54 protein-coding genes (2 of these 54 only partly in view) are annotated in these 55,120 nt (G+C 64.3%); 29 read left to right on the top strand and 25 right to left on the bottom strand.

All coding sequences use genetic code 11. The annotated features are described in order from the left end of the window. From tatC to surE, 4 genes are all read left to right on the top strand, one after another. Window positions 1-202, top strand: the final stretch of a protein-coding gene (gene tatC, locus IVB31_RS13015; protein WP_247322630.1) for a twin-arginine translocase subunit TatC. Its footprint begins 602 nt before the window's first position; only the last 202 of its 804 coding nucleotides appear in the window; the start codon falls outside the window, past its left edge; its stop codon occupies window positions 200-202. 197 nt (window positions 203-399) lie between these two features. Next, window positions 400-1,731 (top strand): serine--tRNA ligase, encoded by a 1,332-nt coding sequence (serS, locus tag IVB31_RS13010; protein ID WP_247322628.1) that lies wholly within the window; start codon window positions 400-402, stop codon window positions 1,729-1,731. A gap of 96 nt (window positions 1,732-1,827) precedes the next feature. Continuing rightward, window positions 1,828-2,190: a hypothetical protein gene (locus tag IVB31_RS13005; protein WP_247322626.1), complete on the top strand. Its 363-nt coding sequence runs from the start codon at window positions 1,828-1,830 to the stop codon at window positions 2,188-2,190. 112 nt (window positions 2,191-2,302) lie between these two features. Continuing rightward, on the top strand, window positions 2,303-3,070 hold the full coding sequence (surE, locus tag IVB31_RS13000) for a 5'/3'-nucleotidase SurE (RefSeq protein ID WP_247322624.1): 768 nt from the start codon (window positions 2,303-2,305) through the stop codon (window positions 3,068-3,070). A 32-nt stretch (window positions 3,071-3,102) separates the two neighbouring features. On the opposite strand, the gene IVB31_RS12995 is transcribed toward surE, so the two are convergent. Beyond that, entirely contained in the window at window positions 3,103-3,474 is a 372-nt protein-coding gene (locus IVB31_RS12995) for a response regulator (RefSeq protein ID WP_247322612.1), read from the bottom strand. Between the two features lie 226 nt (window positions 3,475-3,700). Between IVB31_RS12995 and IVB31_RS12990 the strand changes: the two genes are divergently transcribed. Continuing rightward, on the top strand, window positions 3,701-4,351 hold the full coding sequence (locus IVB31_RS12990; protein ID WP_247322610.1) for a protein-L-isoaspartate(D-aspartate) O-methyltransferase: 651 nt from the start codon (window positions 3,701-3,703) through the stop codon (window positions 4,349-4,351). Window positions 4,352-4,460: 109 nt separating this feature from the next. Continuing rightward, window positions 4,461-5,858, top strand: a complete 1,398-nt coding sequence (locus tag IVB31_RS12985) for a LysM peptidoglycan-binding domain-containing M23 family metallopeptidase (protein WP_247322607.1) — start codon at window positions 4,461-4,463, stop codon at window positions 5,856-5,858. Window positions 5,859-6,011: 153 nt separating this feature from the next. Here the strand turns inward: IVB31_RS12985 and IVB31_RS12980 are convergent, their stop codons facing one another. Beyond that, window positions 6,012-7,004, bottom strand: a complete 993-nt coding sequence (locus IVB31_RS12980) for an ATP-binding protein (protein WP_247322605.1) — start codon at window positions 7,002-7,004, stop codon at window positions 6,012-6,014. Window positions 7,005-7,184: 180 nt separating this feature from the next. On the opposite strand from IVB31_RS12980, the gene yajC reads away from it, so the two are divergent. The 6 genes from yajC (at window position 7,185) to IVB31_RS12950 (ending at window position 12,855) form a co-directional block, all read left to right on the top strand. Beyond that, the gene (gene yajC / locus IVB31_RS12975; RefSeq protein ID WP_247322602.1) at window positions 7,185-7,562 is read left to right on the top strand and encodes a preprotein translocase subunit YajC; all 378 of its coding nucleotides are present in this window, start codon (window positions 7,185-7,187) and stop codon (window positions 7,560-7,562) included. Between the two features lie 49 nt (window positions 7,563-7,611). Then, entirely contained in the window at window positions 7,612-9,216 is a 1,605-nt protein-coding gene (gene secD / locus IVB31_RS12970; protein ID WP_247322600.1) for a protein translocase subunit SecD, read from the top strand. A 10-nt stretch (window positions 9,217-9,226) separates the two neighbouring features. After that, on the top strand, window positions 9,227-10,246 hold the full coding sequence (gene secF / locus IVB31_RS12965) for a protein translocase subunit SecF (RefSeq protein ID WP_247322598.1): 1,020 nt from the start codon (window positions 9,227-9,229) through the stop codon (window positions 10,244-10,246). Between the two features lie 61 nt (window positions 10,247-10,307). Continuing rightward, window positions 10,308-10,691: an Mth938-like domain-containing protein gene (locus IVB31_RS12960; protein ID WP_247322596.1), complete on the top strand. Its 384-nt coding sequence runs from the start codon at window positions 10,308-10,310 to the stop codon at window positions 10,689-10,691. 10 nt (window positions 10,692-10,701) lie between these two features. Continuing rightward, window positions 10,702-11,565 (top strand): phytoene/squalene synthase family protein, encoded by an 864-nt coding sequence (locus IVB31_RS12955; RefSeq protein WP_247322594.1) that lies wholly within the window; start codon window positions 10,702-10,704, stop codon window positions 11,563-11,565. Window positions 11,566-11,610: 45 nt separating this feature from the next. Then, window positions 11,611-12,855, top strand: coding sequence for a threonine ammonia-lyase (locus IVB31_RS12950; protein WP_247322592.1), 1,245 nt, complete (start codon window positions 11,611-11,613; stop codon window positions 12,853-12,855). A gap of 27 nt (window positions 12,856-12,882) precedes the next feature. On the opposite strand, the gene IVB31_RS12945 is transcribed toward IVB31_RS12950, so the two are convergent. Next, on the bottom strand, window positions 12,883-14,436 hold the full coding sequence (locus IVB31_RS12945; RefSeq protein ID WP_247322676.1) for a winged helix-turn-helix domain-containing protein: 1,554 nt from the start codon (window positions 14,434-14,436) through the stop codon (window positions 12,883-12,885). Window positions 14,437-14,563: 127 nt separating this feature from the next. Here IVB31_RS12945 and IVB31_RS12940 point away from each other — a divergent pair, with 127 nt between their 5' ends. Then, window positions 14,564-15,025 carry a cupin domain-containing protein gene (locus IVB31_RS12940; protein WP_247322590.1) on the top strand — a complete coding sequence of 154 codons (462 nt, stop codon included), beginning with the start codon at window positions 14,564-14,566 and terminating at the stop codon, window positions 15,023-15,025. A 27-nt stretch (window positions 15,026-15,052) separates the two neighbouring features. Here IVB31_RS12940 and IVB31_RS12935 read toward each other — a convergent pair whose 3' ends face one another. The 7 genes from IVB31_RS12935 to IVB31_RS12905 form a co-directional block, all read right to left on the bottom strand. After that, a complete protein-coding gene (locus IVB31_RS12935) occupies window positions 15,053-16,231 on the bottom strand; it encodes an aminotransferase class V-fold PLP-dependent enzyme (protein WP_247322588.1) in 1,179 nt (392 codons plus the stop codon). Between the two features lie 76 nt (window positions 16,232-16,307). After that, entirely contained in the window at window positions 16,308-16,871 is a 564-nt protein-coding gene (locus tag IVB31_RS12930) for a CAP domain-containing protein (RefSeq protein ID WP_247322586.1), read from the bottom strand. 95 nt (window positions 16,872-16,966) lie between these two features. Continuing rightward, window positions 16,967-18,061, bottom strand: coding sequence for a serine/threonine protein kinase (locus tag IVB31_RS12925; protein ID WP_247322574.1), 1,095 nt, complete (start codon window positions 18,059-18,061; stop codon window positions 16,967-16,969). A gap of 7 nt (window positions 18,062-18,068) precedes the next feature. After that, window positions 18,069-19,493 (bottom strand): methylenetetrahydrofolate--tRNA-(uracil(54)-C(5))-methyltransferase (FADH(2)-oxidizing) TrmFO, encoded by a 1,425-nt coding sequence (trmFO, locus tag IVB31_RS12920; protein WP_247322572.1) that lies wholly within the window; start codon window positions 19,491-19,493, stop codon window positions 18,069-18,071. 125 nt (window positions 19,494-19,618) lie between these two features. After that, on the bottom strand, window positions 19,619-19,771 hold the full coding sequence (locus IVB31_RS12915) for a DUF1127 domain-containing protein (RefSeq protein WP_148739724.1): 153 nt from the start codon (window positions 19,769-19,771) through the stop codon (window positions 19,619-19,621). Between the two features lie 602 nt (window positions 19,772-20,373). Continuing rightward, window positions 20,374-21,198 carry a lytic murein transglycosylase gene (locus IVB31_RS12910; protein WP_247322570.1) on the bottom strand — a complete coding sequence of 275 codons (825 nt, stop codon included), beginning with the start codon at window positions 21,196-21,198 and terminating at the stop codon, window positions 20,374-20,376. Window positions 21,199-21,328: 130 nt separating this feature from the next. Next, window positions 21,329-22,237 (bottom strand): DUF2189 domain-containing protein, encoded by a 909-nt coding sequence (locus tag IVB31_RS12905; RefSeq protein WP_247322568.1) that lies wholly within the window; start codon window positions 22,235-22,237, stop codon window positions 21,329-21,331. Between the two features lie 335 nt (window positions 22,238-22,572). Between IVB31_RS12905 and IVB31_RS12900 the strand changes: the two genes are divergently transcribed. Next, entirely contained in the window at window positions 22,573-22,968 is a 396-nt protein-coding gene (locus IVB31_RS12900; protein ID WP_247322565.1) for a DUF3597 domain-containing protein, read from the top strand. A gap of 53 nt (window positions 22,969-23,021) precedes the next feature. Here IVB31_RS12900 and IVB31_RS12895 read toward each other — a convergent pair whose 3' ends face one another. The 3 genes from IVB31_RS12895 to IVB31_RS12885 form a co-directional block, all read right to left on the bottom strand. Then, window positions 23,022-23,297: a GNAT family N-acetyltransferase gene (locus tag IVB31_RS12895; RefSeq protein ID WP_247322563.1), complete on the bottom strand. Its 276-nt coding sequence runs from the start codon at window positions 23,295-23,297 to the stop codon at window positions 23,022-23,024. A 267-nt stretch (window positions 23,298-23,564) separates the two neighbouring features. After that, window positions 23,565-23,840, bottom strand: a complete 276-nt coding sequence (locus IVB31_RS12890) for a GNAT family N-acetyltransferase (protein WP_247322562.1) — start codon at window positions 23,838-23,840, stop codon at window positions 23,565-23,567. Window positions 23,841-23,867: 27 nt separating this feature from the next. Next, on the bottom strand, window positions 23,868-24,227 hold the full coding sequence (locus IVB31_RS12885; protein ID WP_247322561.1) for a hypothetical protein: 360 nt from the start codon (window positions 24,225-24,227) through the stop codon (window positions 23,868-23,870). Between the two features lie 188 nt (window positions 24,228-24,415). Between IVB31_RS12885 and IVB31_RS12880 the strand changes: the two genes are divergently transcribed. After that, window positions 24,416-26,023: an acyl-CoA synthetase gene (locus IVB31_RS12880; protein ID WP_247322560.1), complete on the top strand. Its 1,608-nt coding sequence runs from the start codon at window positions 24,416-24,418 to the stop codon at window positions 26,021-26,023. A gap of 9 nt (window positions 26,024-26,032) precedes the next feature. Beyond that, on the top strand, window positions 26,033-26,893 hold the full coding sequence (locus IVB31_RS12875) for a DUF296 domain-containing protein (protein WP_247322559.1): 861 nt from the start codon (window positions 26,033-26,035) through the stop codon (window positions 26,891-26,893). Window positions 26,894-26,909: 16 nt separating this feature from the next. Here the strand turns inward: IVB31_RS12875 and IVB31_RS12870 are convergent, their stop codons facing one another. After that, entirely contained in the window at window positions 26,910-28,973 is a 2,064-nt protein-coding gene (locus IVB31_RS12870; protein ID WP_247322558.1) for a DUF1217 domain-containing protein, read from the bottom strand. Between the two features lie 260 nt (window positions 28,974-29,233). Here IVB31_RS12870 and IVB31_RS12865 point away from each other — a divergent pair, with 260 nt between their 5' ends. The 3 genes from IVB31_RS12865 (at window position 29,234) to IVB31_RS12855 (ending at window position 32,451) form a co-directional block, all read left to right on the top strand. Next, the gene (locus IVB31_RS12865; RefSeq protein WP_247322557.1) at window positions 29,234-30,001 is read left to right on the top strand and encodes an AAA family ATPase; all 768 of its coding nucleotides are present in this window, start codon (window positions 29,234-29,236) and stop codon (window positions 29,999-30,001) included. A 912-nt stretch (window positions 30,002-30,913) separates the two neighbouring features. Next, entirely contained in the window at window positions 30,914-31,495 is a 582-nt protein-coding gene (locus IVB31_RS12860) for an SRPBCC family protein (protein WP_247322556.1), read from the top strand. Between the two features lie 2 nt (window positions 31,496-31,497). Continuing rightward, entirely contained in the window at window positions 31,498-32,451 is a 954-nt protein-coding gene (locus IVB31_RS12855) for a cytochrome D1 domain-containing protein (RefSeq protein WP_247322555.1), read from the top strand. A gap of 114 nt (window positions 32,452-32,565) precedes the next feature. Here IVB31_RS12855 and IVB31_RS12850 read toward each other — a convergent pair whose 3' ends face one another. From IVB31_RS12850 to IVB31_RS12835, 4 genes are all read right to left on the bottom strand, one after another. After that, the gene (locus IVB31_RS12850) at window positions 32,566-33,225 is read right to left on the bottom strand and encodes an HAD family hydrolase (RefSeq protein ID WP_247322554.1); all 660 of its coding nucleotides are present in this window, start codon (window positions 33,223-33,225) and stop codon (window positions 32,566-32,568) included. A 14-nt stretch (window positions 33,226-33,239) separates the two neighbouring features. After that, the gene (locus IVB31_RS12845) at window positions 33,240-33,740 is read right to left on the bottom strand and encodes a GIY-YIG nuclease family protein (protein WP_247322553.1); all 501 of its coding nucleotides are present in this window, start codon (window positions 33,738-33,740) and stop codon (window positions 33,240-33,242) included. Window positions 33,741-33,748: 8 nt separating this feature from the next. Next, the gene (gene uvrA, locus IVB31_RS12840) at window positions 33,749-36,730 is read right to left on the bottom strand and encodes an excinuclease ABC subunit UvrA (RefSeq protein WP_247322551.1); all 2,982 of its coding nucleotides are present in this window, start codon (window positions 36,728-36,730) and stop codon (window positions 33,749-33,751) included. 277 nt (window positions 36,731-37,007) lie between these two features. Beyond that, window positions 37,008-37,700: an outer membrane protein gene (locus tag IVB31_RS12835; protein ID WP_247322549.1), complete on the bottom strand. Its 693-nt coding sequence runs from the start codon at window positions 37,698-37,700 to the stop codon at window positions 37,008-37,010. A 578-nt stretch (window positions 37,701-38,278) separates the two neighbouring features. On the opposite strand from IVB31_RS12835, the gene IVB31_RS12830 reads away from it, so the two are divergent. After that, entirely contained in the window at window positions 38,279-38,776 is a 498-nt protein-coding gene (locus tag IVB31_RS12830; protein ID WP_247322547.1) for a single-stranded DNA-binding protein, read from the top strand. Between the two features lie 361 nt (window positions 38,777-39,137). Next, window positions 39,138-41,882: a DNA gyrase subunit A gene (gyrA, locus tag IVB31_RS12825; protein ID WP_247322545.1), complete on the top strand. Its 2,745-nt coding sequence runs from the start codon at window positions 39,138-39,140 to the stop codon at window positions 41,880-41,882. A gap of 127 nt (window positions 41,883-42,009) precedes the next feature. On the opposite strand, the gene IVB31_RS12820 is transcribed toward gyrA, so the two are convergent. Then, window positions 42,010-43,863, bottom strand: coding sequence for a KUP/HAK/KT family potassium transporter (locus IVB31_RS12820; RefSeq protein WP_247322674.1), 1,854 nt, complete (start codon window positions 43,861-43,863; stop codon window positions 42,010-42,012). Between the two features lie 204 nt (window positions 43,864-44,067). Then, entirely contained in the window at window positions 44,068-44,325 is a 258-nt protein-coding gene (locus tag IVB31_RS12815; RefSeq protein ID WP_247322672.1) for a hypothetical protein, read from the bottom strand. Between the two features lie 270 nt (window positions 44,326-44,595). On the opposite strand from IVB31_RS12815, the gene coaD reads away from it, so the two are divergent. From coaD to queA, 5 genes are all read left to right on the top strand, one after another. Next, window positions 44,596-45,090: a pantetheine-phosphate adenylyltransferase gene (gene coaD, locus IVB31_RS12810; protein ID WP_247322543.1), complete on the top strand. Its 495-nt coding sequence runs from the start codon at window positions 44,596-44,598 to the stop codon at window positions 45,088-45,090. Window positions 45,091-45,131: 41 nt separating this feature from the next. Then, window positions 45,132-45,695 carry a peptidylprolyl isomerase gene (locus IVB31_RS12805; RefSeq protein ID WP_247322541.1) on the top strand — a complete coding sequence of 188 codons (564 nt, stop codon included), beginning with the start codon at window positions 45,132-45,134 and terminating at the stop codon, window positions 45,693-45,695. A gap of 9 nt (window positions 45,696-45,704) precedes the next feature. Next, window positions 45,705-46,130 carry a hypothetical protein gene (locus IVB31_RS12800; protein WP_247322538.1) on the top strand — a complete coding sequence of 142 codons (426 nt, stop codon included), beginning with the start codon at window positions 45,705-45,707 and terminating at the stop codon, window positions 46,128-46,130. Further along, on the top strand, window positions 46,127-46,591 hold the full coding sequence (locus IVB31_RS12795; protein WP_247322536.1) for a peptidylprolyl isomerase: 465 nt from the start codon (window positions 46,127-46,129) through the stop codon (window positions 46,589-46,591). The genes IVB31_RS12800 and IVB31_RS12795 overlap by 4 nt, the downstream gene beginning before the upstream one ends. A 141-nt stretch (window positions 46,592-46,732) precedes the next feature. Beyond that, window positions 46,733-47,806 (top strand): tRNA preQ1(34) S-adenosylmethionine ribosyltransferase-isomerase QueA, encoded by a 1,074-nt coding sequence (gene queA, locus IVB31_RS12790; RefSeq protein ID WP_247322533.1) that lies wholly within the window; start codon window positions 46,733-46,735, stop codon window positions 47,804-47,806. A 100-nt stretch (window positions 47,807-47,906) separates the two neighbouring features. Here the strand turns inward: queA and IVB31_RS12785 are convergent, their stop codons facing one another. The 4 genes from IVB31_RS12785 to IVB31_RS12770 all read right to left on the bottom strand — a co-directional run bounded on the left by IVB31_RS12785 (window position 47,907) and on the right by IVB31_RS12770 (window position 52,100). Then, window positions 47,907-48,944 carry an aspartate-semialdehyde dehydrogenase gene (locus IVB31_RS12785; RefSeq protein WP_247322531.1) on the bottom strand — a complete coding sequence of 346 codons (1,038 nt, stop codon included), beginning with the start codon at window positions 48,942-48,944 and terminating at the stop codon, window positions 47,907-47,909. Window positions 48,945-49,158: 214 nt separating this feature from the next. Next, window positions 49,159-49,761: a PepSY domain-containing protein gene (locus IVB31_RS12780; protein ID WP_247322671.1), complete on the bottom strand. Its 603-nt coding sequence runs from the start codon at window positions 49,759-49,761 to the stop codon at window positions 49,159-49,161. Between the two features lie 249 nt (window positions 49,762-50,010). Then, complete coding sequence (locus IVB31_RS12775) at window positions 50,011-50,757, bottom strand: TetR/AcrR family transcriptional regulator (protein ID WP_247322529.1); 747 nt, start codon at window positions 50,755-50,757, stop codon at window positions 50,011-50,013. Window positions 50,758-50,891: 134 nt separating this feature from the next. Then, window positions 50,892-52,100: a patatin-like phospholipase family protein gene (locus IVB31_RS12770; RefSeq protein ID WP_247322527.1), complete on the bottom strand. Its 1,209-nt coding sequence runs from the start codon at window positions 52,098-52,100 to the stop codon at window positions 50,892-50,894. Window positions 52,101-52,292: 192 nt separating this feature from the next. Between IVB31_RS12770 and tgt the strand changes: the two genes are divergently transcribed. Continuing rightward, window positions 52,293-53,441 carry a tRNA guanosine(34) transglycosylase Tgt gene (gene tgt, locus IVB31_RS12765; RefSeq protein WP_247322524.1) on the top strand — a complete coding sequence of 383 codons (1,149 nt, stop codon included), beginning with the start codon at window positions 52,293-52,295 and terminating at the stop codon, window positions 53,439-53,441. A 15-nt stretch (window positions 53,442-53,456) separates the two neighbouring features. Here the strand turns inward: tgt and IVB31_RS12760 are convergent, their stop codons facing one another. Next, window positions 53,457-53,675: a hypothetical protein gene (locus IVB31_RS12760; protein ID WP_007610632.1), complete on the bottom strand. Its 219-nt coding sequence runs from the start codon at window positions 53,673-53,675 to the stop codon at window positions 53,457-53,459. A gap of 223 nt (window positions 53,676-53,898) precedes the next feature. Between IVB31_RS12760 and cysK the strand changes: the two genes are divergently transcribed. Together cysK and IVB31_RS12750 are read left to right on the top strand one after the other, a co-directional pair. Further along, complete coding sequence (gene cysK, locus IVB31_RS12755) at window positions 53,899-54,876, top strand: cysteine synthase A (RefSeq protein ID WP_247322522.1); 978 nt, start codon at window positions 53,899-53,901, stop codon at window positions 54,874-54,876. Window positions 54,877-54,879: 3 nt separating this feature from the next. Then, window positions 54,880-55,120 carry the 5' portion of a BrnA antitoxin family protein gene (locus tag IVB31_RS12750; protein WP_247322520.1) on the top strand. Its footprint extends 2 nt past the window's final position, so the window shows 241 of its 243 coding nt (coding positions 1-241); it begins with the start codon at window positions 54,880-54,882; the stop codon is cut by the window's right edge — 1 of its three bases falls inside, at window position 55,120.

Genomic DNA, 55,120 nt, shown 5'->3' with positions numbered 1-55,120 from the left:
CGAGAAGCGCCGCTATTTCATCGTGATCGCCTTCGTCATCGCGGCCGTGCTGACGCCGCCCGACGTGCTCAGCCAGTGCTCGCTCGCGATCCCCTTGCTGGCGCTCTATGAGGGCTCGATCATCGCGGTGGCGATTGTGGAGAAGAAGGCCGCGGCATCGAAGGCCGCCACCGGCACCGACGTGTCGACGCCGGCGGAGTAGGGCGGCCACAACACCGGTGTCATTCCCCGCGAAAGCGGGGAATCCAGTACGCCGCGGCCTATCGAGGAATCAGCGCCGTCTCTGGAATACTGGATCGCCCGCTTTCGCGGACGATGACAGCCGTGCTAGGAGACGCGCTGATGTAAACTGTCAACATTCGACGTTGACTGCTTACGCGCTGATCCAGGACCACCGCCATGCACGACATCAAATCGATCCGCGACAATCCTCAAGCATTCGACGCGGGCCTCGCCCGGCGGGGCCTGAAGCCGTTGTCGGCGTCGCTGCTCGCGATCGACGAAAAGCGGCGCGCGGCGATCCTGGCCTCCGAACAGGCACAGGCGCGGCGCAATGCGGCCTCGAAAGAAATCGGCGACGCCAAGAAGGCCAAGGACGAGGCTCGCGCGGCCAAGCTGATGGCGGAGGTCGCCGAGCTCAAGACCACGATGCCGGAGCTCGAAGCCGCCGCGAAGGCCGCTGACGAAGAGCTCATGAAAGAGCTGTCCGCAATTCCCAATCTGCCGCTCGGCGAGGTGCCCGACGGCGTCGACGAACATGGCAATGTACAGCGCCATATCTTCGGCAGCCGGCGCAACTACGCGTTTGCGCCACAACCCCATGACGATCTTGGCGGCGCGCTCGGTGACATGGATTTCGAGACGGCGGCAAAGCTGTCCGGCGCGCGCTTCGTCGTGCTGAAGAAGGGGCTGGCGCGACTCGAACGCGCGCTCGGCCAGTTCATGCTGAATCTTCACATCGACGAGCACGGCTATACGGAGATCAATCCCCCGCTGCTGGTGCGCAACGAGATTATGTTCGGCACGGGACAATTGCCGAAATTCGAGGACGATCAGTTCTGGGCGATCAGGGGCGAATTGCTCGCCGCACCCGACCGCGAGCGCTTGCAGACCGAGCGTCTCGGCATCATTCCGACGGCGGAGGTGGCTCTCACCAACCTCGTCCGCGAATCCATTCTCGACGAGAAGCAGCTGCCGATGCGGCTGACGGCGCTGACGCCGTGCTTTCGCGCGGAGGCCGGCGCCGCCGGGCGCGACACCCGCGGCATGATCCGCCAGCACCAATTCACCAAGGTCGAGCTGGTGTCGATCACGACGCCCGAGACCAGCAAGGACGAGCACGAGCGCATGCTCGCCTGTGCCGAGGAAGTGCTGCGCCGGCTCGACCTGCATTACCGCGTGATGACGCTGTGCACCGGTGATATGGGTTTCTCGTCGCAAAAAACCTATGACATAGAAGTCTGGATGCCCGGGCAGGGCGAGGGCGGCGCGTTCCGCGAGATCTCGAGCTGCTCTGTCTGCGGCGATTTCCAGGCCCGCCGCATGGACGCACGCTCGCGCGGTCCCGATGGCAAGCCACGCTTTGTGCACACGCTGAACGGCTCCGGCACCGCGCTCGGCCGTGCGCTGATCGCCGTGATGGAGACCTATCAGCAGGAGGACGGCTCGATCGCTGTCCCCAGCGTGCTGCAACCCTATATGGGCGGCCTCAAGGTGGTCGCGCGCGACTAGGGGCGCGTTGCTCGCCTGAAACGCAGAAACGTTTGGTTGCGAAGATCGGGCGGCCGGTTATCCTGCCGGCTACCCGACAACGCGAACCCATCGTTCATGGCCTTGCACAGCGACATCTTCTGGGTCGGCAGACAATGGGCGGTGACGGGTGCCGGCATCCAGGCGGTCGATCAGCGGCTGCGTGGCGTGCTCGACATCGAGATTGCGCGGCTCTGGAACGATGAGCTCGTGCAGAGCCGGCGGGCCAAGCCCGGCGTCAATGCAGCCGATTTCGACATGGCGCTGACGGTCGCACGCGAACGCTTTCCGCAGGCGGCGGTGGCGGACCCGTTGGTCGCACAGCTGGCGGCGCTCGGCGTCATCGAGGCTCCAATCGTGAGCCCAGCCGTGCCGGCGATGAAGTTGCATGCGGAGGGCCGGTTGGCGCGCTTTCTGCCGCAATGGCGCATTCGCCGCTAACGGGACCAGGCAAAGAACCAGGCAAGGGACCTGCCGCCGGCCCGGCCGGTTTGCCTGATCGGCCCCAGCCGGATAAGACGGCTCAGACCCGTTTCAGGAATCGGCCTTTCGCATGCGCATTCTCTGCACCAATGACGACGGTATTCACGCCCCCGGCCTCAAGGTCGTGGAGGAGATCGCACAGGCGCTGTCCGACGATGTCTGGGTGGTCGCGCCCGAGCTCGACCAGTCCGGCGTGTCGCATTCGCTGTCGCTGAACGATCCCCTGCGCCTGCGCGAAGTCGGCCCGCGGCACTTCGCCGTGCGCGGCACGCCGACCGACTGCGTCATCATGGGCGCGCGCCATATCCTCGGCGCCAAGCTGCCCGATGTCGTGCTGTCCGGCGTCAACAAGGGCCGCAACGTCGCCGAGGACGTGGTCTATTCCGGCACTATCGCCGGCGCGCTGGAGGGCACCATCCTGGGCATTCCGTCGTTCGCGCTGTCGCAGGAATTCAGCGTCGAGACGCGCGAGCGGCCGCCGTGGGACACCGCGCGCAAATTCGGGCCCGACATCCTGCGCAAGGTGATTGCGGCGGGCATCCCGAAGGAGACCGTCATCAACGTCAATTTTCCGTCCTGCGCGCCGGAGGATGTGCTCGGCATTCGCGTGACGCGGCAGGGCAAGCGCAATCTCGGCTTCCTCAGGATCGACGAGCGCAGGGACGGCCGTGGCAATCCCTATTTCTGGATCGGCTTCGAGCGCGCGGCGATGATGGATACGCCCGCCGACGGCACCGATCTGGCGGCGCTGCGCGAACGCTACGTCTCCGTCACGCCGCTCAGGCTCGACCGTACCAACGAAGCGTTTTCCGACGCGCTGGGTGCGATGCTGAAGTAAGTTCGACGCTGAAGTTCGATCTGGAACTGAGCTTAGCCGCCGCGAAGCGCGGCTTCGATGGTCCTGCCGAGCGCGTCGAGCTGAAACGGCTTCTGAAGCGCCGGCCGATCTCGGTACTGCTCGGGCAGGCCCGACGAGCCGTATCCGGTGGCGAAGATGAACGGACAGCCCTTCGCCTTGATGACATCGGCGACCGGCGAGATGACCTTGCCGTTGACGTTGACGTCGAGAATGGCGATGTCGAAGTCTGTCGCCTGGGCGAGCCTCATCGCTTCGGTGATGTCGCCCGCCTCAGCCGCGATCTTGTAGCCGAGCTCCTCGAGCATATCCGCGACCATCATCCTGATCATCACCTCGTCTTCGACGAGGAATACAGAGCGGCCGGAAAGCCCCGTGGCGGTCATGGTAGAGTCCTTGCCCATCAGGAAAACGTTCGCAGATAACACGAATCGACGCAATGCGCGTTTCGGCGAACGGATGCCTGAAATGGCCATCGAGGCTCGCCCGTTGCAAGCCAATTTGTGGTCAAATACGCCATCCGAAGGGTATCATGGGTTCCTCGGCAGGAACAGGATTCTCGCAACCCGGGGCTTGGCGCCCCCGGACGACCCTAGACAGCACAAGCAGGCAATGACCTCCCATCAGCACCCGCCGGAAAAGATGATGTTTCAGCTCGCGCTGAGGCGTCGGGGTATCAGCGACCAGGTGGTGCTGCGGACCATGGAGGAGGTGCCGCGCGAGCAGTTCGTCGACGTGGCCGATCGTGACGTCGCCTATCGCGACAGCGCGCTGCCGATCGCCTGCGGGCAGACCATCAGCCAGCCCTTCGTCGTCGCCTATATGACCGAGCAGCTCCAGCTCCGGAAGACGCACCGCGTGCTCGAGATCGGCACCGGCTCGGGCTACCAGGCCGCGGTGCTGTCGCGGCTCGCCGGCCAGGTGTTGACGGTCGAGCGCTACCGCATGCTTGCGGATGCTGCGCGTATCAGGCTTGAAAAGCTCAACTGTCACAATGTCGAGGTGATGCTGGGCGACGGGCTTAATCTGCCTGCCAATATCGGCCCGTTCGACCGCATCATCGTCACCGCCGCGATGGAGCAGCTTCCGGAGAACCTGGTCGAGCGGCTGGAGGTGGGCGGCATCCTGATCGCGCCCGTCGGCCCGCATCAGGGCGTGCAGACGCTGATCCGCCTGAGCCGGACCGAAGCCGGGATCGAGCGCAAGGAACTCGTCGAGGTCCGCTTCGTGCCGGCGCTGCCCGGCGTGGCGCGGGAGCTGTAGAATTCCGGATCGGCTGTGCTGCCAACATCTTATTGGGAGGGTTAAGCCGTTATTTACTCGGCGCGTGTTTACTTAAAAGACCAGTTTTGTTGCGTACGAGTGAGTAACCATGTCTGTTGTCGCCGAGTTGCTTTACTCGCGCCGCGTACCGCAGGTTGCGGTGCTGGCGCTGATCTCCTTCAGCTTCGCGGGGTGCAGCGCCGACATGTCGTCGCGCATGTCCCAGTCGAATTTCTCCAATCCCTTCGCGCAGGACTCGACCGGTTCGGTGCAGCAGGCACCGCCGCCGCAGCGCGAGCTGCCGCAATATTCGCGGCCGCAGACGCAGCCCGGTTATTATCAGTCACAGCCCTTGCCGCCGGCGGTGTCCGCACCGCAATCCTATCCCGTCGCGGGTGGTGGCGGCATGTCCGGAGGCGGCCGCGGCGTCGGATCCTACGCGCCCCCGGCGCAGCCGCATCTGGAGACCACGGCCACCGTACCGCCGCGCTCGGTCGCAGCCGCCCAGCCGGCCGGTGGAACCAAGATCATCGTCGGCACAAGCGACACGCTCGATTTGCTCGCCAAGCGTTATCGCGTCACGCCGCAGGCGATCCTCGCTGCGAACGGCTATAAGGGTCCCCGCGCGCTCTCGCCCGGTCAGCAGTTGATTATCCCGCATCCGAACGCGACCGCTGCTGCGCCTGCGCCGCTGATGGCGCCCGTTGCCGCAGCTCCGGCGCTGGCGCCTGCTGCGAAGCCGGTTGCGGCCGTCGCGGCGCCACCGAGCACCCACTTCGTCAACCACGGCGATACCCTCGTCAGCATCGCCCGCAAGAACCATATCTCGGCGGCTGAACTGGCGCGTGCCAACGGCCTCGCTCCGTCGGCCAAGCTCAAGCTCGGCGCCAAGCTGACCGTGCCGGGTGCAAGGACCGCTGCCATTGCAGCGCCGGTCGCTGCAGCCCCCGTCGGGGCTGCTCCGGTTGCGGGGACGCTGCAGCCCGTGGCTGCGGCTCCCGCGCCCGCCACCAGGATGGCGGCCGTCGCCGCGCCGGTGCAGAGCGCGCGTCTGGCGCAAGCCACGGCCAATGTCGAAGAGAAGACCGCGGAAGCTCCGGCGAAAGCCGCGGAGACCACCAGCGCGCTGCCGACTTTCCGCTGGCCGGTGCGCGGCAAGGTGGTCACGAGCTACGGCGCCAAGACCAATGGCAAGTCCAACGATGGCATCAATCTCGCGGTGCCCGAGGGTACGCCGGTCAAGGCGGCTGAAGACGGCGTCGTCGCCTATTCCGGCAACGAGCTGAAAGGTTATGGCAATCTGGTCCTGGTTCGGCACTCCAACGGCTACGTCACCGCATATGCCCATGCGAGTGAGCTGATGGTGAAGCGCGGCGATACCATCAAGCGCGGTCAGGTCATTGCCAAATCGGGTCAATCCGGGGAGGTGGCGTCGCCGCAGCTCCACTTCGAGATCCGCAAGGGATCGAGCCCGGTTGACCCGCTTCAATTCCTGAACGGGGCGTGAGGCCTGGGTTGCCTCCGCACTGAAGCCGTCGTCGCCCGGCTTGACCGGGCGACCCAGCATTCAGAGAAAATATTGTTGAGCCGATAAGCCGCGGCGTACTGGATTCCCCGCCTTCGCGGGGAATGACAGCGCAGAGTGTAGCGGCAGCTCCCGCTACGTCGCCGCCAGCTTCACGCCGAGCCGGCCCGCCAGCTCCTGCACGAACTGCCAGGCGACGCGGCCCGAGCGCGAGCCGCGCGTCGTCGACCATTCCAGTGCCTCGCGCTCCAGCGCGTCGTCGCCGACCTTGACGCCGAAATGGCCGCAATAGCCGCGCACCATGGCGAGGTATTCCTCCTGGCTGCAACGGTGGAAGCCGAGCCAGAGGCCGAAGCGATCCGACAGCGAGACCTTCTCCTCGACAGCTTCGCCGGGATTGATCGCGGTCGAGCGCTCGTTCTCAATCATCTCGCGCGCCAGCAGATGACGGCGGTTGGAGGTGGCGTAGAGGATGACGTTCTCGGGCCGGCCCTCGATGCCGCCTTCGAGCACCGCCTTGAGCGATTTGTATGAGGCGTCGTTGCCGTCGAAGGAGAGGTCGTCGCAGAACACGATGAAGCGGAAGGACGAGGCGCGAAGCTGCTCCATCAGCGCGGGCAGGCTCTCGATGTCCTCGCGGTGGATCTCAATCAGCTTCAACTTGTTTGCCGGTTTGCGCTCCGCATTGATGCTGGCATGCGCCGCCTTCACCAGCGACGACTTGCCCATGCCGCGCGCGCCCCAGAGCAGGGCGTTGTTGGCGGGCAGGCCGTTGGCGAAGCGCTCGGTGTTCTCTATCAGGATGTCGCGCACCCGATCGACGCCTTTGAGAAGGAACAGCTCAACGCGGCTGACCCGCGGCACACCGGCGAGGCGTCCGTCCGGGTGCCAGACGTAGGCGTCCGCTTGTTTGAACGACTCGCGTTCATCGGCCGGCTTGCCCTGGGCGGCGAGATGCGCCGCAATCGTCTCCAGCGCGCGAACGATGCGCTCCTGGGAGAGGTCCAAGGGTGTCTTCGCGGCCGCTTTGGAAGCCGCCGTGGGGCGTTTTGCCGCGACGCGACCGGGCTTCCTGGCAGGGGTACGGGGGCCTTTGCCGGCCGGGCTTTTGCTTGGTTTTTGGGGCATGTCCGAAGTTCCTGAGAATGCAGCCTTATCGGGCCTGAGGGCGCGCCGCAAGGTGGCCAAATCGACGGTCTGGCAGCGTTGCAATTGGGGCAATGGCCGCTATAGTCCGCGCGAATTTGACCGAGCCGGTCGCCCTCAGGGCCTGACCGGCTTTCCCCCGTTTCCACGAGGATCGTCCGAATGTTCATTACCCCTGCGTATGCCCAGGCTGCGGGCGCCGGCGACACCAACGGCATGTTGATGTCGCTGCTGCCGTTCGCCCTGATCTTCGTGATCATGTACTTCCTGATTCTGCGCCCGCAGCAGAAGAAGGTGAAGGACCACGCCGATCTCGTGAAGAACATCCGCCGCGGCGACACCGTGGTGACCTCGGGCGGCCTCGTCGGCAAGGTCACCAAGGTCGTCGACGACGACCAGATCGAGTTCGAGATCGCCGATGGCGTGCGCGTGCGGCAGATGCGCTCGATGGTCTCCGGCGTGCGCGCCAAGGGCGAGCCGGCCAAGGAATCCAAGGATAGCGCCAAGGAAATCGCCAAGGACGACGCCGCGTCGAAGTGAACGCTTCCGCGAGTCTTTCAAGAATCTCCTGATCTGACAGGTCCAGTCGATGTTGTATTTCACGCGGTGGAAGGCGCTCGGGATTATCCTGACGGCGCTGATCGTGTGCCTCTGCGCGGTCCCGAACTTCTTCCCCGAGGCGCAGGTCAAGACCTGGCCCGCCTGGGCGCAGCGTCGGCTCGTGCTCGGCCTCGATCTTCAGGGCGGCTCCTATTTGCTGCTCGAAGTCGATTCCGCCTATGTGAAGAAGGAACGGCTGGACCAGGTCCGCGACGACATCCGCCGGACGCTGCGCGATGCCAAGATCGGCTTCACCGGCGGCGTGACCGTGCGCAACGACGCGGCCGAGGTTCGCATTACCAAGGAAACCGACGTGCAGCCGGCGTTCGCCAAGCTGCGCGAGCTGTCCCAGCCGCTGGGCGGATTGATGGGCTCCAGCGGTCAGCGCGACCTTGACGTGACCGACGCCGGCGGCGGCGTGATCCGCCTGAGCGTCCCGCAGGCCGCGATGATCGACCGCATGCGCAAGACCATCGAGCAATCGATCCAGATCGTCGAGCGCCGCGTCAACGAGCTCGGCACCGTCGAGCCCGTGATCCAGCGCCAGGGCAACGACCGCATCCTGGTGCAGGTCCCCGGGCTTCAGGACCCGACCCGCCTGAAGAAGCTGCTCGGCGAGACCGCGAAGATGGAATTCCGCATGGTCGATGTGTCCGTGTCGCCGGATCAGGCGCAACAGGGCAGGTTGCCGCCGGAATCCGAGCTGCTGATGAGCGTGTCGCCGCCGCCGACTCCGTATGTGGTCAAGAAGCAGGTGCTGGTCGCCGGTGGCGATCTGATCGATGCCCAGGCGAGCTTCGACCAGCGTACGAGCGAGCCCGTCGTCAGCTTCAAGTTCAATACGTCGGGCGCGCGCAAGTTCGCGCAGGCCACACAAGAGAATGTTGGACTGCCCTTCGCGATCGTCCTCGACAACAAGGTGATCTCTGCGCCCAGGATCAACGAGCCCATCACGGGCGGGCAGGGACAGATTTCGGGCAGCTTCACGGTCCAGTCCGCCAACGATCTCGCGATCCTGATGCGCGCCGGCGCGCTGCCGGCGCCGCTCACGGTGGTCGAGGAGCGCACCGTCGGTCCGGGCCTCGGCCAGGACTCGATCGAGAAGGGTGAGCTTGCGGCTTACGTCGGCTCGATCCTGGTCATCATCTTCATGCTGCTGACCTACCGGCTGTTCGGCGTGTTCGCCAACATTGCGGTGGCCATCAACGTCGCCATGATCTTCGGCCTGCTGTCGCTGCTCAACGCCACGCTGACGCTGCCCGGCATCGCCGGCATCGTGCTTACCGTCGGCATTGCGGTCGATTCCAACGTGCTGATCTACGAGCGAATCCGCGAGGAATTGCGCGGCGGCCGCAACGCGATCTCGGCAATCGACGCCGGCTTCAAGCGGGCGCTTGCGACCATTCTCGATTCCAACATCACCACCTTCATTGCCGCCGCGGTGCTGTTCTACATCGGCACCGGCCCGGTGCGCGGCTTTGCCGTGACGCTCGGCATCGGCATCATCACCACGGTATTCACCGCCTTCACCATGACCCGGCTGATCGTCGCCTGGTGGGTGCGGTGGAAGCGGCCGCAGAGCGTGCCGATCTAGGAGCCTGATCGTGACTCACTATGTTCTCATCGGGCTCGGCATCCTCATTGCCATCCTCACCGTGGTCGCAGCCCTCGGCCTGCTGCCGTCGCTGCGCATCGTCCCGGACGATACGCATTTCGACTTCACGCGCTTCCGCCGCATCAGCTTCCCGATCTCGGCGGCGCTGTCGATCGTGGCGATCACGCTGTTTTTCACCCACGGCCTGAACCTCGGTATCGACTTCAAGGGTGGCACGCTGCTGGAGGTGCGGGCCAAGTCCGGCGCCGCCGACATCGCAGCGATGCGTACGACGCTGGATGGCTTGCGTCTTGGCGAAATCCAGCTGCAGCAGTTTGGCGGCCCCGAGAACGTCTTGATCCGCGTTGCCGAACAGCCCGGCGGCGACAAGGCGCAGCAAGAGGCCGTGCAGAAGGTGCGCGCCGCTCTCGGCGATTCCATCGAATACCGCCGTGTCGAGGTGCTAGGTCCGCGCGTCGCCGGAGAGCTCCTGGCCTACGGCATGCTCGGCCTGATGCTCGCGATCATCGCGATCCTGATCTATCTCTGGTTTCGCTTCGAATGGCAGTTCGCGCTGGGCGCCATGATCGCCAACGTGCACGACATCGTGTTGACGATCGGTTTCATGTCGATCAGCCAGGTCGATTTCGACCTGACCAGCATCGCGGCGCTCCTGACCATCCTTGGCTATTCGCTCAACGACACCGTCGTCATCTACGACCGTATCCGCGAGATGCTGCGGCGCTACAAGAAGATGCCGATGCCGCAGCTGCTCAACGAGTCCATCAACTCGACGCTGTCACGTTCGATCATCACCCACTTCACCGTGACGCTGGCGCTGCTGGCGCTGCTGCTGTTCGGCGGTCACGCCATCCACAGCTTTACCGCGGTGATGATGTTCGGCGTGGTGCTGGTCGGCACCTACACCTCGATTTTCATCGCGGCGCCGATCCTGATCTATCTCGGCGTCGGCGAGCATCGCGAAGATGCGCGCGATGCGGCTACGCCGGCGAAGAAAAGCAAGGCATGATCCGAACCGTATTGCCCTCGCAGGCGTTTGCGAGGGCAATAAGCCAATTCGGACGAAGCTGATGGCCGGCGAACCCAACGCTCCGCATTTCCCGCGCTCGGCGCCGATCGAAGCCTATGGCAAGGGCGGCTTCGCCTTTGCCGGTATGTCGCACCGGGGCTCACTGCTCTGCCTGCCTGAGGCGATCTGGGCCTGGGACGTGACGGACCCAGCGCGGATCGACCGCTATTCGCTGGAGCGGGTGTTCACGGCCGCCAACAGCATCGACACGCTTCTGATCGGGACGGGAACCGGCGTGTGGCTGCCGCCGCCGGAGCTGCGCCAGGCGTTGAAAGCGGTGAGGGTGGTGCTGGACACGATGCAGACCGGCCCCGCCGTGCGCACCTACAACATCATGATCGGCGAACGGCGGCGCGTCGCCGCCGCGCTGATCGCCGTGCCATGAATCGCCGTATATGAGCAGCTCCTCGCCGCCGCCCGATTCCGCTGCCTTCTGCGCCGACCTCGTGCGCAGCCACGACTTCTCCCGCTATGCCGCGACCCTGTTCGCGCCCGCCGCCGAGCGCCGCGCGCTGCTGGCGCTCTATGCTTTCAATGTCGAGATCGTCCGCGTCCGCGATCAGGTGAGCCAGCCCTTGCCCGGCGAAATCCGCCTGCAATGGTGGACCGACATGCTGTCAGGCCAGGTCCACGGCAGCGCCGAGGGCAATCCGGTGGCGGCGGAGCTGCTGCGCGCAATCCGCGATTTCGACCTGCCGGTCGAGCCGCTGTCGCTGCTGGCCGACGAGCATCAGTTCGATCTCTACAACGATCCGATGCCGACCGTGGCGGCGCTGGAGGGCTATCTGGCCGCGACTTGCTCGGCGTTGTTCGCCCTCGCGGCACGGATCATGGCGTCGCCTTTGGAAGCAGCCGAGCATCTCGCGCGGCATGCCGGGCTGGCCCAGGGCATCGCGCAAATCATCGCCAACTTGCCGCGTGATGCCGCGCACCGGCAATTGTTCCTGCCGCAGCAGGTTCTGGCGAGCCACGATTGCAACATGGAGGATGTGTTCGCCGGCAAGGAGACGTCAAATCTGCGCGCCGTGCTGGACCAACTCGCGGGCGAGGCCGGGCAGCATTTGACCACGGCCGTGTCGCTGTTGGCGGAGGTGCCGCCGTCGGCACGGCCGGCGTTTCTGCCGCTGAGCCAGGTACGGGCCGACCTCGATCGCCTGTTGCAGCCCGGGCGCAATCCGTTTACGCCGCAGCAATCGTCGCGGCTGCGCACGCTGTGGACGCTGTGGCGAGCCTCGCGTTCGCGGGAATTTACCAAATAGCGGTTGGCTTATCGCCTCGACCTGCCAAATGCTCTATGCTGTCCCATGGCTGACCGGTCCCAAAGCAAGTCCTCTGATCTCAGCGGCCTTCCGGTCGCGCCTGATGACATTCATGCTGCCGCCGAGACCATCCGCGGCGCCGTCGTCGAGACGCCCTGTGGCCATAGCCGCACGCTGAGCAATATCTGCGGCTGCGACATCTGGCTGAAATTCGAGAACCTCCAGTTCACCTCCTCGTTCAAGGAGCGCGGCGCGCTTAATCGCCTGACAGCGCTGACGGCAGAGGAGCGCGCGCGGGGCGTTGTCGCGATGTCAGCGGGTAACCACGCGCAGGGCGTTGCCTATCACGCCAAGCGGCTCGGCATTCCCGCCACCATCGTGATGCCGGTCGGCACGCCCATGGTGAAGGTCGAGAACACCAGGCACCACGGCGCCGAGGTGGTCGTGACAGGCGCGACGCTCGAAGAGGCTGCTGCGTATGCGCGCAGCCATGGCGAAGCCCGCGGCATGATCTTCGTCCACCCGTACGACGATCCGCTTGTCATCGCGGGGCAGGGCACGGTCGGGCTGGAGATGCTGAAGGCCGTGCCGGAGCTCGACACGCTGGTCGTTCCGATCGGCGGCGGCGGCCTGATCAGCGGCATCGCCATTGCCGCGAAATCGGTCAAGCCATCGCTGCGGATCCTCGGCGTCGAGGCCTGGCTTTATCCCTCGATGTACAATGCCATCCATGACGGCAATCTCCCCGCGCGCGGCGACACGCTCGCCGAAGGCATCGCGGTGAAATCGCCCGGCAAGATCACGACCGAAATCGTCCGCCGGCTCGTCGACGACATCGCGCTGGTGAACGAAGCCGAGCTCGAGCGGGCGGTCGCAACGCTGATCTCGATCGAGAAGACGGTCGTCGAAGGCGCCGGCGCCGCCGGCCTCGCCGCGCTGATGTCCGACCCGTCCCGTTTCGCCGGCCAGAAGGTTGGCCTGGTGCTGAGCGGCGGCAATATCGACACACGGCTGATCGCCTCGGTCTTGACGCGCGAGCTCGCGCGCGAGGGACGGCTGACCCAATTGTCGCTCGATATCCCCGACAGGCCCGGCCAACTGGCTGCGGTCGCGGCACTGCTGGCCGAGGCCGGCGCCAACATTATCGAGGTCTCGCATCAGCGCACGTTCTCGGACCTGCCGGCCAAGGCGACGCTGCTGCAACTCGTCATCGAGACCCGCGACAGCGCCCATCTCAACGAGGTCATGGCCAAGCTCAGTGCATCCGGACTGAGTGCGCGCTGCACCTGAGGGGTGCGTCGAGACGTCAATTGACCGCTATTCCGGCAAGCCTGCGGCACAAAGCGCATCGCCGAGAGACGACGCAAGCGCCGGAGCGCAGTTGACACCCGAGAACTGGCGGCTGTAACGAAATGTCGGGTGCAACTCGATGACCCGCGCTGCCGCTGCGCGCGCTTCCTGCAACCGTCCGAGCTTGGCGAGCGCAGCGGCCAATTGCACGTAGGTGATGCTGTGACGGGGATTGGCCTGAACCGAACGGTAAGCGGCTCGACAGGCCTCCTCATATCGACCACGGTGGAAATGTCCCAACGCCTGTGCGTCGAATGCCGCGAAAGCCCAGGAATCGAACGGGCTGAGCCGCATGCCTTGTTCGCTCCATTCGATCGCGCGGTCGGCGTCCCCGCCCCAGCCAAGCATGACGCTGCCGAGGATGTAAGTCAGCGCCGATGAAGGGCTGATGACGACTGCGGCCTCGAGTGCGGTGAAGGCAGCGTAGCGATCGTGCCCGTCCATGCCGATCGAAAAACCGGCTAACGTGAGCGCAAGCGCGTCATCTTGTCCGTGGGCGATGGCCGACCGGGCGTGGCGAATGGATGCCGCGCGATTGATCTCCTGCAAGCCGGCCCGAAGGAACAGACAGTGATGGCACATCGCGGCATTGCCGTGCGCCAGCGCGTAGTCGGGTTCGAGCGCGATTGAGCGTTCGAGCAGCACAAGCGCCCGCGTGACGTGCTCAGGCATTCCGGAATCGACGTCCGGCTGGGCCCGCAGGACGAGATCATAGGCATCGAGGCTGTCGGGCCGCTTGCGTTTGACCCTGTTGATCTCGGCGCGCCGCAGGCTCGGCGCAATCGCGCCGACGACCGACATGGTGACTTCATCCTGGAGTGCGAAAATATCCGCGAACCGGCGGTCATATCGGTCGGCCCAAACGTGCGTGCCGGTCGAGGCGTCGATCAGCTGACCTGTGATGCGCACCGTGGTGCCGATCTTTCTGACGCTGCCTTCCAGCACGTATCGGACGCCGAGCTCGCGGCCGACCTTCTTCACGTCCACTGCACGGCCCTTGTAGGTGAACGTCGAGTTCCGCGCGATCACGAACAGCCAGTTGATGCGGGCAAGGCCGGTGATTATGTCGTCAACCATGCCGTCGGCAAAGTAGTCCTGCTCCGTATCTCCGCTCAGGTTTGCAAAGGGCAACACCGCGATGGATGGCCTATCGGGTAGTGTCAGCGTTTGGGCCTCGAAGGCGATCGATCCGCAGTCTGGATTGGATGTCGTCACGGCCGGGCCGACGTAGCGATAGCCGCGCCGCGGCAGGGTCTCGATCCAATCCGCCTCTCCGGAGATATCCGCCAGCGTGCGCCGTACGGCCGCGATCTGGACGGTGAGATTGCTGTCCTCGATCGCTTGCGCCGGCCACGCCGCGTCGATCAGGGCATCCTTGGACACCGGCGAGCCGGCGCGCCGTACCAGGAGGGCCAAAAGCAGCACGGCGCGCTGACCGAGTGGAATGGGCTCGGCACCGTGGAAGAGGATCCCCGCCTCCGGGTCGATGCGGAACGGACCAAATTCAAGGATCGCGGCCATGGCCAAAGAAGGGCACATTTCGCAGGTTTTTTGCAATGCTTTCCGGACGGCTTCACGACTTTCCGGCGTGGCCGAACCATCGTAGCGGGGCTTTCGAGTGGTGCGGCAATGAGCCATGGAGGGTTACATGAACGCCAAACCGGTCATCCGCAGGCCCGGCGAGACCAAGGGGATCATGCTGCGCGGCCAACCGATGGCCTTCCTTGTTACCGGGGAGGACACCAGGCACACCAGCATGTTCGACTGGACGATCCCGGCAGGGTTCGCCACCGGGCGGCACGTTCATCGCGTGCAGGAAGAAACCTTCTACGTGCTGGAGGGCGAGTGCGAATGGCATGTCGGCGACGAGGTGGTCCGGGCGACGCCGGGGACGTACCTGTTCATTCCTCCCGGCGTCCCCCACAACATCACCAATGTCAGCGAGAGGTCCGCCCGCGTGCTCATGACAGTGTCCCCGCCGGGGCACGAACACTATTTCGAGGAACTGGCCAGGCTGACCGCAAGCGGAACGCCAGATGCAAAAGCCATCAGCGAATTGCGCGCCCGCTTCGATACCGACCAGCTCTCGGCGCTAACGACAAGAACTTGATGTTCGGGCGTGGCGCGACGGCTCTCGCTATCGCGGCGCCAAACCCGCGAGGTGGCCGATCAGCCGGTCGATCTCGGATTCCGTGTTGTAGTAATGCGGGGAGGCGCGCACGACCGGCGGCAGCGAGCGGACTTCCGCATCGATGCGGGTGCTCGCGGGATCTGAAGCGCCGATGGTGATGCCCGCCGCAGCGGCGCTGCGGACGATGGCATCCGCCTCATACCCCTCCATCGTGAAGCTGATGATTGCGCCCGGCGTGCGTCCGAGGTCGCGAATGGTGACGCCGCGAATGGACGCGAGGCCGTTGCGAAGACGGCCCGCAAGTAGACGGCAGCGCTGCTCGATGGGGCCGAGGCCGATCGCGAGAGCGTAGTCGACAGCTGCGCCCAGACCGAGCCGGGCCGCGTAATTGTTCTCCCAGGTCTCGAAGCGGCGCGCGTCGTCGCGCAGTTGATAGGCGTCCCGCGAGACCCACGGCGCCGCGAAGTGATCGATCATGGGCGGCTCGAGCTGGTGTAGCAGCGGCCGGCGGACATAGAGGAAGCCAGTGCCGCGGGGGCCGCGCAGGAATTTGCGTCCCGTCGCCGACAGCATGTCACAGCCGAGGGCTTCGACGTCGACCTCCATCTGGCCGATCGCCTGACAGGCGTCGAGCAGATAGGGAATGCCGTGCGCCCGCGCGACCTTGCCGATCGCGGCCGCGGGATTGACCAGCCCGCCATTGGTCGGAACCCAGGTGATCGCGATGAGTTTGACGCGCTCATCGATCATGCGTTCGAGCGCGTCGACATCGAGCTCGCCGCTCGCATCGCTGGGCACCACGTCGATGATTGCGCCCGTACGCCTGGCGACTTGAAGGAAGGCGACATAGTTGGCGGCGTATTCCGCTTCGGCCGTCAGGATCCGCTCGCCCTTGCGAAATGGAAGCGAATAGAACGCCATCTGCCAAGCAACCGTCGCATTCTCCATGAGAGCGATCTCGTCGGGCGCGGCATTCAGCAGGCGGGCCACCGAGCCGTAGACCGCGTCGAGCCGATCGGACTCGCGGTCGGCAGCGGCATAGCCTCCGATCTCGGTCTCCAGATCGATATGCCCTTTCATCGCCGCGACAACCGGCGCCGGCATGAGAGCTGCGCCTGCATTGTGGAGATAGGCAAGGCGCGAGGTGGCCGGCGTGTCGGCCCGGATTCGGTCGATGTCGATCAACAGCGCCTCCATCTATCGCGATCTCTGTGCAGGAATTAGACGCGTTGAGGAATGCGAACAAGATGTCCGGCAGCAATCAGATGCACAGACCGAGCAGCTTGATGTGGCAGTTACTGGATTTCGGCTTGCTTGCCGGCGCGGCCTCGCGCTTCACGGCGACCAGCGGCTCGGTGTCCTTTCTGCCTTTGCCCTTGTCCTTGCCTTTGGGCTCATAGTCGCCGGCAATCACCATGGCCCAATAGGTGCGCTTGCCGCTGGCATTTTTGGCGCTCGCGATCCCGACGCGGGAGGCGTTGTGCAGCAGCAGGTTCTTGCGGTGCCCGGACGAGTCGATCCACTGTCCCAGCGTTTTCTCGAAATTGTCGTAGCCGTAGGCGATGTTCTCGGCGGCGCGGCCCGCGCCGGCCGGGGCGACGCGTCGGTTGAACGGCCCGAGCGCGTCGTGGCTGAGATCGTCCTTCGCCGCCATCGCGCGCGCCTGATCCATGGCAATGCGGTCGAGGGTTGAATCGCGGACGACGCGGACCTCGCCATGCTTGAGGCGGAAGCTGGAGATCTGCTCGGACGGGGATTCGGCCATCGCGGGCGCGGTGGCCAGCAGCAGAAGGCCGGCGATCAAGCCGCCAGCCACACGATGCATCGTCGTCCCCTGAGCGCCCATAACCGCAGCCAAGCCTGAATGATCCGACCGCTTCTCTAACGCCAATGTGGACGCTTCATGGCGTTCGACGCCCGTTAGCCCGCCGGCAGGTCCGCCTCGAAATTGAAGCGGTCGCGCAGGTTCTTGCGCTGCTCCAGGATGTCCTTGAGGAAGGCCCGGTCCTGGTCGTTCTTCATCATCGGCTCGATCAGGTCGAGCTGGTTCATGGCGACCAGCTGGAGGATCTCGGTGCGCGGCTTGCCGCCGGCATCGCGCGGCAACGCGTGCACCACCTGGATGTGTTCGGGCGGCTTCGGCCCCTTGGCGGCGGCAAGCTCGTTCCGCAATTGGCCCTCGAGCGCAGCCTGATCGGCTTCGACGAAGGCATAGAGCCCGACGCCGGAGCGGCGGTCGGCAAAGGCGACGATGGCGGCGTCGCGCACGGCGGGGTTCTTGCGGATCAGTTCCGCCAGCACCGGCGCGTCGTTGACGAGCCGGCGACCGCCGCCCTCACGGTCGGTGAAATTGAACAGGCCCCGGGTGATCGCGCGATAGACCTTCTTGCCGGTGGCGAGCCACAAGCTGGCGGCGAACGACTTCTTCGCCAGCATTTTTCGCTCGCGCGGCGTCAGCGCCTCGGGCGCGTAGGAGCGCTTGTGCTTGAGCAGATGGCGGAGGTCTTCATAGGCGAGGACGCGATAGAGCCGGCCGCGGCGGTTGAAGCAGGCCGCGAGCTGGAAGTCGGTCACATAAGCGCGCCCGTCGCGGCCGACCAGCCAGTTCTGTTCCTTGGCGAGATCGTTGTGGCAGATGCCGGCGCGGCGCAGCCGGCGCAGCGCGGCCTTGGCCGAGCGGAAATAAGCGAGGTCGCCGTGCGGTTTGGCCAGATGCAGCGCGACACCATCGACGAAGCTGCGCACCAGCGCGCGGCGCCCGGACCACAGCAACTCGGGGCCGACGTCGAGGCCTTTGGCGAGTGCCAGCGCGTGCTTCTCGCGCGCGAACAGATGGCGCGCCAAAGGGAATGACCACCACGGCACTTCGTCGAGGCGGCGCAGCACGGCGTCGACCTCGCCGCTGTCGCCGCGGAAGCGGCCGCGCTCGACGGTCGAGAACACGTCGCGCTTGAGCAGCACGCCCTCGGTCCAGCGCGCCGAGAGTGTTGCGGCGTCGTCTTTGGGAAGGTTCATCGAAAACTCACGCCGCAGCGGCAATGCGCAGGTGATCGGCGATCCAGCGATCGAGATCGGCGAGCGCCAGTGCGCTCATCGCCTGCTTCTTGGCCACCGTCTTCTCGTTGCCGCGCAGCCGGCTTCCGTCGGGCTTCTTCGTCGGTGCGCTGGCGAGCGGCGGGAACAGGCCGAAATTGATGTTCATCGGCTGGAACGAGCGCGTGCCCGGCTCGATGGTCTCGATATGGCCGCCGGTGATGTGACCGAGCAGGGACCCGAGCGCCGTGGTGCCCGGTGGGCTCGCAAGTGTCTCGCCGCGCGCATCCGCGGCCGCATAGAGGCCGGCGATCAGGCCGACGCTGGCGGATTCCACGTAGCCCTCGCAGCCCGTCATCTGGCCGGCAAAGCGCAGCCGGGGCTGCGCGCGCAGGCGCAACTGGGCGTCGAGCAGCTTGGGCGAGTTGAGGAAGGTGTTGCGATGGAGGCCGCCGAGGCGCGCGAATTCGGCGTTCTGCAGGCCCGGAATGGTGCGGAAGATGCGCTGCTGCTCGCCATATTTCAGCTTCGTCTGGAAGCCGACGATATTGTAGAGCGTGCCGAGCTTGTTGTCCTGGCGCAGCTGCACGATCGCGTAGGCTTTTGTGGTGGGGTCGTGCGGATTGGTGAGGCCGACCGGCTTCATCGGGCCGTGACGCAGCGTTTCGGGGCCGCGCTCCGCCATCACCTCGATCGGCAGGCAGCCGTCGAAATAGGGCGTGTTCTCCCACTCCTTGAACTCGGTCTTCTCGCCGGCGATCAGCGCCGCGACGAAGCCGTCATACTGCTCCTTCGTCATCGGGCAGTTGATATAGTCGGCGCCGGTGCCGCCCGGGCCGACCTTGTCGTACCGCGACTGGAACCAGGCCGCCGACATGTCGATGGATTCGCGGTGCACGATCGGCGCGATCGCGTCGAAGAAGGCGAGCGCGTTCTCGTCCGTCAGCTCGCGTATGGCGTCGGCCAGCGGCGCCGAGGTGAGGGGGCCGGTCGCGACGATGACGTTGCTCCAGTCGGTCGGCGGCAGGCCTGCGACCTCGCCGCGGGCGATCTCGATGAGGGGGTGCTCGTTGAGCGCCTTGGTGACGGCCGCGGAGAAGCCGTCGCGGTCGACCGCCAGCGCGCCGCCGGCCGGCACCTGGTTGGCGTCAGCCGCGCGCATGATGAGCGAGTCGAGCCGGCGCATCTCGGCATGCAGCAAGCCGACGGCGTTGTTGGCGGCATCGTCCGAGCGGAACGAATTGGAGCAGACCAGCTCGGCGAGCCCGTCGGTGCGGTGCGCCTCGGTCATGCGGGTCGGCCGCATCTCGTGCAGCACCACGGGTACGCCTGACTTAGCCACCTGCCAGGCGGCTTCGGAGCCGGCAAGGCCTGCGCCGACGACGTGCACGGAATTGGATTGGGGTCCTGTCATGGGGCGGACAGGTAGCGCTTTTCTGCGGAGAGTGGAATCGCCGAGATTGAGTTTTCTGCACTGGAAACGACAACGCCCGCACGAGGCGGGCGCTATCGGTTCGTCCGGCTAAGGGCTGAACGATATCAGCCCTGATATTCACCGGCGGCAACGCGCGGGATGTCCGAGCGATCGAGGCCGATATCGGCCAATTCGCGATCGCTGAGCTGGGACAGCTCGGCAACATTGCGCTGATAGTCCCGGAAAGCCTGGATCATGCGGATGAGCGAGAGCAGCATTGGTAGTCTCCTGTAGTTCGATTCAACCCTTGCCCGGGCGTCATCGTTGAAATGAATATAGGTGAAGGTCGTGCACTGCGAAAGTTCCGATGTTGCGATGCAGCTAAGCGGGGAGCGCATAGCCCAGGTAAGGAACGCTTAACCTGTTGGCAGTCCCGCCTAAGGCTCAGGCTGAACGGGCTTCGTTAGACCGTAACTATCCGTGAAACCACGGACTTTTCCAATTGATCGATCGCGATCCTCGCGAAAATAAGTCGCATATCCGTGACGTGCAACCCGACTGCTCAGCCTCTGGACCCAAGTCTTGCATGCGCGAATCGCATGAAGGGTCGGGGGCATAAAATGAATATATATCCACTTGTTGGAACGGCGATTCGTGAGGGAGAGCTACCTGGGCGCGATGCACACACGCCCAACGTGTGCTGAGAATTGCACGACGTAATGAAAATCAGAAAATTCACATGCGGGCCTGCGCCGCGCGCAACATCACGCAATTCTCGCGCGGATTTATTGCGGCAAGTTGCGCAAGTAAGAAACTACGAGATGCAAGCGCACCAGGTGGGGCGGGTCGCCGGGCGATCGGCCGTGCGCGTTTTCCTGGGCTAAGGGGCGTGCGCGAGCTGGGTCGCGAAATAAGCGACGGTCTTGGAATAGACCTCGCTCTTGTTCCACTGCTGCAGCACCGCGAAATTTGGAGCGCCGGGCTGCCAATCCTTGCCGCGCTGCCAGCCATAGCCGGAAAGATAATTGGCGGTGGAGGCGAGTACGTCGGGCGCGTTGTGGAGGAGATCGCGCTTGCCGTTGCCGTCGAAATCGACGGCGTATTTCATCCAGGACGACGGCATGAACTGGGTCTGGCCGAGCTCACCGGCCCAGGCGCCCTTCATGTCGCCGGGCGCGAGATCGCCGCGCTGTACGATGCGCAGCGCATCCAGCAGCTCGGCGCGAAACTGCTCGGAGCGACGGCAGTCATAGGCCAGCGTCGCCAGCGAGCGGATGGTCGCGAACTTGCCGGTGTTGACGCCGAAATCGGTCTCGAGACCCCAGATCGCAACCAGCACCTCGCCCGGCACGCCGTAAGTCTGCTCGATGCGGGAGAGCACCGAGCCATATTGCTTCATCATGTTGGAGCCGCGTGTCATCCGCGGCGGCACCATGCGGCCGGAAAACTCTTCAAAGGTCTGGGTGAAGACCTTTTGCGACTTGTCACGGTTGAGCACGCTCTGGTCGAGCGTGACGCCGGCAAGTCCGGCGGTGATGGCCTGTTGCGAGACGCCTTTGGCTGCGGCGTCGGTTTTGAAGTCTGCGAGCCAAGCGTCGAAATTGCCCGAACCGCAGGCAACAGCGGCGAGCGCTGGCTGGGCGGTTAGGATTGACGCGGAGATGGCGAAGGCTGCGAGGGCGAGACGAGAAATCGTCGGGGTCATTCGTGTAAATTAATTCCGTGAAGTGATCTGACCGGCGGGCGCAATCTCGATGGTAACCGCGGCCAAAGCAAGGCGTATGACAGTGTGCGATCCTGCCCGGGCGGGGGCAGGATCGCATGTCACGATTTCGTCAGGCGTCGGTCCGATTGCGCCAGGGGAAGAGGTTGGCGGGGAAGTCGGCGGCCGGCTTGCGCGGACGATGCGGCGGAGGCGGCACCGGACGCGCGCCCGGATCGGACACGATCACCTTGCGGTAGAGATGCCAGGTGGCATGGCCGAGCAAGGGGATCACCACGGCAAGCCCGAGGAAGGCCGGAATCGTGCCCAGCGCCAGCAGGACCGCCACGATCAGGCCCCAGGCGGCCATCGGCACCGGGTTCTTGGCGACGACGCGCAGCGACGTCACCATCGCCTCGAACGCGCCGGCATGGCGATCGAGCATCAGGGGGAACGACACGGCGCTGATGCAGAGCGCGGCGAGCGCGAACAGGAAGCCGGTGCCGCAGCCGACCACGATCAGCCACCAGCCTTGCCGGCTCGTGAGAACGCGGGTGAGAAAATCCGAGATCCCGGATGCGCCCTCATAACCGAACGCCGCGACATAGATCGCCTGTGCGGTCGCGACCCAGGTCACGAACAGGGCGAGCAGCAGCGTGCCGAGGCCGAGCATCGCGCCGAAGGAGGGCGAGCGCAGCACCTCCATGGCATCCCACGCGCTGGCCTCCTCATAACGTTCGCGCCGGCTGGAGAGCTCATAGAGACCGAGCGCCGCGAATGGCCCGATCAGCGCGAAGCCCGCGGCCAGCGGGAACAGCAGCGGCAGCACGGAATAGCCCATCGCCACGCGGGCGATCACGAGGCCCAGCACCGGGTAGATCACGCAGAGGATGATGGCGTGGCTCGGAACCGCCTTGAAATCCTCCCAGCCGCGCCGGAGCACGTCGCGCAGGTCGGAGAGTTGGATGGTTCGGATAACTGGTCCCGCCGCATCGGCGGGCGGGGCCATCGTGGGGACATTGCCCTGGTAGAGTGTCGCCATGGTTGCTAGCTCCCTTGCCGCGCGGCCGAAATTCGCGCCTGCAAACGGCGCCAGCGGCCGCTGTTCTTGGTTGATCGCAATCCCAACCAGACGCGAATTCCGGAGGGCATCGCGAGCTCGACGTCGAGCGTACGCCTGTTTCCGAGTCCTGTCCCTCACGCTTGGGTGAGATTCGATGCCGCAGTGCAATCCCCATGATGTCATTCGGTCGTCATTTCGCCGCAGATAAGCTGATGCTGCTCGTCGGTCCGCGGAACTTCGTGGGCGCAACGACGCAACTTCGTATATAAGTGCCACTCAAGGCCCTTCCAACGGATCCTTTTCGGGGAGCAGACATGAGCATTTTCGGGAAAATTATGGGCGCGATCTTCGGCAGCACTCCTGCTTCCGCCGCGCCCGCAGGCAGCGCACCGTCGGGCTCCGCGCCCGCAGGGGCCGCGCCGGGCACATCGGCGCCAGCGTCCGGGGCAACGGTGGACGTCGCTTCGATCGTCGACGCGGCCGTCGCCGCGCACAAGGGCGAAAAGCTGGAATGGCGCACCTCGATCGTCGACCTCATGAAGGCGCTCGACGTCGATTCCAGCCTCGCTGCGCGCAAGGACCTCGCCAAGGAGCTCGGCTACAGCGGCGACACCAACGATTCCGCGAGCATGAACGTCTGGCTGCACAAGCAGGTGATGTCCAAGCTGGCGGCCAATGGCGGCAAGCTGCCGCCGGAGATCAAGCACTGACCGATGGCTCGGTCGTAATCCAAGGGCCCGCGATCACGCGGGCCCTTCTGCGTTCAGGCGACGAGGTCCGCATCCTCCGGATGCTTGTCGAGATAATCCACGACGAAGCCGCAACCGGCGATCACCTTGTTGCCGTCGCGGCGGATCAATTCCAGCGCGCCCTTGACCAGCTCCGAGGCGATGCCGCGGCCGCGCAGCGCGTGCGGCGTCTCGGTGTGGGTAATGATCAGGGCCGACGGCGTCATGCGGTAATTGGCGAAGGCGATGTCGCTGCCGACATCGAGCTCGAAGCGGCTTCTGTCCTTGTTGTCGCGTACCGATGCCACCATTCAAAATCCTTCCGACGCGTCCCTGTGGCTGCAGTGCGGCAAGACGAGTTTCGCTCTGCGACCATTATGCAGTGACCACAAATAATCCTCGGCGTTGCTCTTGCAAGCTCCATGGCGGTCCCAGGTCCCTTGGCGCGGTGGTGGTGCTGCTCGGCATCCTCCAGCTGTGGCAGGACTCGGATCTCAATGACCAGGACATGCTCAAGCACGGATAACAGGCCGTAGCTATCGTCAGGCCCGCCGGCTACGGGCGGCGGGCCTGTGCTCTCATCTCGTCACGAGATCTGCATAGTCCGGGTGCTTCTCGATCCACGCCTTCACGAACGGGCACTGCGGGATCACCTTCAGGCCTGCCGCACGGACCTGATCGAGCGCGCCTTGCACCAGCTTCGAGCCGACGCCCTTGCCGCCGAGTTCCTTCGGCACGTCCGTATGCTCGAACGTGATGACACCGCCCTCGAGCTTGTAATGTTCGGTTGCAAGATGGCCCTCGACCTCCAGCTCATAGCGCTGCTGGGCTTTGTTGTTGATGATTTCGCTCATGGCGTCTCCGGTCAGCTCTTCGGCCTGTCAATCGGTCGCCTTGGCGAGTCTGGAATCCTCGGGCTGCGGCTGTGGGCGCAGGCAGCCCTGGCAGATGACGAGGGAGTGGTTGACCCTGGCGTCCTGCTCGGCCTCGATGCCGTCCTGTGCCTGCCACCATTCCTTCGAATAGGGTTGAAGTCCGGCTTGCGACCTGTTGCGCTCGGATCGGGCGGCGGTCCGTGTTGGTTCTGAGGCAGGGCGCGGCCGGTTGGGATCCTCGCCGGCGCCATCCCAGGCATAGCGGGCGGGCTTGAAGGCGGGATCGGAAGCCAGATGCGCTTGCGGAGCCATTGCACATCCGGCGAGCGCCAGCGACAACAAGACGACGGCGGGCGCTTTGACCATGATGGGCACTCTGTACGCGAGAACTGCCTGACGTTGCGCCGATCATGTTTAAAATTCCCTGAACGATCGCGGCTGCTCGTACTGTTTGCAAGCGCTGCGCGCGCCTTGCAGGGGCACTGCCTATGGCGATAAATGGGCTGCAATGAGCGGGCGGCTCGCGCGCCGTCCGCCGCCGAAGAGGAAGCCCGATGCAGCCCCTGCGCATGTCCCGCCGCGTCATGAATCTCGCTCACATGCTGACCCAGAATGCGCGGCGGCATGGATCGCGCCCCGGTTTCGTCTGGGGTGACAAATCCTGGACCTGGCGCGAGATCGACGTGCGGGTCTCGGCGTTTGCCGCAGCACTTGCCGCACGCGGCATCGCCAAGGGCGACCGCATCCTCGTCCATGCCAAGAACGGCGACGAGATGTTCTTCTCGATGTTCGCCGCGTTCCGGCTCGGCGCGGTCTGGGTGCCCACCAATTTCCGCCTGATGCCGGATGAGGTCGCCTATCTCGCGCAGGCCTCCGGCGCCAAGGCGTTTCTGTGCCATGTCGATTTTCCCGAGCACGCCGCCGCCGTGAAGGGCGGGGCGCTGGAATTCACCTGGAGCATCGACGGTCGGGCGCCATTTGCCGAGAATTCGGTTGCGGATGCTATCGCGTCGCAAGCCGGAACGGTGGTCGAGAACGTCGCTGTTGAGCACGACGATCCCTGCTGGTTCTTCTTCACCTCGGGCACCACCGGCCGTTCCAAGGCCGCGGTGCTGACCCATGGTCAGATGGGTTTTGTCGTCACCAACCATCTCGCTGACCTCACGCCCGGCGTCACCGAAGCGGATGCCTCGCTGGTGGTGGCGCCGCTGTCGCATGGCGCCGGCGTGCACCAGTTGGTGCAAACCGCGCGCGGCGTGCGCACCGTGCTGCTCCCGACCGAGAAGTTCGATATCGACGAGGCGTTCCGCCTGATCGAGGCGCATCGCGTCAGCAATCTCTTCGTCGTGCCGACCATTCTGAAGATGATGGTCGAGCACCCGGCCGCCGACAAATATGATCATTCCTCGCTGCGTCACGTGATCTATGCCGGCGCGCCGATGTATCGGGAGGATCAGAAGGCGGCGCTGAAGAAGCTCGGCAAGGTCATCGTGCAGTATTTTGGATTGGGCGAGGTCACCGGCAACATCACCGTGCTGCCGGCGGCGCTGCACGATCCCGAGGACGGCCCGCACGCGAAGATCGGCACCTGCGGCTTCGAGCGCACCGGGATGCAGGTCTCGATCCAGGACGGCGAGGGCCGCGAACTCGCCGCCAACCAGAGCGGCGAGATCTGCGTGATCGGGCCCGCCGTGCTCGCCGGCTATTACGACAACCCCGAGGCCAACGCGAAGGCCTTCCGCAACGGCTGGTTCCGCACCGGCGATCTCGGCCACATGGATGAGGAGGGGTTCGTCTACATCACGGGCCGTGCCTCCGACATGTACATCTCTGGGGGCTCCAACATCTATCCGCGCGAGATCGAGGAGAAGATCCTGACGCATCCGGCGGTCGGCGAGGTCGCGGTGGTCGGCGTGCCAGACCCGACCTGGGGCGAGGTCGGCGTCGCCGTCTGCGTCGCGCGCGAGGGCGAGAAGCCGGTGAGTGAAGCGGAGATGGCGGCGTTTCTCAGCGCGAAGGTGCCGCGCTACAAGATGCCGAAGCGGTTCTTCTTCTGGGAGGCGCTGCCGAAATCCGGCTACGGCAAAATTCCAAAACGCATGGTGCGCGACGAGCTCGAGGCGCGCGGGCTGCTCGATCTCGACAACAAGCAGGCGGGCTGAGCTTACGCGATGCGAAGTATCAAGCAGCCGGGCGCGCCCGTCGCCGAACGCATCCAATGGGTCGAGGCGAGGGGACGTGCCTTCTCGTTCACGCTTCAAACGGGCCTTACGTTGCTCGAAGCCGCGCGCCGCGGTTTTGCGGCGGAAGGCTTTGCGAGCGGCGTGTTGAATTTTGGACTCGGCGCGCTCGGGCCATTCGCCTACGTGATGCCGGCGCTGTCGAAGACCGGCGAGCATGCCGCATTCTATAGCGAGACGTATCGGCCCACGGGCATCACGCACACGCGGCTCGGCAGTATGACGCTCGGCATGCGCGACGGCGAGCCGTTCTTTCATTGCCATGCGTTGTGGACCGAGGCGGACGGCAAGGCCGGCGGCGGCCACATGCTGCCGGATGAAACTGTTGTCGCCGAGCCGTTCGAGGTCGAGGCCTTCGGTCTCGACGGTGCGATGTTCACCGCCGAGCCCGACCCCGAGACCAATTTCAAGCTGTTCGGGCCAGTGGCGGCTGTGAGCGCCGGCGCACGCGTTACGAGCCGCGCCTTCGCCCTGCGGCTGCGCCCCAACCAGGATTTTGCCGGCTGTCTCGAAGAGTTTTGCCGAACCCACGGTATCGCGCGCGCGAAAATCCACGGCGGCGTCGGCTCGACCATCGGCGCCCGCTTCACCCATGGCGGCGTGACCGAACCGTTTGCCACCGAGCTTGCGATAACGGTCGGGACCATCGCGCCCGATGCCTCCGGCGCGCTGGAAGCGGCGCTCGATGTTGCCCTGATCGACTACACCGGCGGCATTGCGGAGGGCCGTCTGATCCGTGGCGACAATCCCGTGCTGATGACCATGGAACTGGTGCTCGAGGTGTTGGGCTAGTATCGGCGAGGGTCGATCAGCGAGGCTGCAATCTGGCAATGGCGAGATAGGTCGAGTCGCTGAATCCCGATCCCGATCCCTGCATGAGATTGAGCAGGGGAGATTGAGACTGACCGAAGCTCGGATTGTTCTTGATGTCATACATGGCGGAGAAGCGGTTCAACAGCTTTTCAAGCTTCACGGGATCCGAAAGATCCTTGATCTTCATGAATCTGTCCACGAACTTGGCCTGCTGATCGATCTGCATCGCGGCCATCGCATCCGGCAAATCGAAGGCGGTCCTGAACACCTCCGAAAGAGCCTTGTCGGCAAGGATGTCGTACGCGGACGTGATTTCCCCGGCCTTTCGCTGGAAATATAGCGCCAGGCGCACGCCGGGATTCGTATCCCCCTGCTGCTGCTCCAGGCTTTGCTGGAGGTAGCTCGCCTGTGTTTCCCGAAAATGATCGCGCTTCTGAGGACCCATCATCGGGAGGCGCGCGACGTTGCCCTTGTTGTCGAAGTTGAACGACGCTGCGATTTCGGCAAAACGAGGATCGCTCTGCGTGTTCGCGAAGCTCTTTGGATTGCTGAGATCGGAGCTGAAGATCTTAGTGAGAAATTCGGTGCTGACTTTCTTGGGGTCCAAGCCCTTGGCGACGAGAATGAAATCGACCATCCCCCGGTTTGCGAGCAGATCGGAAACGCTGTTTATGCCTGCGATTGATTCCTGATAAGATGTCGCGTCTTTCCCGGCTTGTTCCCGAGCTGCCTTCTGCTGCTGAGGGCTTGCCTGTTTCAGCGCTGCAATGACGTAGTCCTTCGAGATCTGGAGGACTTCAGCAGAGTCCTGCGCCACCAAGGGGGTCGTCAGATTGCCTTTTGCGTCGAAGTTGAAGGCGTGCGCGAGCTGGACGTACCGATCATCCTTGAGCGTATAGACGAAGCTTTTGGGATCGTTGAGGTCGCTTTCGAGAACGGCCTTGATCGTGGCCTGCGAAGCTGTGGCGGAGTCGAGACCGACGGCGCCCAGCGCGAAATCATACACGGCCGGCGTCGACACGAACGTATCGACCGACTTGACGTTGGCGACGGACGCTCTGAACAGAGTGGTGGCCAATGCTTCGGTCAGCGGACTCGCGTCTGAGTAGACGTCGGACTTGCTGTGGTCGAAGTTCTGCTTCGTGAGCGTGACATTTGCCGCCGTCTGGGCGGACACGCCTGGCGGCAGCGAGCCGTCGGGCGCAAACTCGAATGCGCTGGCGAGGTCGACGAACTTGCCGATCGTCCCGATCTGGTCGCTGAGGTCGGAGACGCTCTTGGTGAAGTTTTCCAAATGATATTTTTCGACCAGGATCTGGACGTTCAACTGGGACAAATCGGCGCCAGGCTGCGATAGCTGGGCCGTGTAATCCGCGATCTTTTGATTGGTGGCGGTGACGTCTGACTTGGCTTGCGTCAGCTGGGCGTTGAGGCCGCTCAATTGAGACGTGAAGGTGGTGTTGACGTAGCTGTTCGGGTCGGATGGATCGCTGCGCAGGACCTGGCTGATCGTGTCTCGCGGCCACTTGCTTTCATCCATCCCGAACGCCGCATAGACATAGTTGCGAAGACGGTCGTTGTTCAGGAGCTGGTCGGCGCTGGTGATGTTGCCGATCTGGGCGGCGTAATAAGCCGAATCGCTATCCAAGCCATCCACCTGGCTCTGCTTGGTCGCGGTGTAGAGACCGATCATGTCGTCGGTCTGGTGGTCCGTTTGCGCAACGGGCTTGGTGCCGCTGTTGAAGGAGAATGCCGCCGCAAACTCCTGGTAGCGCTTGTCGACCAGCTTGTTGACGAAACTGGTGGGGTCGGAGAGGTTGCTTTCCAGCACCTTCTTCATGAAGGCCTTGGCGTAGGCCATGTCTTCGAGGCCATAGGCCTTCGTCGCGTAATGATAAAGGCGATAATCCTTCATCAGATCGTCGACGGTCTTCACCTTGCCGATGTTGGCTTTGTAATAGGCGGCCTCGCGCGCCACGTCCTGCTGCTGCTCGACCCGCGTCAGCGACTGCTTGAGATTGTGCGCAATGTAGTTGTAGCTGAAATACGTGGTGACCATCGCGCATTCCTCGCGGCGTTACGGTCCCGGACTTCCGTCAATCATTGCCGGGTCGCGAGGTGGGGGCTGGCCTCATGCCAGTAAACTGTCTCAGAGCTGCGTTTCTCGGGGCGATTCCTGCTTACAATCCGAGGCTTTAATCATCTCCAAGTGACGCAGATTGCGTTTGTTTCGATTTGTTTCTGTATGTTTCTCAAATGCAGCTTTCGCGAGGATTGTGTTCTTGATATGTTCCGTTTGAAAGACAGGTGGAGGTCCGCATGAGCCGAAGAAGCGGTCGAACGATCAACCTGCCGGCGCCGTACCTGAAACGGGTCTGGCTCGACCCATCGCAGGTGCGCGACCGCGAGGCTTATCCATTCTGCCTGCCGATCTTTCCGGATGATTTCGAACTCACCTTCGACGCCCCCATCACGATCATCATTGGAGAGAACGGCACCGGGAAGTCGACCATCCTCGAGGGCATCGCAGCGCTCGCCGGCTACGACGATGCCGGTGGCGGCAAGGGTTACATGCCGGTCGATCATTCCGAAGCGCGCGAGACGATGGGCGGCCAACTCTCCAAGGCGTTGCGCGCAAGCTGGCTGCCGAAGATCACCAATGGCTGGTTTTTCCGCGCCGAGAGTTTTTTCTCGGTGGCGCGATATCTCGACAAGGCCGCGCGTGATGCGGGCCAGGTGGGTCCGGATTTCCTGTCGCATTCCCATGGCGAAGGCTTCCTGCGCTTCTTCGAAGAGCGCTGTCAGCGCCAGGGCATCTTCATCTTCGACGAGCCGGAATCGGCGCTGTCGCCGGCGCGCCAGATCGAATTCCTGAAGCTTCTGCGTCGCATGGAAGACTCCCGCATTTGCCAGGTGATCATGGCGACCCATGCGCCGATGCTGATGGCCTATCCCAACGCCCGGCTGCTGCGGCTCGGTAAATACGGACTTGAGCCTGTGACGGTGGAGCAAACCGATCATTACCGGCTGATGCGGGAATTTTGCGCGGACCCGCGCGGGTTCGTGGAGGCAACGCTGGCGGAGTAGGTGAAGGATGCCTCCGCTCGCGTGTCCCGGACAAGCTGCAACGCGCAAGCGTTGCGGCGCAGAGCCGGGATCCAGAAACCACGGATTTCTCTGCTGCATGGGCCCCGGCTCTGCAGCGGCATCGTCGAAGAGACGCTGCGCTGCGTCCGGGGCACGAGAGGGGAATTCATCTTCAGATCCAAATCGAACACGCGGTTTCCCGTTCTCGCGGCACATCGTGCCCGAGCTTTGCGGCAGTTGCCGCCCCCAAAGATGCCGAGGGCGCAGGGAAGGCCGGGCGCCGGCTGGCACCCGCGGTCCACTGTGCGAAAGGTGGCTAAAAAAATCTGCACAGCGGCATACAGGTGAAGCCAAACAACCGGCCTTCCCTGCGCAGTGGTCTTACGGCTTATGTCGTGCTCTCCCCGGGGAGCGATGCACTATTGCCCCCGTCGCCTTACGGATGGCTGATGGTGCGGACCCGGTCGGGCCGCCACATCACCGCAAGACTTGGCGCACAGACCCCGGGCGCCAGGACCACACGATTTTGCCGTACGCGGGCTGCACCGGTCGTGTGCGCGCGGTGAGCTGCTCACGGAGTGATCCGCCCTGCAGCCACCTTCGCGCCGACGCCGCCCGCGTCCACCACGTCCCATCCCGCGTTCGTGACGATCGCGATCCGCCCCTCGGCCGGGTTGGGATGGCTTCCTATACGATAATCCGAAGTTCTGATAAAGAGAATTGTTTTTATCTGGTGTCGTTGACCATCCAATGGGGCGTTTTGCCCGTCGGGCAGCACAAGAGGTTGTGGGTTGCCTAGGCCTGCGCCGCGACGGCGCCATGAACCGGTCTCCCCTCGGCCTTAAAATGCGCTAGGATGATCGCAGCGCGCCTCAAGTCGCGCATGATCAACGAGACGCATGAGGAAACGAGATGAGGGTGACGATTGGCCGGCGCACGGTTTTGGCGGCGGCGCTGACGGCCGCCGGATCGGCGGCTTTGACGGCGGCGTTTGCGCCGGCTTCTACATCAGCCTGGGCCCATGGGCCGACCCGGCAGAAGGTGCGCGAATCCATCGAGATCAACGCAGCGCCAGCCAAAGTGTGGGCTGCGATGGGCAATTTCCAGGACATGAGCTGGCTGCCACCGGTGACCAAGACCGAGGGCGAGAAGGGCAACGAGATCGGCGCCACGCGGAAGCTGACGCTGACCGGAGGCGCGACCGTCGACGAGGAGCTCTACAAGTTCGACGCCACCGCGATGACTTATTCCTACCGGATCACCAATGTCGACGTGAAGGTGCTGCCGGTGACCAATTATTCCTCGACGCTGACGGTGACACCGAGCGCCGACGGCAAGGGCTCGACGCTGGAATGGGCCGGCGCGTTCTACCGCGGCTTTCCCAACAACGATCCGCCGCCGGAGCTGAGCGACGAGGCCGCGGTCAAGGCGGTGAAGGGGCTCTATCAGGCTGGCCTCGAAGCGCTGAAGAAGAAGATCGAGAGCGGAAGCTGACGGTGCGGACGCTGGTCCTGGCGGCGTTCGCCGCCAGCCTTTGCGCTGCCGGTTTTGGCAGCACGTGCGCTGAGGAGGCGTTCGTCACCAACCAGCTCAGCGACGATGTGATGGTCGTGGACCTCGCGACGTCGCGCAGCGTCGCAACCATCCCGATCGGCGGCAAGCCGGCCGGCGTCGCCGTCAGTGCGGACGGGCGTTTTGCCTATGTGACTAGCCCCGACGCCAAGGCCGTGACGGTGGTGGACGCGGCCACGCGGCAGGTCGCGGGGCGGATCGACGTCGGTGGCGGGCCGCTTGGCATTGCGGTGGCGCCCGATGGCAAGACGGTCTATGTCGCGGACTGGTATGCGGCGGCAATACGCGTGATCGATACGGCCTCGCGCAAGGTCACGGCCAGCATCGCGGTCGGTGCCTCGCCGTCCGGCCTCGCGGTGACGCCTGACGGCCGGCTGCTGCTTTCGGCGGACCGCGACGACGACAGCGTCTCGGTGGTGGACACTGCGACGCGCCAGCGCAAGGCGACGATCAAGGTCGGCACCCGTCCGTTCGGCGTCACCATCGATGCCGACGGCAGGCGCGCCTACACCGCCAATGTCGGCTCCGACGACGTCTCCGTGATCGACATCGCCGAAGCGCGCGAAATCGGCCGCGTGCCGGTCGGGATGCGGCCCTACGCGGTGGCGCTGGCGCAGGGCCGCGGCTTTGTCACCGACCAGTATGGCGGCACCGTCAGCGTCTTCGACCTTGCGACGTTGAAGCCGGTCAAGCGCATCAATGTCGGCGACTATCCCGAAGGCATCGCCGCGACCGCCGACGGCAAGCGCGTCATCGTCGCCTGCTGGGAGAGCAACACGCTCGATATCATCGATGCGGTCGAGCTGAAGGTGATGGGGCAGGTCAAGACCGGCGACGGCCCACGCGCGTTCGGAGCGTTCTTGCGGAAGACGGAGTAGGGATGAGTAGGGTGGGTTAGCCGCTCACAATCGCGGTGTCTCAACGATTCATGATGCAAGGGCGTAACCCACCAAGCCACAGCAACAGCGATCGGGGAGACGCACGGTGGTGGGTTACGCTTCGCTAACCCACCCTACGATTCCGCGATTCCGGCATAACACGTCCACAATCTCCTCCATCCGCTCAAACACGTGATCCGGCTGGCATCCCCTCAGCGCCGTCGGCGCCGCATAGCCCCAGCTCACCGCGCCGCAGGCAATCCCGACCGCGCGCGCCGCTTCGATGTCGCGCTCCTCGTCGCCGATCGCGATCACCTGGCCCGGCTCCACGCCGGCGCGGCGGATGACCCGGCGAAACTTCGCGGGCTTGCCGAACAGCGAGGCCGCGCAGTCGAAATGGGCAAACAGCGCGGCGGCCGGCCCAAGCTTCTCGCGCGCATTGGCTTCGCTGTCCGACGTCACCAGCGCGAGCTGCACGCCGCTCTGGGACAGCGTCCGCAGCATCGCCTCGACGCCCGCAAACAGCGAAATCTCCGCCGCCGCTTCTCCCTTCAGCCGCCGCGCATACCGCGCGATCGCCGGCAGCTTCCACAGCGGCACCTCGAGCCCGGTAAGGATCTCCCGCGTCGAGGCATGCCGCAGGCCCTCGACGTCCTCATCGGCGATGCGGCGAAAGCCGAAGCGGTCCGCGACGTCGTTGATGGTGCGCAGGAACCACGGAAAGCTGTCGGCCAGCGTGCCGTCGAGATCGAAGATGGCGAGGGAGTAGGGCACCTGCAATAGATTAATCAGTCCCCTATTTGTTCCCGCGCTCTGCGAGCTTCCATTTCCTTGGTTTCCACGGCTAGATCTTTTTGAAATCTACGAAGCGACACCTTACGTGAATCACGCTCGATCTGAAATTCAACCATTCCAGATCCATTGTACCAGTAGATGAAGTCGACCGAATTCATATCCCGATCTTGTTCGTAAAAGTCACGAAAGCCGTCGACAACAAGATCTCGCATGTCATCGTCAGGAAATTTGAACCACTCGCCTTTATGCCAACAGTCTGCAAGGCCCTCGTGAATCATGCGCTCTAAATGGCTCACATTCCAGAAGGGCTTCATCGCGATCACTTCAATATCTGGACTCCAAGTCAGAGCGTCTTTGACACGGTGTTTTGGATCTTTGGTCCTACCGACCTTGTAAAGGTCGCCGGCCCGCATCAGGTATAACCAGCCGGAATCAAGCTTCGGCACGCCGAAGATCTTTAAGTTGGGACGAAATTCGCTCCAATCGCCCGTCATTGAATCTTCTACTCCGCCGCCTCGCTCGTCCTCCCGCGCTTCGGCTTCCTTGCCTTCTTCAGCACCGGCGCCAAAAACTTCCCCGTATAGCTCCGCGGCGCTTTCGCGATGTCTTCCGGCGGGCCCCAGGCGACGATCTCGCCGCCGCCGTCGCCGCCTTCGGGGCCGAGGTCGATGACCCAGTCGGCGGTCTTGATGACTTCGAGATTGTGCTCGATGACGACGACCGTGTTGCCCTGCGCCACCAGCTCGTGCAGCACCTCCAGCAGTTTCTTGACGTCGTGAAAATGAAGACCGGTGGTCGGCTCATCCAGGATGTAGAGCGTGCGGCCGGTGGCGCGCTTTGACAGCTCCTTGGCGAGTTTGACGCGCTGGGCTTCGCCGCCGGAGAGGGTGGTGGCCTGCTGGCCGACATGGATGTAGTCGAGACCGACGCGATGCAGCGTCTGGAACGTCTCGCGCACGCGCGGTACCGCCTTGAAGAAGTCGGCAGCCTCCTCCACGGTCATGTCGAGCACGTCGGCGATGCTCTTGCCCTTGAACAGGACCTCGAGCGTCTCGCGGTTGTAACGCTTGCCCTTGCAGACGTCGCAGGTGACGTAGACGTCGGGCAAAAAGTGCATCTCGATCTTGATGACGCCGTCGCCCTGGCAGGCCTCGCAGCGGCCGCCCTTGACGTTGAAGGAGAAGCGGCCGGGCTCGTAGCCGCGCGCCTTGGATTCGGGGAGCCCTGCGAACCATTCGCGGATCGGCGTGAAGGCGCCGGTATAGGTCGCCGGATTCGAGCGCGGGGTGCGGCCGATCGGCGACTGGTCGATGTCGATGATCTTGTCGATATGCTCGAGGCCCTCGATGCGATCATGGGGCGCGGCGCCTTCGCTGGCATTGTTCAGCTTGCGGGCGATGGCCTTGTAGAGCGTGTCGATCAGCAGCGTCGACTTGCCGCCGCCGGAGACGCCGGTGACGGCCGTGAACAGGCCGAGCGGAATTTCTGCGGTGACGTTCTTGAGGTTATTGCCGCGCGCGTTCACCACCTTGATGGTGCGGCGATGGTTCGGCGGACGCCGCTCCGGCACCTCGACCTCGAGCTCGCCGGTGAGATATTTGCCGGTCAGCGATTTCGGGTTGCGCATGATCTCGGCGGGCGTGCCCTCGGCGACGATGTGGCCGCCATGCATGCCGGCACCGGGGCCGATGTCGAGGACGTAGTCGGCGAGCAGAATCGCATCCTCGTCGTGCTCGACCACGATCACGGTGTTGCCGAGGTCGCGCAGCCTCTTCAGCGTGTCGAGCAGGCGAGCATTGTCGCGCTGGTGCAGGCCGATCGAGGGCTCGTCGAGCACGTAGAGCACGCCTGTCAGGCCCGAGCCGATCTGCGAGGCCAGGCGGATGCGCTGGCTCTCGCCGCCGGACAGCGTGCCGGAGGCGCGGGCGAGGGTGAGATAGTTGAGGCCGACGTCGAGCAGGAAGGTCAGGCGCTCGCGGATCTCTTTCAGGATGCGGCCGGCGATCTCGTTCTGCTGCGCGTTAAGCGCCTCCGGCACGGTCTCGAACCAGGCGCCGGCGCCCTTGACCGACAGCTCCGAGATGTCACCGATATGCTTGCCGCCGATCTTGACGCAGAGCGCCTCGGGCTTGAGCCGAAAACCGTTGCAGCCGCCGCAGGGCACGTCGTGGAAATACTTTGCGAGTTCCTCGCGCGCCCACTCGCTCTCGGTCTCGCGATAGCGGCGGTTGATGTTGGTGATGACGCCTTCGAACGGTTTTTTGGTGTCGTAGGAGCGGACGCCGTCCTCGTAGGAGAATTTGATCTCGTCTTCGCCGGAGCCATGGAGGATGGCGTTCTGCGTTTTCTTGGGCAGATCCTTCCATTTGGTGGTCAGCGTGAACTTGTAATGCTTGCCGAGCGCGGTCAGCGTCTGCACGTAATAGGGCGAAGACGATTTGGCCCAGGGCGCGATCGCGCCCTTGCCGATCGCGAGCTCCTTGTCGGGGATGACGAGGTCTTCGTCGACATGCTGCTCGACGCCGAGACCGCCGCAGGCGGGGCAGGCGCCATAGGGGTTGTTGAACGAGAACAGCCGCGGCTCGATCTCGGGAATGGTGAAGCCGGAAACGGGGCAGGCGAATTTTTCCGAGAACAGCATGCGCTCGGGGCCGCTCTTGTCGTGGATTTTTGCGGTCTTCTTTTTCTCTTTCTCTTCCGCAGGTGCGGCCGCCGGCGCGTCGGCGAACTCGACGACGGCGAGGCCCTCGGCGAGTTTCAGCGCGGTCTCGAAGCTCTCCGCCAGGCGCTGGCCGATGTCGGCGCGCACCACGATGCGGTCGACGACGACGTCGATGTCGTGCGGGAATTTCTTGTCGAGAACAGGCGCTTCCGCGAGCTCGTGGAAGGTGCCGTCGATCTTGACGCGCTGAAAGCCCTTCTTGAGCCATTCGGCCAGTTCTTTCCGGTACTCGCCCTTGCGGCCGCGCACGACTGGCGCGAGCAGATAGAGGCGCGTGCCCTCGGGCAGCGCCAGCACGCGGTCGACCATCTGCGAGACGGTCTGGCTCTCGATCGGCAAGCCCGTGGCCGGCGAATAGGGCACGCCGACGCGCGCCCAGAGCAGGCGCATGTAATCGTAGATCTCAGTGACCGTGCCGACGGTCGAGCGCGGATTCTTCGATGTCGTCTTCTGCTCGATCGAGATTGCCGGCGACAGGCCGTCGATCTGATCGACGTCGGGCTTCTGCATCATCTCCAGGAACTGGCGCGCATAGGCCGACAGCGATTCGACGTAGCGGCGCTGGCCCTCGGCGTAGATGGTGTCGAAGGCGAGCGAGGATTTGCCGGAGCCGGACAGCCCCGTGAACACCACCAGCTTGTCGCGGGGAATCTCGACGTCGACGTTCTTGAGGTTGTGCTCGCGCGCGCCACGGATCGTGATTGCGTGCCGGCTGGAGCCCGCGTTCGGTTGTTGGCGCTTCGCCTTGATCACTTCATCCATCCTGGTGGTCCTCAAGGAATCCCAAAGGCGCGCGATCGCGCCAACGCTAAAGGCGCGCTTCGCCCGGAACCGGGATCGGCGCCGATGGGTATGTCAGCGAACGTAGGAAGAACGGGGATGGATTTCCAGTGGCGTGTGCGAATCGTCAACGGAATGTTGGCGCGCTGGCGGCATCTGGCAGCAGGAGGGCTCGCGGAACTGCGCGGAAGCGTATCCCGCAAACAAAAAGGCCGGCACAAGGCCGGCCTTTCGTAAAGAGATGGAGTCGAAGCGAAGCTTAGTACTTCGCGACGATCGGGCCCCCGAAGTGATAGTTCACGCCGAACTGTACGGTGTGGAAGTTGAGCGTGCCGGTGGGCACGGCGCCCGAGAAATAGGTCTCGCCGCCGAGGCTGCGATAGAGGTACTCGCCCTTGATCGACCACTGCGGAGCGATGAACGCCTCGACGCCCGCGCCGACAGTCCAGCCGGAGTGCCACTTGCTGTCCGAGATACTCACGCCAAGCGCGGGCGCGGAGAGGCTGATCTTGTTGTCGATCCAGGCATAACCGCCAGTGCCGTAGAACAGGACCTGGTTGACGGCGTAGCCGATACGGCCGCGCACGGTGCCCATTGCGTCGGTTTTGGAGCTCGCGGTCGCGGCGACTACGCCGAAGCCGGGAACGACGGTCGCGCCGGTCACAGACGCGTTGACGTCAGCCCAGGCGCCATCAGCCTCGACACCGAACACGACGTTGCCGGTCTGCCAGTTGTAGCCGGCGGTGCCGCCGACGAATCCACCCTGCATGCGCGGGGAGCCCGAATCTTCCCAGGCGCCGCCACCAACGACACCGAGGTAGAAACCGGTCCAATTGTAGACCGAAGCCATCGCCACCGGAGCCTTGGTGTACGGGCGAGCCGCGAGATCAGCAGCCGAAGCGGGGGCCGCGAGAGCGAACAAACAGGCCGAAGCCAACAAAACCTTTTTCATTTTCAACTAATCCCAGTCCCAGTTTCTGATGTTGCCTTCCCTATTCCCGGAAAGGGCAGCGGACGCCGTGGTCCAACTGATGTCGTGCTTACACCAGCAAAGCTGCAAGTTGTGTATCCGAAAGGTCACAGCCGCCTGAAAATGGTGCAGATGCTGACCTATTGTTCCCGATCGGGAACCGAGAAACAGGAAATCCGGCCGAAAACTTCCTTTATTCTGAAATTATATCAAGCTGTTAGCTCTTCCAGATAGTCGGAGCGCCCGGCGCTAGTTGACGAGGAATCAGGCCGCTATCGGGGCTCTCGCTGATGCGCCCGGAGCGTGTGGCGCCGCCGAGCGCCGTCCGTCCGGTTCCCGAGCTGGTGAAGGTGTCCGTTCGATTGCCGAGGGATTCGGTGCTCGGGCATGCAGGAACAAATCTGGAACGAAATCCGGATCGATGCTATATGTGGGGATAACCTGAGGGGTACCGGGCTGACCGGCCCTCGCAAGCGTATAGGGTCGCCAACAGGTGGCAGAGGACCGCGGGCGCGGACCCGCCTTCTTAAATTCAGTGGCATTCGGAGTGGAGAGCGGCGATGGCGGGAAGCGTCAACAAGGTCATTCTGGTTGGAAATCTCGGCAAGGATCCTGAAATCCGTCGCACCCAGGACGGGCGGCCGATCGCGAATTTGAGCATCGCCACCTCCGAGACCTGGCGTGACAAGAACAGCGGCGAGCGCAAGGAAAAGACCGAGTGGCATCGTGTCGTGATCTTCAACGAAGGGCTGTGCAAGGTCGCCGAGCAGTACCTGAAGAAGGGCGCCAAGGTTTACATCGAGGGTGCGCTGCAGACCCGCAAATGGACCGACCAAGCCGGCGTCGAGAAATATTCCACCGAGGTCGTGCTCCAGGGCTTCAACTCGACGCTGACGATGCTCGACGGTCGCAGCGGCGGCGCGGGTGGCGGCAGCTTCGGCGATGAGCCGGGCGGCGATTTCGGCTCCTCCGGTCCGGTCAGCAGCGCGCCGCGCCGTCCCGTTGCCGCTGGCGGCGGTGGCCGCAACAGCGACATGGATGACGACATCCCGTTCTGAGCACGCTGGTCGCGCGACGAGGACGCGTCGGCTGGATGGGCCGGCGCCTCCCACGAGGTGTCAGCAAATCTTACTAATCGGCAGGACGGGCTCGGGATTTCCGGGCCCGCTTCATGTTTGGGTTGAGCTTCGATTGCGCCATGGCAAACGGGTAGGCGCGGCACCTCCGCGCCCCGGGGTTTACCAGGTGTCGCAAGCGATTTTGGAAGCTCGATGCAGGGGCTGTCCGAGACTCATCTGGCAAGGGCTTAAGTTGTTGGAAAAACAGTCGGAAAAAGCGCTTGCCCGAGCCTCGCAAGGGTGGTTATCCGACCCCCGATGCGCTATATGATTCCCAGATAAAACCTCACCGGATTTCCCCTTGGCTGACGACGACAACAAGCCCGGCGACCAGCCGGCGCAACCCTCGGACATTCGCCCCGTTTCCATCTACGAGGAGATGAAGAAGTCCTATCTCGATTACGCCATGAGCGTGATCGTGGCGCGGGCGCTGCCTGATGCGCGCGACGGTCTGAAGCCGGTGCATCGCCGCATCCTCTACTCGATGAACGAGCAGGGGCACACGCCCGACAAGAAGTACGTCAAGTCCGCCCGCGTGGTTGGCGACGTCATCGGTAAGTATCATCCGCATGGCGACCAGTCGATCTACGACGCCATGGTCCGGATGGCGCAGGACTTCTCCATGCGCGTGCCGCTGATCGACGGCCAGGGCAATTTCGGCTCGGTCGACGGCGATCCCCCGGCGGCCTATCGTTACACCGAAGCCCGATTGACCAAGGTGGCGCTGGCTCTGCTGGGCGACATCGACAAGGACACCGTCGACTTTCAGCCGAACTACGACAACAACGAGACCGAACCGTCGGTCTTGCCGGCCAAGTTCCCGAACCTTCTCGTCAACGGCGCCGGCGGCATCGCGGTCGGCATGGCGACCAACATCCCGCCGCACAATCTCGGCGAGGTCATCGACGCTTGCGTCGCGTTGATCGACAACCCCGCGCTCACCATCGACGAGCTCATCAACATCGTGCCGGGACCGGATTTCCCGACCGGCGGCGTCATCCTCGGACGGCAGGGCATCCGGTCCGCCTATCACCTCGGCCGCGGCTCGGTCATGATGCGCGGCAAGGTCGCGATCGAGACCATCCGCAAGGAGCGCGAGGCGATCATCATCACCGAGATTCCCTACCAGGTGAACAAGGCGACGATGGTCGAGCGCATCGCCGAGCTGGTCAAGGAAAAGAAGATCGAGGGCATCGGCGATTTGCGCGATGAATCCGATCGCGACGGCTACCGTGTCGTCATCGAATTGAAACGCGACGCCGTGCCGGATGTGGTGCTGAATCAGCTGTACCGGTTCACGCCACTGCAGACGAGTTTCGGCGTCAACATGGTGGCGCTCGACAGCGGCCGTCCGCGGATCATGCATCTGAAGGACCTGCTGGCGATCTTCGTGGACTTCCGTGAGCGGGTGGTCACGCGGCGCACCAAGTTCCTGCTCGCCAAGGCGCGCGATCGCGCCCATATCCTGGTCGGTCTCGCCATCGCAGTCGCCAATATCGACGAGATGATCCGCGTCATCCGGACCTCGCCCGATCCGACTACCGCGCGCGACACCCTGATGTCGCGCGACTGGCCGGCCCGCGATGTCGAGGACATGCTGACGCTGATCGACGATCCCCGCCACCGCATCAGCGAGAACGGCACGATCCGGCTGTCGATGGAGCAGGCGAGGGCCATTCTCGACCTGCGTTTGCAGCGCCTCACCGCACTCGGCCGTGACGAGATCCGCGAAGAGCTCGACAAGCTCGCCGGCGAGATCGCTGATTACCTCGACATCCTGCGCTCGCGTGCCCGCGTGCTTGATATCATCAAGACCGAGCTCGCCGAGGTGAAGGCCGAGTTCGCTACCCCGCGTCGCACTGTCATCATCGAGCAGGAAGGCGAGGTCGAGGACGAGGACCTGATCCAGCGCGAGGACATGGTCGTCACCGTCTCCCACGCCGGCTACGTCAAGCGCGTGCCGCTGTCGGCCTACCGGGCGCAGCGCCGCGGCGGCAAGGGCCGCGCCGGCATGCAGACCCGCGACGAGGATTTCGTCTCGCGCCTGTTCGTGGCCTCCACGCACACACCCATGCTGTTCTTCTCGTCGCGTGGCCAGGTCTACAAGGTGAAGGTCTGGCGCCTGCCGATGGCCGCCCCCAACGCGCGCGGCAAGGCGCTGATCAACATCCTGCCGCTGGAGCAGGGCGAGCGCATCACCACCATCATGCCATTGCCGGAGGATGAATCGACCTGGGGCAACCTCGACGTGATGTTCGCCACCACAGGCGGCAATGTCCGGCGCAACAAGCTGTCCGACTTCGTCGACGTCCGCCGTTCCGGCATCATCGCGATGAAGCTCGACGACAACGAGGCGATCGTCGACGTCCAGATCTGCACCGAGCGCGACGACGTGCTTTTGACCGGCGCCGCCGGCCAGTGCATCCGCTTCCCCGTCACCGACGTACGCGTGTTCACCGGCCGTACATCGATGGGCGTGCGCGGCATTGCGCTTGGCGAGGGCGACAAGGTGATCTCGCTGGCGATCCTGCGCCATGTCGAGACCTCGTCGGATGAGCGCTCGGCCTATTTGAAGATGCGCCGTGCGGTGGCCGGCGAAGCTGCGACTGAGGAAGCCACGGCGGATGCAGAGACGGAGGAGACCTCCGGCAGCTTCCAGCTACCGCAGGAGCGCTACATCGAAATGTCGGCGCAGGAGCAGGTCGTGCTGACCGTCTCCGTCAATGGCTACGGCAAGCGGACCTCGTCCTACGAGTACCGCACCACCGGCCGCGGCGGCAAAGGCATCGTCGCCATGAGCGTCAACAACCGCAACGGCAACCTCGTGGCCTCCTTCCCGGTGGAAGACGCCGACCAGATCATGCTGGTCACCGACAAGGGCCAGCTCATCCGCTGCCCGGTCGAAGGCATCCGCGTCGCCGGCCGCTCGACCCAGGGCGTCATCGTGTTCGACACCGCCGAGGACGAGCACGTCGTCTCGGTCGAGCACATCACGGAAGAGGCCGAGAGCGGGAATGGCGCGAACGGGGAGTCAAACGGAGAGTGATGTGTAGCCCGGATGGAGCAGGAGGTCGGTGCGAAGCGCCGACCGATGGCGCAATCCGGGAACGCAGATTGCCGCACGTTTGGATTCCCGGACTACGCTCGCGCTCCATCCGGGCTTCGAAAACGAGCTAAATCTCCAGCTCGGTCCCGAACTCCACCACCTGCTTGGTCGGCACGCCGAAGAACGCGGCCGAGCGTTCGGCGTTGCGCTGGAGGAAGGCGAACAGGGTTTCGCGCCAGACCCACATGCCCGGGACGTCCTCGCGCGGGATGATGGTCTCGCGGCCGACGTAATAGGTGATGTCGGAGAGGTCGATGCCAGGCAGCTTGCCGTGGCGGCAGGCGAGGGTCAGTCCGTCATAGATCGTCGGATTCTGCATGAAGCCGTAATGCAGGATCACGCGCGTGATGCCGGGGATGATCTCGATCACCTCGGTGCGGTCTTCGTCGGCGATGTGAGGAAGCTCCTCGATCAGCACAGTGACGAGGACGATGCGCTCGTGCAGCACGTGGTTGTGCTTGACGAACTGGGTCAGCGCCAGCGGCACGCCGCGCGGCGCCGACGCCAGGAACACGGCCGTCCCGGGCAGTCTGGCGCTGCACTTGTTGACCGCCGTCTCGATCAGATCCTCCTCGGGCTGGCGCAGTTTTCCGCGCGCGGCCTCGACCAGCTTTACGCCGCTGCGCCAGGTCAGCATCAGGAAGGCGACGAAGGCTGCGAGCAGCAGCGGAAACCAGCCGCCCTCGAACAGCTTGATCGAATTGGCCGAGAAGAAGATCACGTCGATCACGAAGAAGAATCCGTTCACGGCGACGACGAGCCATGGCGAATAGCCCCACTGGATAGCGACCAGGGCGGCGAGCAGCGTGGTGATTGCCATCAGCAGTGACACAGCGATGCCGTAGGCGCCGGCAAGCGCTTCCGAGGTGCCGAAGCTCAGGACGGCGCCAAGGGTTGCAGCCGCGAGCAGCCAGTTCACCAAGGGCACGTAGATCTGGCCGATCGCGTCGCTCGTGGTGTGACGGATCTGCATGCGCGGCAGGAAGCCGAGCTGGATCGACTGCTGCGTCAGCGAGAACACGCCGGAGATGATCGCCTGCGAGGCGATTACGGTCGCGACCGCTGAGAACGCAACCAGCGGATAGTGCAGGGCGTCGGGGCAGAGCTGGAAGAACGGATTTTCGATCATCGTGGGGTCGGTGATCAGGAGTGCGGCCTGGCCGAAATAGTTCAGCACCAGCGCGGGCAGGCAGATCGCGAACCAGGCCAGCCGGATCGGCAGGCGGCCGAAATGCCCCATGTCGGCATACATGGCTTCGCCGCCTGTTACCGCGAGGAAGGCCGCGCCGAGGATCGCGAAGGAGACATGGAAATCCTGGTGAATCAGGAAGTCGAAGGCATAGAGCGGGCTGAGCGCCGCCAGCACCGCCGGCGCCTTGACGATGCCGTGGATACCAAGCGCGGCCAGCACGAAGAACCAGGCCAGCATCACCGGTCCGAAGATGCGGCCAATGAAGCCGGCGCCCTGCTTCTGCATCATGAACAGGCCGACCAGGATGACGATGGTGACGGGTACCACGACGGGCGCGAGCGAGGGGGCGTCGACCTTGAGGCCCTCGATGGCGCTGAGCACGGAGATCGCCGGCGTGATCGCGCCGTCGCCGTAGAGCAGCGCGGCACCGACGAGACCGACGATCAGGAGATGTGCGCGCCAGGTGCCGGGTTGGGCGTTGCGCGTGTGCAGCAGCGCCAGCAGCGCGACGATGCCGCCTTCGCCGCGGTTGTCCGCACGCAGGATCAGCAGCGCATATTTCAGCGAGATAATCAGCAGCAGCGCCCAGAGGATCAGCGAGGCAACGCCCAGGACGGCCTCGGGAGACAATGTGCCGCCGTGGGCGGCGGCCTTGGCGGCTTCCTTCAGGGCGTAGAGGGGGCTGGTGCCGATATCGCCATAGACCACCCCGAGGGCGCCCATGGTCATCGCAATCGGCAGAGGGTCAGGGTGATGGCCGGAAGCGACTGCGGGCGTACTGGACAAGGTCGACCCCCCGATGGGACCGCGCCCGCCGGGTCATTCCGACGGGCGCGAGCATCAGACAGTCTGCGACGGGACGTCGCAAATATCCATGGGGTTTATCTTGGCCTCTATCTCGGCGCTTACCTGACGCGAAGCTGACAGGCCCGGCTACGGGTTGCGGTCGGCAGTCACGAGGCGCGCCTCGCGGATATTGGTCTTGGTGCCCGCCTGGCGGAGGCAGGACGCCTCGAAATTCGGCCAGGCCTGCTGCGAGCACTCCTTGCCGATGGTGCGGATATCCAGCCGGTCGCTCTTGGCGAGCGGCTGCGGGACGCTCGCTTCGACGGTCGGTGCGAAGCCGGGCAGGAGGGTGAGGGCAGCAGCAACACACGCAGAGATGGCAATCGCCGAAAGAGCCTTGATCATGACAGTCCCCTGTGATGCGGCCGCTACGCCCAGTGTGCGGCCCGTCGTTTCATTGGCTGGATTAGTAACCATGGCCAGTTTCCGGACGTCTTCGCGGCCGTCGGAAATGGTTTCGTTCGCGCGTCCTTTTGTTTCGTGGCCGCCCTCAGGACGAAACAAACCGACCGTCGCCGACATCGCCGGCGGGATATTTTGCGAGAAATGGCCAGGAAACGGCCAAGGAACCTGGCCGGCTTGCCCGCTCGGGCCGGGCGCGGTAGGACGTGGCCCATGCCGCGCATTGCCTTCTACCCAGGTTCCTTCGACCCCATCACCAACGGCCATCTGGACGTGGTCCGGCACAGCGTATCCCTGTGCGACAGGCTCGTTGTCGCGATCGGGCTCCATCCCGGCAAGAAGCCGCTGTTCTCGACCGAGGAGCGGCTGCAGATGCTCCGTGACGTTTGCGGGCCGGTGGCGGCCCAGGCCGGCTGCGTGCTCGAGGCCGTGACATTTGACGATCTGTCGGTGACCTCGGCGCGCAAGCACGGCGCGACCATCATGATTCGGGGCCTGCGCGACGGCACCGACCTCGACTACGAGATGCAGCTCGCCGGCATGAACGAGGCCATGGCGCCCGAGGTGCATACGGTCTTCCTGCCGGCCTCTCCAATGGTCCGCCCGATCACCGCCACTTTGGTGCGCCAGATCGCCGCCATGGGCGGGGACATCTCGGCCTTCGTCCCGCCGCCGGTTGCGGCACAGCTCAAGGCCAAATTCGCCTGATAAGGGCGCGCTTCCTCTCTCATCTCTGATCCGGAGTTGTCATGATCCGTATTCTCGCAGTTCTTGCCGCGCTTCTGTTCGCGGTGCCGGCCTTTGCGCAAGCCTTGCCGGCCGGCCTCGACAAGGCCAACGCCATCGTCATCGACACCACCAAGGGCCGCATCGTCATCAAGCTGCGGACCGATCTGGCGCCGCAGCACGCCGAGCGCATCAAGCAGCTCGCGCGCGAGGGCTATTACAACAACGTGCCGTTCCACCGCGTGATGGACGGCTTCATGGCGCAGACCGGCGACGGCGAGAAATTCAACGGCACCGGCGGCTCGAAATATCCGAACCTGAAGCAGGAATTCTCCAAGGTGCATTTTGCCCGCGGCATCGTCGGGATGGCGCGGCGCGGCGACAGCGTCGACACCGCCAACTCGCAGTTCTTCATCATGTTCGCCGACGGCGGCAGCCTCGACAACCAGTACACCGTGATCGGCGAGGTCGTGCAGGGCATGGACGTCGTCGACAAGCTGAAGAAGGCTCCTCCCGGTTCAGGCAGCGGCACGGTCACTGATCCCGACAAGATGGTGAAGGTGCAGGTCGCCTCCGACATCAAATAGGAGAAGGTCATGGCGCGCTGCGGCAACAGGCTTCTGCTGGTTGCTGCGGTGCTGCTGTTCGGCACCTCCAGCGCGGCCGCCGCAGACGCCCAGGTCAATACCATCCAGGACATTTTCCGGCACCTGCGGACCTGCTGGAAGCCGCCACCGGCCGCCAAGGCTCGCCCGATCGACATCACGGTCGTCGTGAGCTTTAACCGGGCCGGAAACATTTTGGGCCATCCGAGGATTACCTATGAATCCGCGGAGGCCTCCGATGAGGACCGGCTGCAATACCGGATCGCGGTGATGCAGGCGTTGCAACGCTGCTCGCCGATGCCATTTACCGATGCGATGGCCGGCGCCGCTGCGGGGCGTCCATTCGCGATCCAGTTTCGCAACCGCAAAACCTCACCTGACAAGACTTCACCCCCAACCCAAGAGAGACGAGCATGAGCGCCACCGAAAACACCCTGATCCTCGAGACCACGCAGGGCCCCGTCACCATCGAGATGCGGCCCGACCTGGCGCCCGGCCACGTCGCGCGCATCAAGGAGCTGGTGCGCGAGGGCTTTTACGACGGCATCGTGTTCCATCGCGTCATCGACGGCTTCATGGCGCAGACCGGCTGCCCGCAGGGCACCGGCACCGGCGGCTCCGGCCAGAAGCTGAAGGCCGAGTTCAACAAGGAGCCGCATGTGCGCGGCACCACGTCGATGGCCCGCGCCGCCAGCCCGGATTCCGGCGACAGCCAGTTCTTCATCGTGTTCGACGACGCCCGCTTCCTCGACAACCAGTACACGGTGTGGGGCAAGGTCACCGAGGGCATGGAGAACGTCGACAAGATCAAGCGCGGCGAGCCGGTGCAGAACCCCGACAAGATCGTCAAGGCGCGGATGGCGGCTGACGCGGAGTAGGCGTTTCTCCTCATGGTGAGGAGGCGCGTAGCGCCGTCTCGAACCATGAAGGCCGAGCTGCAGCAGCGAGGCCTTCATCCTTCGAGACGCGCGTTCCGCGCTCCTCAGGATGAGGAGTGACTGTGTGGCGCCGAGCCCGACATGCGCACCGACCTCTTCGATTTCGCTCTCCCCCCCGAGCGCATTGCACTGCGCCCGGCGCAGCCGCGCGACTCCGCGAAAATGCTCGTCGTGGAGCACGCCACGTTGCGCGACCAAATCATCGCCGACCTGCCGCAATGGCTGAAGCCGGGCGACCAGCTCGTCGTCAACGACACCAAGGTGATCGCGGCGCAATTGAAAGGCCGCCGCATCGGCCGCGAGACCGAGCCGAAGATCGAGGCGACGCTGATCAAACGCCTCGACGGCTCGCGCTGGCAGGCGCTGGTGAAGCCCGCCAAGAAACTCACGGCCGGCGACCGCATCCGCTTCGGCAATGAGAGCAAGGTCTGCCTGCTCGGCCATCTCGATGCCGAGGTCGAGGCCAAGGGCGCCGAGGGCGAGGTGACCCTGTCATTCTCGTTCCACGGCCCGGCGCTGGATCAGGCCATCGCCGATCTCGGCAGCCCGCCGCTGCCGCCCTATATCGCTTCCAAACGCACGCCGGACGAGCAAGACCTCGCCGACTACCAGACCATGTTCGCGGCGAACGAAGGCGCCGTTGCCGCGCCGACGGCAGGCCTGCATTTCACGCCGGCGCTGGAGCAGGCGCTGCACGCGCGCGGCATCGGCATCAACCGCGTCACGCTGCATGTCGGGGCAGGGACGTTCCTGCCAGTCAAGGTGGACGACACCGACGGCCACAAGATGCATGCCGAGTGGGGCACGATTCCGGCCGAGACCGCCGAGCGGCTCAACACCGCGCGGAGGAACGGCGGCCGTATCGTGGCGGTTGGCACCACGTCATTGCGGCTGCTCGAGAGCGCAGCAAGCGAGGACGGCACCATCCAGCCCTTCGCCGCCGACACGTCGATCTTCATCACGCCGGGCTATCGCTTCCGCGCCGTCGATATCTTGATGACCAATTTCCATTTGCCAAAATCGACGCTGTTCATGCTGGTCTCGGCGTTCTCTGGGCTCGAGACGATGCAGCAGGCGTATGCGCATGCGATCGCGGACGGGTACCGGTTCTATTCGTATGGGGATGCGTGTTTGCTGTTTCGGGCAGAGCCGTAGGGTGGGTTAGCCGCAAGGCGTAACCCACCACAGTCTGTCTCCGCGGAAGCAGAAGAGGTGGATTGCGCCTTCGGCTAATCCACCCTTCGCACCTTCTTGGTTACGCCATCACCCGCTGCGGCAGCAGCTCCGCGATCTGCACCGCGTTCAGCGCCGCGCCCTTGAGCAACTGATCCGCCGCCACGAACATCGAGATCGAATGCCCTGAGGGATCGCTGAGATCCTTGCGGATGCGGCCGACCAGGACGTCGTCCTGGCCCGAGGCGTCGATCGGCATCGGGAAGTAATTCTTCACGCGGTCGTCGACGACTTTGACGCCTGGCGCCTGCGCCATGATGGCGCGGACCTGATCCTCGGTGATCTCTTTCTCGCATTCGAAGGTGATGGCCTCGCAATGGGCGCGCAGCACCGGCACGCGGACGCAAGTCACGCCAATGGCGATCTTGTCGTCCTCAAAAATCTTGCGGGTTTCCTTGATGACCTTGGTCTCTTCGTCGTTGTAGCCGGTCTCGGGATCGATGGCCGTGTTGTGGTTGAAGAGGTTGAAGGCGTAGGGGTGCGGCATCACCTTGGGCGTATAGACCTGCCCGTTGAGATTGGCGCGGGTGGACTCGACCAGCTCCTCCATCGCGGCGGCGCCGGCGCCGGATGCGGCCTGGTAGGTCGAGATGATCACGCGCTTGATGCGGTTGTTCTGGTGGATCGGCCAGAGCGGCACGAGCGCGGTGATCGCCGCGCAATTCGGGTTGGCGATGATGCCCTTGTGGTCGCGGATGCGGTTGCCGTTGACCTCGGGGATCACCAGCGGCACGTTCGGATCCATGCGGAAAGCGGAGGAGTTGTCGACAACGACGGCGCCGGCCTTGACCGCGATCGGCGCGTACTTCTTGGAGATGCTGCCGCCGGCCGAAAACAGCGCGATGTCGACGCCCTCAAAGGCGCGCTCGGTCAGTTCCTCGATGACGACGTTCTGCCCGCGAAACGACACCGTCTTGCCGGCCGACCGCGCGCTCGCCAGCGCCTTGAGCTTGCCGACGCGAAAGCCGCGCTTGTCCATGGTGGCGATGAATTCGGCGCCCACCGCACCGGTGACGCCGACAATCGCGACGACGGGATCGTTACTCACGTTCTCCTCCATTGAGCTAAAGACAACAAAAAAGCCCCGGACCAACGAGGGCGGGGCTTCGGTAGAGTGGATTGCGTTTTAGTCGACGACTACACGCGCACGCCTCCCCGGGCCCCGAAGGCCGTGGTGGTTTTAGTCGTGCGTTTGGTGGTCGTGAACATGGCGGCGACTTATGCGGGAGAGTCTTGCGCCCGTCAATGGCTTTTCGGCGGGATTGCGGCCGCCGCTATTTAGTCCGGGCGCCCGGCGGTTCGAGGATGACCTCCTTGAGGTTGTCGCCACTGATGACGACGATCGCGAAATTCAGCCGGCCGCGTTCGCGCACCAGCCCGCCGCTGATCGCCTTGCCGGAGGCCGCACGCTCGGCAACGTGCACGGCATCCGCAAGGCGGTGCTTGATGGCACCGAGCGCTGCGAGGTTGCTGCGGTCGTCGAGATCGAGCTCGGCGAGGGGCAGGGCAGCTTCCCCGCCGACCAGCTCGCCGGTCGCCGCATTGATGGTGTGGCGCCAGATCCGGTCGTTATGCAGGGTCTTCACCCGGTAGACCGGCACGCCCGAGGCGCCGTCGAAACTCACATCCGCCGTGGTGGCACCGGCGTGACGTGATTCCGCAATCGCCATGGCCTGGCTGATCGAGATCGACGAGCTGCGGAAGCGCTCGATCTCGCGGCTGACCGCTTGGCGGTCGGCCTCACCGTCACCATCTGTGTCGTTGTAAAGCGCAGTGGGCGTGCCCGTACTCACGATCGCCCGCGCCGGCGCTGCGAGGAGGAGTGCGGACAGGGCGATCGCAAGCAATCCCGTGGTCCATGGTTTGGCTGTCGTCATGCTCGAAACCCTTGGCCAGCGAGTGTGCCGGATGATCGTAAAGAATTTGCGGCCGACCTTGGGCATCGGTCGGCCGCTGAGCGTCGCGACGGGCTGTACCCGCCGCGGCGATCGAAGCGGTGCGGACCTCTTTGGGGCTGTGAAAAAGCGATCCGCATCGCTCTATAACTAAACCATACCGTATCGTTTTGTTTTGGTCAACGGCGCGGGCGCGGGTCCCTCGCAAAAGATCGCAACCTCACGGAATTGTCAGCGGGACGGACGCCGCCGCGGGCTGGGCTTCGCCGCGTTCTGGGCGCGGTCCGCAGGACCGAGGGCGCCTGCCAGGAACAGCTTGATCGCCGCGCGCATCCGCTTTTCCGCGCCCTTCAGCTCGAGCACCGTTCCGAACGTCGCCATGCGGTGGGTGTGACCGACGACGACGTCGAGAAACACTTCCGCCGCGATGGTGGTGTCGTCGACGTCGAGCGCGCCCTGGGCCACCAGATGGTCGAAGAAACGCGCCGTGGTGGCGACGGCCTTGAGCCAGCCCTCTTCCTTGCCGAGCTTGGCGATGTCAGGGAAGTTGATCGCCTGTGACGTCATCATGCGGCTGAATGCGACGGCGTCGAGTCCGCAGGTGAAGGTCAGCATCTCGCGTCCGATCTCGACCAGCCGCTGTTCGACCGAGATGTCCGAGGCGCTGCTGAGCTGCGTCTCGGCGGCGGCGGACAGCGGCGCGAGCCAGCGCGCAATCTCGCGCCTCAGCACGGCTGCAAACAGGCCGCGCTTGTCGCCATAGCGGGAATAGACGGTCGGCTTGCTGACCCGAGCCGCTTCAGCCACCGCATCGAGCGAGGTCGCGTCGAAGCCGCGATCCAGGAACAGGCGGGTGGCGACCTCGATCAGCCGCTGGTCGCGCTCGAGGGCGGCGGTTTTCGTCGGCCGGCCGCCGCGGGATTTCGGCACCTCGCGCCGTGCCGCTGCCGACTTTGTCCTGGTCGCAGTCAAACCCATGCCAATGATTCCTGCGCGTTTCCGACAGTCGCCATTCGATCTATATCGCGCAGGAGCGGGGTCGTCATCGCGAATCTGGCCGAATTGGCCGTATCGTCAACGGTTTCAGCACGGCGTCGTTCCGCCGCGCAAGATCACGGCAGCGCCGAAGTCCAGGCCTGGCCGGACGCGGCCTTCTCATATCCGTGCTGGTAGAGCGCGCGCATATAGGCGGTGTCGAACCCTTCCGAAGGAGCCGCAGGATAGTCACGCGCGATGTAGGAGAGATGGAAGCCCAGGCGATTGCGTCTGGCGAAATCATAGGTCGAGAAGATGATCGAACGGGTCTGCGACTGGGTGATCGACGACAGGCTGCGTGAGGCAACGTCGATGGTGCTGTTGGACACGAGCTCGAAGTTGCGTTCGATCTTCTTGTTGACGAGGATGTAGATGTCCATCCTCGCATTGCCGGGCAGGCGGCTACCCTGGAAAAGCAGGGCTTCCGGCAGCGTCAGCACCGGCGCCGTCACGCCGCCGTCGACATGCATCTCTTGAAACCTGCGACCCTGGCCTTCGGCATCGATCATGATCGGCGGAAACACCAGGGGGATGCTGGCGGAGGCCGCCATCACGTCGCGAAACAGTTTGAGCGCCTCCGGCGTGCCGACCGCGGCGATCTTGCCCATGTCCCAGATCGCGGTGCGCTGGGTGTCGAGATCGGTTGTCACCACCAACAGCTTGCGGCCCTTGGCGTTCTCGCGTGCGACCTGGGCCATGATCTCCGGCCCGACATAGCGGGCGACGAGCTCGCGCAGCCGCGTGTTGCCGAACAGGCCGGATCCGAACAGCACGCGCATGATGCTGGCATCGCTCAACAGGCTCTCCGCGATACCGCTGGTGTAAACCTCCCTCAACGTGTCGTCATATTGCGAGCCGAGATAGGCAAAGGGCGCAATCAGGCCGCCGGTGCTCACGCCCGAGACCACCGAGAACGTGGGTCGGGTTCTGGCCGCGGTCCAGCCGTTGAGCACGCCGACGCCGTAGGCACCATCAGCGCCGCCGCCTGATAGCGCCAGGTAGGACCTCGTCGCGGTGCTGGTGTCCTTTTCGAAGCTGAATTTCGTGACGGGATCGTCGGCGTAGCGCCGCAGCCCATCGATATCGAGCACGCGTGATGTGCTGGCTTCAGCGGCGGTATAGGGCGTGCGGGGCAGGGAGGTGCAGGCGCCGAGCGCCAGGCTGCACGCCAGGACCAGGAATCCGATCAGGCGGACGCCTGACTGCCTTGTCCCGCCACGCGAACGGCCGGATATCTCTGTCGAACTTGAAGGGAAGGGCATTGTCGGTGGCTGGCGATCACGCATCTACCGCCGCCGGCAAATTCGCCACGGCATCTCGTCCAGCCCCCGATAGGAAACTACACGGTATCGTTTTGTTTAACAAGAGCAGTGGGCGCACATATCCGTGTCCGGCGTGTCCCAGTCTGATGCACAAGCCGGCCAAACTATCGTCTGCGCGGGTTGATCGGCCTCCTCCGACACGCAATAAGCACCGTCATGAATCGTCCTGACACCGGTCTGCCCAATCATTTCGAGCTGCTCGCCACCGATGGCGCCGCGCGCACCGGGCGCCTGACCACGCCGCACGGCGTGATGCGCACGCCCGCCTTCATGCCGGTCGGCACCGCCGGCGCGATGAAGGGCATGCACTGGCGCGAGGTGCGTGAGGCCGGTGCCGACATCGTGCTCGGCAACACCTATCATCTGATGCTGCGTCCCGGCGCCGAGCGGATCGCGGCGCTTGGCGGCTTGCAGAAATTCACCGGCTGGAACGGCCCGATGCTGACGGATTCCGGCGGCTTCCAGGTGATGTCGCTGGCGGATTTGCGCAAGGTCAGCGAGCACGCCGTGACGTTCCGTTCACATATCGACGGCGCCAAGGTCGAGCTGTCGCCGGAGCGCTCGATCGAGGTGCAGCGTTTTCTCGGCTCCGACATCGCCATGCAGATGGACGAATGCGTGCGGCTGCCCGCCGAGCGCGCCGACATCGACCGCGCAATGCAATTGTCGCTGCGATGGGGCGAGCGAAGCAAGCGGGCCTTCGAGAGCGCGCCCGAGGGCTACATGCTGTTCGGCATCGTGCAGGGCGGCGACATACCGCAGCTTCGCCATGCCAGCGCGCAAGGCCTCGTCGCGATCGGTTTCCACGGCTATGCGATCGGCGGCCTCGCCGTCGGTGAGCCGCAGGCCGTGATGCTGGCGATGATCGACGAGACCGCGCCGCTGCTGCCGAGAGAGCGGCCGCGCTATCTGATGGGCGTCGGCACGCCGGACGACATCCTCGAAGCGGTCAAGCGCGGCATAGACATGTTCGATTGCGTGATGCCGACACGCAATGGCCGGCATGGCGTTGCCTTCACCCGCTTCGGCCAGGTGAATTTGCGCAACGCGCGCCACGCCGACGATCCGCGTCCGCTCGACGAAGAGAGCTCATGGCCGTCGGCGCGCACCTACGCGCGCGCCTATTTGCACCACCTCTTCAAGGCGGGCGAGACGCTGGGTGCGATGCTGCTGTCCGAGATCAATATCGCTTATTACCAGTTCCTGATGCAGGGCATCAGGGACGCGATCGCAGGGGGAACGTTCGAGGAGTTCTATCAGCGTACGCGCGAGAACTGGGCGAGGGGCGACATCGCCCCGCGCTAGAGCAACTGCGAAAATTCAGTTACACAGGAAACGCTGTTTCACGGCGTGCTTGGTGACAAAACCGTAGCCGCAATTGTCGCAGGTCCAGAGATAGCTGATCAGGTGTTCCGACACATACGCAGAACCTTCGGCGGCGACCATGGAGTCGGCGCAGACCGGACAGGTGGGCAACTCACTGCAACGCGGAGCGCGGTTCGGCGCGACGGTCGACAACACTTCAGCGACTGCTGACATCGTGGTGACCTCCCAGCTTTGAGACCTAAGTCTAACATAAGCAGAATCAGTTGACGAGGTCGCAACACAAATGCGTTGGTTTTCTGATAATTAAAGCTCACGCGATTTTGCGACGCAGCGTATTTAACACGTACCGCAATGTCGCTTGCGTGTCGCCGCAGGCTGTCTCTAACAACGCAAGAGCTGCAACAGAAGCGCAATTCGTCGCCACAGGGAGTTGATCATGGACGCATCGTCCACCACGGGTGCAGCGCACCAACCCGGCCGCGGCCGGATCTATGACTCGATCGTCGATGCCTTTGGCGACACGCCGATCGTCCGCCTGCGCCGGCTGCCGGGCATGCACGGCGTGAACGCGACCATTTTGGCCAAACTTGAATATTTCAATCCCGCCGCAAGCGTGAAGGACCGCATCGGCGCGGCCATGATCATCGCCATGGAGAAGGCGGGTATCATCAAGCCCGACACCGTGCTGATCGAGCCGACCTCCGGCAATACCGGCATCGCGCTGGCCTTCGTGGCGGCCTCGCGCGGCTATAGGCTCAAGCTGGTGATGCCGGAATCGATGTCGATCGAACGGCGCAAGATGCTGGCCTTTCTCGGCGCCGAGCTGGTGCTGACACCGGCGGCGCAAGGCATGAAGGGCGCCATCGCTGCGGCCGAAGAGCTGTTGAAGACGACGCCGAACTCGGTGATGCCGCAGCAGTTCAAGAATCTCGCCAACCCCGAGGTGCATCGCCGCACCACCGCGGAGGAGATCTGGAACGACACCGGCGGCAACATCGATTTCTTCGTCGCGGGCGTCGGCACCGGCGGCACCATCACTGGCGTCGGCCAGGTGCTCAAGCCGCGCAAGCCCTCCTTGCGCGTCGTCGCGGTCGAGCCGGAGGAGAGCCCGGTGCTGTCGGGCGGCCAGCACACGCCGCACAAGATCCAGGGCATCGGCGCCGGCTTCGTCCCTGACATCCTCGACCGCGCCGTGATCGACGAGATCGTCAAGATCAGCTCGACGAATGCGATCGAGACCTCGCGGGCGCTGGCGCGGCATGAGGGGATTCCGGGTGGCATCTCCTCGGGCGCCGCGATCGCGGCAGCGCTCCAGATCGGCAAGCGGCCGGAAGCTGCGGGAAAAACCATCCTGGCTATAGTCCCGTCCTTCTCCGAGCGGTATCTTTCGACGGCTCTGTTTGAGGGAATCTAGGACATGGCGGATCAACCACCGAGGCGGCCGCGCACGCTTGGCGATGCCAGGACCGAGGCCGAGGCAGCGTTCAAGAAGGTGACCGCCAAGGTCGTCGTGGCGCCGCCGAAGCAGAACGTGACGCCGGGGATCAAGGAGCAGGTCACGCTGCGGATCGACCAGGACGTGCTGGAGCATTTCCAGGCGGGCGGCCCGGGCTGGCAGGACCGCATCAACGAGGCGCTGCGCAAGGCGGCGGGGAAAT

Source organism: Bradyrhizobium sp. 21 (assembly GCF_023073335.1).
GTDB lineage: Bacteria > Pseudomonadota > Alphaproteobacteria > Rhizobiales > Xanthobacteraceae > Bradyrhizobium.
This window is presented reverse-complemented; position numbering and strand designations above follow the sequence as displayed.

What these genes read in the sequence shown, in the direction of transcription:
- IVB31_RS12950 (WP_247322592.1), top strand. Translation starts at nt 11,611, where the DNA reads ATGGCTGACCGGTCCCAAAGCAAGTCCTCTGATCTCAGCGGCCTTCCG.
- IVB31_RS12930 (WP_247322586.1), bottom strand. Translation starts at nt 16,871, where the DNA reads ATGCATCGTGTGGCTGGCGGCTTGATCGCCGGCCTTCTGCTGCTGGCC.
- secD (WP_247322600.1), top strand. Translation starts at nt 7,612, where the DNA reads ATGTTGTATTTCACGCGGTGGAAGGCGCTCGGGATTATCCTGACGGCG.
- IVB31_RS12760 (WP_007610632.1), bottom strand. Translation starts at nt 53,675, where the DNA reads ATGTCAGCAGTCGCTGAAGTGTTGTCGACCGTCGCGCCGAACCGCGCT.
- IVB31_RS12940 (WP_247322590.1), top strand. Translation starts at nt 14,564, where the DNA reads ATGAACGCCAAACCGGTCATCCGCAGGCCCGGCGAGACCAAGGGGATC.
- coaD (WP_247322543.1), top strand. Translation starts at nt 44,596, where the DNA reads ATGCCGCGCATTGCCTTCTACCCAGGTTCCTTCGACCCCATCACCAAC.
- IVB31_RS12895 (WP_247322563.1), bottom strand. Translation starts at nt 23,297, where the DNA reads ATGGTGGCATCGGTACGCGACAACAAGGACAGAAGCCGCTTCGAGCTC.
- IVB31_RS12785 (WP_247322531.1), bottom strand. Translation starts at nt 48,944, where the DNA reads ATGGAGGAGAACGTGAGTAACGATCCCGTCGTCGCGATTGTCGGCGTC.
- IVB31_RS12990 (WP_247322610.1), top strand. Translation starts at nt 3,701, where the DNA reads ATGACCTCCCATCAGCACCCGCCGGAAAAGATGATGTTTCAGCTCGCG.
- IVB31_RS12820 (WP_247322674.1), bottom strand. Translation starts at nt 43,863, where the DNA reads ATGACCATGGGCGCCCTCGGGGTGGTCTATGGCGATATCGGCACCAGC.
- IVB31_RS12830 (WP_247322547.1), top strand. Translation starts at nt 38,279, where the DNA reads ATGGCGGGAAGCGTCAACAAGGTCATTCTGGTTGGAAATCTCGGCAAG.
- IVB31_RS12870 (WP_247322558.1), bottom strand. Translation starts at nt 28,973, where the DNA reads ATGGTCACCACGTATTTCAGCTACAACTACATTGCGCACAATCTCAAG.
- IVB31_RS12955 (WP_247322594.1), top strand. Translation starts at nt 10,702, where the DNA reads ATGAGCAGCTCCTCGCCGCCGCCCGATTCCGCTGCCTTCTGCGCCGAC.
- IVB31_RS12880 (WP_247322560.1), top strand. Translation starts at nt 24,416, where the DNA reads ATGCAGCCCCTGCGCATGTCCCGCCGCGTCATGAATCTCGCTCACATG.
- IVB31_RS12890 (WP_247322562.1), bottom strand. Translation starts at nt 23,840, where the DNA reads ATGAGCGAAATCATCAACAACAAAGCCCAGCAGCGCTATGAGCTGGAG.
- uvrA (WP_247322551.1), bottom strand. Translation starts at nt 36,730, where the DNA reads ATGGATGAAGTGATCAAGGCGAAGCGCCAACAACCGAACGCGGGCTCC.
- IVB31_RS12865 (WP_247322557.1), top strand. Translation starts at nt 29,234, where the DNA reads ATGAGCCGAAGAAGCGGTCGAACGATCAACCTGCCGGCGCCGTACCTG.
- tgt (WP_247322524.1), top strand. Translation starts at nt 52,293, where the DNA reads ATGAATCGTCCTGACACCGGTCTGCCCAATCATTTCGAGCTGCTCGCC.
- IVB31_RS12835 (WP_247322549.1), bottom strand. Translation starts at nt 37,700, where the DNA reads ATGAAAAAGGTTTTGTTGGCTTCGGCCTGTTTGTTCGCTCTCGCGGCC.
- IVB31_RS12860 (WP_247322556.1), top strand. Translation starts at nt 30,914, where the DNA reads ATGAGGGTGACGATTGGCCGGCGCACGGTTTTGGCGGCGGCGCTGACG.
- yajC (WP_247322602.1), top strand. Translation starts at nt 7,185, where the DNA reads ATGTTCATTACCCCTGCGTATGCCCAGGCTGCGGGCGCCGGCGACACC.
- surE (WP_247322624.1), top strand. Translation starts at nt 2,303, where the DNA reads ATGCGCATTCTCTGCACCAATGACGACGGTATTCACGCCCCCGGCCTC.
- serS (WP_247322628.1), top strand. Translation starts at nt 400, where the DNA reads ATGCACGACATCAAATCGATCCGCGACAATCCTCAAGCATTCGACGCG.
- IVB31_RS12780 (WP_247322671.1), bottom strand. Translation starts at nt 49,761, where the DNA reads ATGACGACAGCCAAACCATGGACCACGGGATTGCTTGCGATCGCCCTG.
- IVB31_RS12995 (WP_247322612.1), bottom strand. Translation starts at nt 3,474, where the DNA reads ATGACCGCCACGGGGCTTTCCGGCCGCTCTGTATTCCTCGTCGAAGAC.
- IVB31_RS12925 (WP_247322574.1), bottom strand. Translation starts at nt 18,061, where the DNA reads ATGAACCTTCCCAAAGACGACGCCGCAACACTCTCGGCGCGCTGGACC.
- IVB31_RS12885 (WP_247322561.1), bottom strand. Translation starts at nt 24,227, where the DNA reads ATGGTCAAAGCGCCCGCCGTCGTCTTGTTGTCGCTGGCGCTCGCCGGA.
- cysK (WP_247322522.1), top strand. Translation starts at nt 53,899, where the DNA reads ATGGACGCATCGTCCACCACGGGTGCAGCGCACCAACCCGGCCGCGGC.
- IVB31_RS12900 (WP_247322565.1), top strand. Translation starts at nt 22,573, where the DNA reads ATGAGCATTTTCGGGAAAATTATGGGCGCGATCTTCGGCAGCACTCCT.
- IVB31_RS13005 (WP_247322626.1), top strand. Translation starts at nt 1,828, where the DNA reads ATGGCCTTGCACAGCGACATCTTCTGGGTCGGCAGACAATGGGCGGTG.
- IVB31_RS12945 (WP_247322676.1), bottom strand. Translation starts at nt 14,436, where the DNA reads ATGGCCGCGATCCTTGAATTTGGTCCGTTCCGCATCGACCCGGAGGCG.
- IVB31_RS12980 (WP_247322605.1), bottom strand. Translation starts at nt 7,004, where the DNA reads ATGCCCCAAAAACCAAGCAAAAGCCCGGCCGGCAAAGGCCCCCGTACC.
- IVB31_RS12775 (WP_247322529.1), bottom strand. Translation starts at nt 50,757, where the DNA reads ATGGGTTTGACTGCGACCAGGACAAAGTCGGCAGCGGCACGGCGCGAG.
- queA (WP_247322533.1), top strand. Translation starts at nt 46,733, where the DNA reads ATGCGCACCGACCTCTTCGATTTCGCTCTCCCCCCCGAGCGCATTGCA.
- IVB31_RS12960 (WP_247322596.1), top strand. Translation starts at nt 10,308, where the DNA reads ATGGCCGGCGAACCCAACGCTCCGCATTTCCCGCGCTCGGCGCCGATC.
- IVB31_RS12845 (WP_247322553.1), bottom strand. Translation starts at nt 33,740, where the DNA reads ATGACGGGCGATTGGAGCGAATTTCGTCCCAACTTAAAGATCTTCGGC.
- IVB31_RS12875 (WP_247322559.1), top strand. Translation starts at nt 26,033, where the DNA reads ATGCGAAGTATCAAGCAGCCGGGCGCGCCCGTCGCCGAACGCATCCAA.
- IVB31_RS12910 (WP_247322570.1), bottom strand. Translation starts at nt 21,198, where the DNA reads ATGACCCCGACGATTTCTCGTCTCGCCCTCGCAGCCTTCGCCATCTCC.
- trmFO (WP_247322572.1), bottom strand. Translation starts at nt 19,493, where the DNA reads ATGACAGGACCCCAATCCAATTCCGTGCACGTCGTCGGCGCAGGCCTT.
- IVB31_RS12770 (WP_247322527.1), bottom strand. Translation starts at nt 52,100, where the DNA reads ATGCGTGATCGCCAGCCACCGACAATGCCCTTCCCTTCAAGTTCGACA.
- IVB31_RS12800 (WP_247322538.1), top strand. Translation starts at nt 45,705, where the DNA reads ATGGCGCGCTGCGGCAACAGGCTTCTGCTGGTTGCTGCGGTGCTGCTG.
- IVB31_RS12805 (WP_247322541.1), top strand. Translation starts at nt 45,132, where the DNA reads ATGATCCGTATTCTCGCAGTTCTTGCCGCGCTTCTGTTCGCGGTGCCG.
- IVB31_RS12815 (WP_247322672.1), bottom strand. Translation starts at nt 44,325, where the DNA reads ATGATCAAGGCTCTTTCGGCGATTGCCATCTCTGCGTGTGTTGCTGCT.
- IVB31_RS12795 (WP_247322536.1), top strand. Translation starts at nt 46,127, where the DNA reads ATGAGCGCCACCGAAAACACCCTGATCCTCGAGACCACGCAGGGCCCC.
- IVB31_RS12985 (WP_247322607.1), top strand. Translation starts at nt 4,461, where the DNA reads ATGTCTGTTGTCGCCGAGTTGCTTTACTCGCGCCGCGTACCGCAGGTT.
- IVB31_RS12905 (WP_247322568.1), bottom strand. Translation starts at nt 22,237, where the DNA reads ATGGCGACACTCTACCAGGGCAATGTCCCCACGATGGCCCCGCCCGCC.
- IVB31_RS12915 (WP_148739724.1), bottom strand. Translation starts at nt 19,771, where the DNA reads ATGCTGCTCTCGCTCATCCGCATGATCCAGGCTTTCCGGGACTATCAG.